The sequence below is a fragment of the Bacillus salipaludis genome, from assembly GCF_004358205.1.
The window spans coordinates 1-57,671 of sequence record NZ_SMYO01000014.1 but is presented as its reverse complement, the minus strand read 5'-3'; the positions used below and the strand labels follow the sequence as shown (position 1 = coordinate 57,671).

Annotated in this window: 57 protein-coding genes and 1 pseudogene (1 of these 58 running past the window's edge); 33 read left to right on the top strand and 25 right to left on the bottom strand. The window is 37.4% G+C overall.

Annotated features, from left to right (window positions below; translation table 11 throughout):
* The 3 genes from E2K98_RS23525 to E2K98_RS23515 form a co-directional block, all read right to left on the bottom strand.
* Positions 1-128 carry the 5' portion of a hypothetical protein gene (locus tag E2K98_RS23525; RefSeq protein ID WP_133338536.1) on the bottom strand. Its footprint begins 151 nt before the window's first position, so the window shows 128 of its 279 coding nt (coding positions 1-128); its start codon is at positions 126-128; its stop codon lies beyond the left edge, outside the window.
* 13 nt (positions 129-141) lie between these two features.
* Positions 142-1,422 carry an ArsB/NhaD family transporter gene (locus E2K98_RS23520; RefSeq protein ID WP_133338534.1) on the bottom strand — a complete coding sequence of 427 codons (1,281 nt, stop codon included), beginning with the start codon at positions 1,420-1,422 and terminating at the stop codon, positions 142-144.
* A gap of 160 nt (positions 1,423-1,582) precedes the next feature.
* Positions 1,583-2,704, bottom strand: coding sequence for a metallophosphoesterase (locus tag E2K98_RS23515; protein ID WP_133338532.1), 1,122 nt, complete (start codon positions 2,702-2,704; stop codon positions 1,583-1,585).
* Between the two features lie 193 nt (positions 2,705-2,897).
* On the opposite strand from E2K98_RS23515, the gene E2K98_RS23510 reads away from it, so the two are divergent.
* Positions 2,898-3,218 carry a hypothetical protein gene (locus E2K98_RS23510; protein WP_133338530.1) on the top strand — a complete coding sequence of 107 codons (321 nt, stop codon included), beginning with the start codon at positions 2,898-2,900 and terminating at the stop codon, positions 3,216-3,218.
* A 383-nt stretch (positions 3,219-3,601) separates the two neighbouring features.
* Positions 3,602-3,943 (top strand): cupin domain-containing protein, encoded by a 342-nt coding sequence (locus E2K98_RS23505; protein ID WP_133338528.1) that lies wholly within the window; start codon positions 3,602-3,604, stop codon positions 3,941-3,943.
* A gap of 21 nt (positions 3,944-3,964) precedes the next feature.
* Here the strand turns inward: E2K98_RS23505 and E2K98_RS23500 are convergent, their stop codons facing one another.
* Entirely contained in the window at positions 3,965-6,139 is a 2,175-nt protein-coding gene (locus tag E2K98_RS23500; protein WP_133338526.1) for an MMPL family transporter, read from the bottom strand.
* Positions 6,140-6,318: 179 nt separating this feature from the next.
* Here E2K98_RS23500 and deoC point away from each other — a divergent pair, with 179 nt between their 5' ends.
* The 6 genes and pseudogenes from deoC (at position 6,319) to E2K98_RS23470 (ending at position 10,155) form a co-directional block, all read left to right on the top strand.
* Positions 6,319-6,993: a deoxyribose-phosphate aldolase gene (deoC, locus tag E2K98_RS23495; protein ID WP_133338524.1), complete on the top strand. Its 675-nt coding sequence runs from the start codon at positions 6,319-6,321 to the stop codon at positions 6,991-6,993.
* Positions 6,994-7,359: 366 nt separating this feature from the next.
* Entirely contained in the window at positions 7,360-7,875 is a 516-nt protein-coding gene (locus tag E2K98_RS23490) for a DUF3189 family protein (RefSeq protein WP_133338522.1), read from the top strand.
* Entirely contained in the window at positions 7,856-8,137 is a 282-nt protein-coding gene (locus tag E2K98_RS23485; RefSeq protein WP_133338520.1) for a response regulator, read from the top strand. Before E2K98_RS23490 ends, E2K98_RS23485 begins: the two co-directional genes overlap by 20 nt.
* A gap of 1 nt (position 8,138) precedes the next feature.
* Positions 8,139-8,711 (top strand): hypothetical protein, encoded by a 573-nt coding sequence (locus E2K98_RS23480; RefSeq protein ID WP_133338518.1) that lies wholly within the window; start codon positions 8,139-8,141, stop codon positions 8,709-8,711.
* Positions 8,674-9,657: pseudogene (locus tag E2K98_RS23475) on the top strand (glycosyltransferase family 2 protein); the annotation flags it as partial. The gene E2K98_RS23480 and the pseudogene E2K98_RS23475, both read left to right, overlap by 38 nt.
* Before the next feature lie 183 nt (positions 9,658-9,840).
* The gene (locus E2K98_RS23470) at positions 9,841-10,155 is read left to right on the top strand and encodes a hypothetical protein (RefSeq protein WP_133338516.1); all 315 of its coding nucleotides are present in this window, start codon (positions 9,841-9,843) and stop codon (positions 10,153-10,155) included.
* 38 nt (positions 10,156-10,193) lie between these two features.
* Here the strand turns inward: E2K98_RS23470 and E2K98_RS23465 are convergent, their stop codons facing one another.
* From E2K98_RS23465 to E2K98_RS23445, 5 genes are all read right to left on the bottom strand, one after another.
* Positions 10,194-13,223, bottom strand: a complete 3,030-nt coding sequence (locus E2K98_RS23465; RefSeq protein WP_133338514.1) for an efflux RND transporter permease subunit — start codon at positions 13,221-13,223, stop codon at positions 10,194-10,196.
* A gap of 122 nt (positions 13,224-13,345) precedes the next feature.
* The gene (locus tag E2K98_RS23460; protein ID WP_133338512.1) at positions 13,346-13,921 is read right to left on the bottom strand and encodes a YitT family protein; all 576 of its coding nucleotides are present in this window, start codon (positions 13,919-13,921) and stop codon (positions 13,346-13,348) included.
* Between the two features lie 111 nt (positions 13,922-14,032).
* Positions 14,033-15,436 (bottom strand): peptide MFS transporter, encoded by a 1,404-nt coding sequence (locus E2K98_RS23455; protein ID WP_133338510.1) that lies wholly within the window; start codon positions 15,434-15,436, stop codon positions 14,033-14,035.
* 275 nt (positions 15,437-15,711) lie between these two features.
* Positions 15,712-16,713, bottom strand: coding sequence for an inorganic phosphate transporter (locus E2K98_RS23450; RefSeq protein WP_133338508.1), 1,002 nt, complete (start codon positions 16,711-16,713; stop codon positions 15,712-15,714).
* Positions 16,714-16,724: 11 nt separating this feature from the next.
* Complete coding sequence (locus E2K98_RS23445; protein WP_133338506.1) at positions 16,725-17,342, bottom strand: DUF47 domain-containing protein; 618 nt, start codon at positions 17,340-17,342, stop codon at positions 16,725-16,727.
* 324 nt (positions 17,343-17,666) lie between these two features.
* Here E2K98_RS23445 and E2K98_RS23440 point away from each other — a divergent pair, with 324 nt between their 5' ends.
* Together E2K98_RS23440 and E2K98_RS23435 are read left to right on the top strand one after the other, a co-directional pair.
* Positions 17,667-18,368, top strand: a complete 702-nt coding sequence (locus tag E2K98_RS23440) for a pirin family protein (protein WP_133338504.1) — start codon at positions 17,667-17,669, stop codon at positions 18,366-18,368.
* 172 nt (positions 18,369-18,540) lie between these two features.
* A complete protein-coding gene (locus E2K98_RS23435; RefSeq protein WP_026574392.1) occupies positions 18,541-18,798 on the top strand; it encodes a GlsB/YeaQ/YmgE family stress response membrane protein in 258 nt (85 codons plus the stop codon).
* A 36-nt stretch (positions 18,799-18,834) separates the two neighbouring features.
* Here E2K98_RS23435 and E2K98_RS23430 read toward each other — a convergent pair whose 3' ends face one another.
* Complete coding sequence (locus E2K98_RS23430) at positions 18,835-19,758, bottom strand: RluA family pseudouridine synthase (RefSeq protein ID WP_133338502.1); 924 nt, start codon at positions 19,756-19,758, stop codon at positions 18,835-18,837.
* A gap of 128 nt (positions 19,759-19,886) precedes the next feature.
* Between E2K98_RS23430 and E2K98_RS23425 the strand changes: the two genes are divergently transcribed.
* From E2K98_RS23425 to E2K98_RS23415, 3 genes are all read left to right on the top strand, one after another.
* Positions 19,887-20,285, top strand: coding sequence for a YhcU family protein (locus tag E2K98_RS23425; RefSeq protein WP_133338500.1), 399 nt, complete (start codon positions 19,887-19,889; stop codon positions 20,283-20,285).
* 278 nt (positions 20,286-20,563) lie between these two features.
* The gene (locus E2K98_RS23420) at positions 20,564-22,309 is read left to right on the top strand and encodes a phospho-sugar mutase (RefSeq protein ID WP_133338498.1); all 1,746 of its coding nucleotides are present in this window, start codon (positions 20,564-20,566) and stop codon (positions 22,307-22,309) included.
* Between the two features lie 40 nt (positions 22,310-22,349).
* Complete coding sequence (locus E2K98_RS23415; protein WP_133338496.1) at positions 22,350-23,072, top strand: SDR family oxidoreductase; 723 nt, start codon at positions 22,350-22,352, stop codon at positions 23,070-23,072.
* Between the two features lie 229 nt (positions 23,073-23,301).
* On the opposite strand, the gene E2K98_RS23410 is transcribed toward E2K98_RS23415, so the two are convergent.
* Positions 23,302-23,556, bottom strand: a complete 255-nt coding sequence (locus E2K98_RS23410; protein WP_026574397.1) for a YhdB family protein — start codon at positions 23,554-23,556, stop codon at positions 23,302-23,304.
* A gap of 153 nt (positions 23,557-23,709) precedes the next feature.
* Between E2K98_RS23410 and E2K98_RS23405 the strand changes: the two genes are divergently transcribed.
* Positions 23,710-24,681, top strand: a complete 972-nt coding sequence (locus E2K98_RS23405; RefSeq protein WP_133338494.1) for a M14 family zinc carboxypeptidase — start codon at positions 23,710-23,712, stop codon at positions 24,679-24,681.
* Between the two features lie 93 nt (positions 24,682-24,774).
* The gene (locus tag E2K98_RS23400) at positions 24,775-26,190 is read left to right on the top strand and encodes a SpoVR family protein (RefSeq protein WP_026574399.1); all 1,416 of its coding nucleotides are present in this window, start codon (positions 24,775-24,777) and stop codon (positions 26,188-26,190) included.
* Between the two features lie 78 nt (positions 26,191-26,268).
* Here E2K98_RS23400 and E2K98_RS23395 read toward each other — a convergent pair whose 3' ends face one another.
* The 3 genes from E2K98_RS23395 to E2K98_RS23385 all read right to left on the bottom strand — a co-directional run bounded on the left by E2K98_RS23395 (position 26,269) and on the right by E2K98_RS23385 (position 29,986).
* Complete coding sequence (locus E2K98_RS23395) at positions 26,269-27,375, bottom strand: putative glycoside hydrolase (RefSeq protein ID WP_133338492.1); 1,107 nt, start codon at positions 27,373-27,375, stop codon at positions 26,269-26,271.
* 122 nt (positions 27,376-27,497) lie between these two features.
* Entirely contained in the window at positions 27,498-28,631 is a 1,134-nt protein-coding gene (ald, locus tag E2K98_RS23390; protein ID WP_026574400.1) for an alanine dehydrogenase, read from the bottom strand.
* Between the two features lie 116 nt (positions 28,632-28,747).
* Positions 28,748-29,986: a PucR family transcriptional regulator gene (locus E2K98_RS23385; RefSeq protein WP_133338490.1), complete on the bottom strand. Its 1,239-nt coding sequence runs from the start codon at positions 29,984-29,986 to the stop codon at positions 28,748-28,750.
* Between the two features lie 350 nt (positions 29,987-30,336).
* Here E2K98_RS23385 and E2K98_RS23380 point away from each other — a divergent pair, with 350 nt between their 5' ends.
* The 4 genes from E2K98_RS23380 (at position 30,337) to E2K98_RS23365 (ending at position 34,833) form a co-directional block, all read left to right on the top strand.
* Positions 30,337-31,737 carry an amino acid permease gene (locus E2K98_RS23380; protein WP_026574402.1) on the top strand — a complete coding sequence of 467 codons (1,401 nt, stop codon included), beginning with the start codon at positions 30,337-30,339 and terminating at the stop codon, positions 31,735-31,737.
* Between the two features lie 112 nt (positions 31,738-31,849).
* Positions 31,850-32,674, top strand: a complete 825-nt coding sequence (locus tag E2K98_RS23375) for a 5'-nucleotidase, lipoprotein e(P4) family (RefSeq protein WP_235824916.1) — start codon at positions 31,850-31,852, stop codon at positions 32,672-32,674.
* Positions 32,675-33,052: 378 nt separating this feature from the next.
* Entirely contained in the window at positions 33,053-33,922 is an 870-nt protein-coding gene (locus E2K98_RS23370; RefSeq protein ID WP_133338486.1) for a permease, read from the top strand.
* A gap of 14 nt (positions 33,923-33,936) precedes the next feature.
* Entirely contained in the window at positions 33,937-34,833 is an 897-nt protein-coding gene (locus E2K98_RS23365) for a TIGR03943 family putative permease subunit (protein ID WP_133338484.1), read from the top strand.
* Positions 34,834-35,060: 227 nt separating this feature from the next.
* On the opposite strand, the gene E2K98_RS23360 is transcribed toward E2K98_RS23365, so the two are convergent.
* Positions 35,061-35,573 (bottom strand): GNAT family N-acetyltransferase, encoded by a 513-nt coding sequence (locus tag E2K98_RS23360; RefSeq protein ID WP_133338482.1) that lies wholly within the window; start codon positions 35,571-35,573, stop codon positions 35,061-35,063.
* A gap of 149 nt (positions 35,574-35,722) precedes the next feature.
* Here E2K98_RS23360 and E2K98_RS23355 point away from each other — a divergent pair, with 149 nt between their 5' ends.
* The 3 genes from E2K98_RS23355 (at position 35,723) to E2K98_RS23345 (ending at position 37,188) form a co-directional block, all read left to right on the top strand.
* Positions 35,723-35,971, top strand: a complete 249-nt coding sequence (locus E2K98_RS23355) for a LysR family transcriptional regulator (protein WP_133338480.1) — start codon at positions 35,723-35,725, stop codon at positions 35,969-35,971.
* Positions 35,972-36,053: 82 nt separating this feature from the next.
* The gene (locus tag E2K98_RS23350; protein ID WP_165976355.1) at positions 36,054-36,644 is read left to right on the top strand and encodes a LysR family transcriptional regulator substrate-binding protein; all 591 of its coding nucleotides are present in this window, start codon (positions 36,054-36,056) and stop codon (positions 36,642-36,644) included.
* 145 nt (positions 36,645-36,789) lie between these two features.
* Positions 36,790-37,188 (top strand): FixH family protein, encoded by a 399-nt coding sequence (locus E2K98_RS23345; protein WP_133338472.1) that lies wholly within the window; start codon positions 36,790-36,792, stop codon positions 37,186-37,188.
* Positions 37,189-37,264: 76 nt separating this feature from the next.
* On the opposite strand, the gene E2K98_RS23340 is transcribed toward E2K98_RS23345, so the two are convergent.
* The 3 genes from E2K98_RS23340 to E2K98_RS23330 all read right to left on the bottom strand — a co-directional run bounded on the left by E2K98_RS23340 (position 37,265) and on the right by E2K98_RS23330 (position 39,717).
* Positions 37,265-37,630: a cytochrome-c oxidase gene (locus tag E2K98_RS23340; protein WP_133338470.1), complete on the bottom strand. Its 366-nt coding sequence runs from the start codon at positions 37,628-37,630 to the stop codon at positions 37,265-37,267.
* A 155-nt stretch (positions 37,631-37,785) separates the two neighbouring features.
* Entirely contained in the window at positions 37,786-39,042 is a 1,257-nt protein-coding gene (locus E2K98_RS23335; RefSeq protein ID WP_133338468.1) for a DUF445 domain-containing protein, read from the bottom strand.
* Between the two features lie 114 nt (positions 39,043-39,156).
* Entirely contained in the window at positions 39,157-39,717 is a 561-nt protein-coding gene (locus tag E2K98_RS23330; protein WP_133338466.1) for a DUF3939 domain-containing protein, read from the bottom strand.
* Positions 39,718-39,824: 107 nt separating this feature from the next.
* On the opposite strand from E2K98_RS23330, the gene E2K98_RS23325 reads away from it, so the two are divergent.
* Positions 39,825-40,511 (top strand): response regulator transcription factor, encoded by a 687-nt coding sequence (locus tag E2K98_RS23325; protein ID WP_133338464.1) that lies wholly within the window; start codon positions 39,825-39,827, stop codon positions 40,509-40,511.
* A 130-nt stretch (positions 40,512-40,641) separates the two neighbouring features.
* On the opposite strand, the gene E2K98_RS23320 is transcribed toward E2K98_RS23325, so the two are convergent.
* Entirely contained in the window at positions 40,642-40,953 is a 312-nt protein-coding gene (locus tag E2K98_RS23320; protein ID WP_133338462.1) for a HesB/YadR/YfhF family protein, read from the bottom strand.
* Between the two features lie 245 nt (positions 40,954-41,198).
* Between E2K98_RS23320 and E2K98_RS23315 the strand changes: the two genes are divergently transcribed.
* Positions 41,199-41,456: a CGCGG family putative rSAM-modified RiPP protein gene (locus E2K98_RS23315; protein ID WP_133338460.1), complete on the top strand. Its 258-nt coding sequence runs from the start codon at positions 41,199-41,201 to the stop codon at positions 41,454-41,456.
* 88 nt (positions 41,457-41,544) lie between these two features.
* A complete protein-coding gene (locus E2K98_RS23310; protein ID WP_133338458.1) occupies positions 41,545-41,880 on the top strand; it encodes a hypothetical protein in 336 nt (111 codons plus the stop codon).
* A 59-nt stretch (positions 41,881-41,939) separates the two neighbouring features.
* On the opposite strand, the gene E2K98_RS23305 is transcribed toward E2K98_RS23310, so the two are convergent.
* The 6 genes from E2K98_RS23305 to E2K98_RS23280 form a co-directional block, all read right to left on the bottom strand.
* Positions 41,940-42,125, bottom strand: a complete 186-nt coding sequence (locus tag E2K98_RS23305) for a hypothetical protein (RefSeq protein WP_026574417.1) — start codon at positions 42,123-42,125, stop codon at positions 41,940-41,942.
* Positions 42,126-42,237: 112 nt separating this feature from the next.
* Positions 42,238-43,590 carry a hemolysin family protein gene (locus E2K98_RS23300; RefSeq protein WP_133338456.1) on the bottom strand — a complete coding sequence of 451 codons (1,353 nt, stop codon included), beginning with the start codon at positions 43,588-43,590 and terminating at the stop codon, positions 42,238-42,240.
* A gap of 61 nt (positions 43,591-43,651) precedes the next feature.
* On the bottom strand, positions 43,652-44,080 hold the full coding sequence (locus E2K98_RS23295; RefSeq protein ID WP_133338454.1) for a MerR family transcriptional regulator: 429 nt from the start codon (positions 44,078-44,080) through the stop codon (positions 43,652-43,654).
* 158 nt (positions 44,081-44,238) lie between these two features.
* Positions 44,239-45,546 carry a hemolysin family protein gene (locus E2K98_RS23290; RefSeq protein ID WP_133338452.1) on the bottom strand — a complete coding sequence of 436 codons (1,308 nt, stop codon included), beginning with the start codon at positions 45,544-45,546 and terminating at the stop codon, positions 44,239-44,241.
* A gap of 181 nt (positions 45,547-45,727) precedes the next feature.
* Entirely contained in the window at positions 45,728-46,270 is a 543-nt protein-coding gene (locus tag E2K98_RS23285) for a GNAT family N-acetyltransferase (RefSeq protein ID WP_026574421.1), read from the bottom strand.
* 101 nt (positions 46,271-46,371) lie between these two features.
* Positions 46,372-47,502 (bottom strand): histidine kinase N-terminal domain-containing protein, encoded by a 1,131-nt coding sequence (locus E2K98_RS23280; RefSeq protein ID WP_133338450.1) that lies wholly within the window; start codon positions 47,500-47,502, stop codon positions 46,372-46,374.
* Between the two features lie 195 nt (positions 47,503-47,697).
* Between E2K98_RS23280 and E2K98_RS23275 the strand changes: the two genes are divergently transcribed.
* The 8 genes from E2K98_RS23275 to E2K98_RS23240 all read left to right on the top strand — a co-directional run bounded on the left by E2K98_RS23275 (position 47,698) and on the right by E2K98_RS23240 (position 57,499).
* On the top strand, positions 47,698-47,922 hold the full coding sequence (locus E2K98_RS23275; RefSeq protein ID WP_133338448.1) for a FeoA family protein: 225 nt from the start codon (positions 47,698-47,700) through the stop codon (positions 47,920-47,922).
* Entirely contained in the window at positions 47,922-49,925 is a 2,004-nt protein-coding gene (feoB, locus tag E2K98_RS23270) for a ferrous iron transport protein B (RefSeq protein ID WP_133338446.1), read from the top strand. Before E2K98_RS23275 ends, feoB begins: the two co-directional genes overlap by 1 nt.
* Before the next feature lie 21 nt (positions 49,926-49,946).
* Positions 49,947-50,102, top strand: a complete 156-nt coding sequence (locus tag E2K98_RS23265; protein ID WP_133338444.1) for a FeoB-associated Cys-rich membrane protein — start codon at positions 49,947-49,949, stop codon at positions 50,100-50,102.
* Positions 50,103-50,206: 104 nt separating this feature from the next.
* Entirely contained in the window at positions 50,207-50,665 is a 459-nt protein-coding gene (locus E2K98_RS23260) for a helix-turn-helix transcriptional regulator (RefSeq protein WP_133338442.1), read from the top strand.
* Between the two features lie 116 nt (positions 50,666-50,781).
* Positions 50,782-52,806, top strand: coding sequence for a transglycosylase domain-containing protein (locus E2K98_RS23255; protein WP_208025412.1), 2,025 nt, complete (start codon positions 50,782-50,784; stop codon positions 52,804-52,806).
* A 110-nt stretch (positions 52,807-52,916) separates the two neighbouring features.
* Positions 52,917-53,237 carry a YbjQ family protein gene (locus E2K98_RS23250; RefSeq protein WP_133338438.1) on the top strand — a complete coding sequence of 107 codons (321 nt, stop codon included), beginning with the start codon at positions 52,917-52,919 and terminating at the stop codon, positions 53,235-53,237.
* Between the two features lie 492 nt (positions 53,238-53,729).
* Positions 53,730-55,487 carry an ABC transporter ATP-binding protein gene (locus E2K98_RS23245; RefSeq protein WP_133338436.1) on the top strand — a complete coding sequence of 586 codons (1,758 nt, stop codon included), beginning with the start codon at positions 53,730-53,732 and terminating at the stop codon, positions 55,485-55,487.
* Positions 55,484-57,499, top strand: coding sequence for an ABC transporter ATP-binding protein (locus E2K98_RS23240; RefSeq protein ID WP_133338434.1), 2,016 nt, complete (start codon positions 55,484-55,486; stop codon positions 57,497-57,499). The genes E2K98_RS23245 and E2K98_RS23240 overlap by 4 nt, the downstream gene beginning before the upstream one ends.
* The last annotated feature ends 172 nt before the right edge of the window (positions 57,500-57,671 follow it).

Sequence of the window (57,671 nt, the reverse complement as noted above, 5' to 3'; positions counted from 1 at the left end):
TCTCGAATTTTATATACTTGTTGTTTTATATCCATACCTAAGCTGTTGATATTAAATTCAATGTCATCGTCATTTGCTGTCTCATTTAAGTCCAGAAGCTTTTCATCATACGAATAAATTATTTTCATCTTTTTTAGCTCCTTATACTAAATATCGTAAATAAATGTAAACGGTACAAATGATAATGGAGAGAATCATTAGTGGAAAAGCAATCAATAGAAATTTTCCAAAGGAAATATGATGCCCTTCTTTTGCAGCCAATCCTGCAACAATCACGTTAGCGCTAGCGCCAATTAGAGTTCCGTTACCTCCAAGACAGGCTCCAAGTGACAGGCTCCACCAAAGTGGTTCCAGATTATCAATTCCAAGCGACCCCATGTCTTTAATCATCGGAATCATGGTTGCCACAAAAGGAATATTGTCAATAAAAGCCGATGCAATTGCGCTGACCCATAAAATTAAAATAGAGGATGAAGCCACATTACCGCCGGTAAGATGTACGGAGTAATCGGCTAAAAGGGAAATAACTCCTGTTTCAATTAATCCTGAAACAAGGACGAACAGCCCGATAAAGAAAAAAATAGTCAACCACTCAACCTTAAAAAATGCTTTTTCCAAATGTCTTTCCCCGGTTAATAATAGCAAAAGGAAAGCTCCCGCTAAGGCAACGGATGCTGATTCCAAATGGAATAACTGGTGCAAAAAGAAGCCTAAAATGGTAAAGGCAAGGGCAATAAGAGATTTTACCAATAGCTTTTTATCGGTAATTTCTTGTTTTTCATCCAAATCCATTAAATTCGCTTTTAATTCCGGAGTAGTCTTCAGCTGCTTTCGATATATAAAAGCAAGAATCACCACGTTGACAATCAAAATAAAAAAGGAAATAGCCGTTAGATTGTAGATGAATTCCATAAAGGTAAGTTCCTTTACGGCACTGCCAATCATAATATTCGGAGGGTCCCCAATCAGTGTAGATGTTCCGCCTACATTGGATGCAATAATTTCAGTAATTAAATAGGGAATGGGATTTACCTTTAATTGTCTTGTAATACTGAAAGTGACTGGAACCATTAACAGCACCGTAGTGACATTATCCAAAAAAGCTGAACCAAGTGCCGTAATGATTCCTAAAGCTACGAGAAGTTTGATGGGATCTCCCTTGACCTTTTTTGCTGCGAAGATGGCAATATAATTAAATAGGCCCGTCTCGGATGTGATGGCGACAATAATCATCATCCCTGTCAGTAAACCAAGTGTATTAAAATCAATATGATGTAGGGCTTTTTCTTGATTTACAATTCCAAGTAGTACCATCATGATTCCACCGGCCATAGCAATAATGGTTCGATGGATTTTTTCTGTAACGATAAATGCGTATGTAATTAAAAATACACCTATCGCAATGATTGCTTGTGTTGACATTTTTTCCCCTCTTTCCGTATGTATTTCCTAAAAAAAGCAAAAAGGAGCCTGTGTTGACAGACTCCCCCAAAAAACAAGCTTATTTATTTACTTTTTTATTATAGTAGAGCGGGGAATAGGCTGTAAAGAGAATTATTTTCAATTATCAAAACTTGGCCGGCTAAAGGCCAAGTTTTTTAATAAATTCAACAGTTTCTTGATGGTCATTTTTAATTCGTTTTAATAATGTTTTATCCGTTTTCACAAGTGAGTCTCCATTTTCATCTGCAATCGCTCTTGTAGTGGAACTGCTTTGTAAAACCACCCATTTTCCCGCTATTTTTTTTAACTTAAGATCGATCATCCCCAGCCTGCTTCCAAATGCGCCTGCCATCACAACCGGCTTCATATTGATTTTTCCCGTTTCTAAATTTGTATTGGGCATAAAAGAATAGGCAGGTCCTGGGAAAATACCGTGCGAATGCCCAGCGAGGATGGCATCAATTCCGGGAATTTTCGTAAGGTAATAAACAGCATTTTCGGTATCAGGATGATAGGGTTCATTGCTTATCCCTGTGTGGGCAAGAGCAATAATGAGGTCAGCTCCTTCTGCTTTCATCTTCGGAATAAATGCTTTGGCTGTATCCACAATCGGTTGGGCAAACACCTTTCCTTCAAGGTTTGTTTTATCCCATTTCATGATTTGAGTTGGCATAAAGCCAATAACGCCAATTTTAATTGCGTGAGGTATTCCCTTTTCATCGAGAACCTCCTTATTTAAAATGACATAGGGTTTAAAAAAAGGTTTTTGCTTTTTTACGGAGTACACATTTGCATTCACGTAGGGCATTTTCAGTCCTTTTAACGCGTCTTTGATAAAGGGGAGTCCGTAATTAAATTCATGGTTTCCGATGGTAATTGCATCATAATGCAAATAATTAAAGGCACGGTATACAGGATGGATTTTTCCCTTATGAAGTCCTCTTACACGTACCAAATATTCACCGAGAGGGTTGCCCTTTAAATGGTCGCCATTGTCAAACAACAGGGAGTTTTTCACTTCTCTCCTAGCCTGTTTGATTAGCGTTGCCGTTTTAACAAGCCCGATTCGGTTGTCCACTTTCGTCTGGTAATAATCATAATTCACTAGAGAGGCATGCAGATCTGTCGTCTCAAGAATCCGTAACTGAACCATTTCACTCGTATTGGACCCGCTCTCTACAGCAAAGGATGGTGTAGGGGAGGATTGCCAAATAAGCATGAGAGTCAGCAATAGCAGGATAAGTCTTTTAGAACTTCTCAAAACAATCTCCTCCAAAAGTTTAGTATTTTTAGTATTTGTTTAAAAGAAGGTTGTATGAGTTTTTAATGGTTAAATATAATTAGACAGAAAATTGTCATAAACATATGAATAAAAAGTGAAAAAATGTGATTTTCCCCTTTTACGCGGTTATATTTAACTATAATGGAGGTATCCAAAGCGGGAGGTAATGAAAATGAATATAACAACCATCATTGAATTAGAAAACAACGAAGTAGAAGCAATAACGGGAGCCCAGCTAGTATTTGCTCAAGAAAAAATTGATGAAAATATCATTGAGACCTGTGTTGAATGTTTTCAAGTAAATGATTCTGACGATAAGCTCTCAACAGAAGAAGCAATGCAGAAGGTATTTGATCAATTAAAAACAGAAGGGGTTATCCCTTCAAAGGTGGTGGATTTTTCCTTCGAAATGCCGTCATGTGAAAGATTAAAGAGTAAATCGCAAGATGCGAAATATCCTCCGCAAAAAGTAGTTCTTTCATATATGTCATAAAAGGGGTTCTTTGAACTCCTTTTTATTTTTTTCTTTTTCTGTGTTAAACGAGGTTGTTGATTTCCGCTTCAGGATGCTCGCTTTCCGCGGGGCGGGCGGTGAGCCTCCTCGGCGCTTAAGCGCCTGTGGGGTCTCACCTGTCCCGCTGCTCCCGCAGGACATTGAATTACATCCTTGAATCCGCCCACGCACGAAGAAAATGCGATAGCATTTTCGAGGAGTCTCGCACCTTCCGCTCCAATCAACTTTGTTTAAAAATCAACATTGTTCTTTAACAAAGCCTTTTCTTTTATTTGAACATATTAAACGGTGTGATTTCAGTCACTTAAATGAAAATGGTTTTCAATTAAAATGAAATTAGTTACATTAAGGAGGTAATTATAGTGGAAAAGAATTCAGTAGAAGCCTTTATGGAATATAGCGAAGAAAGATTTACAAAAAGGGTGATCTATAAAAAGGGAGAAACGACAGCCTTTGTTTTAAACTTTCTACCTGGACAGGAACTTCCAGTCCATAAGCATCCGGGAACGGAGGTTTACTTATATGTGATAACAGGGGCTGGAACGCTCGTCATTGATGGTGAGGAAACGGATGTTACCAAAGCAGATCTTATCCATGTAAGCAGTGATGAAGAAATGTCCTTTGAAAATAATGGGAATGAAACTGTCAGCCTACATGTAGTCTTAAGCAAATTTCCAAGTGATCAATACGCGAAAAATATTTAATAAAACAGAGCCAGCCGATTTTCAGGCTGGCCTTTTTTGATTTTTACGAAGCTGTTTATTTTTATACCCAAAAAACCACCAGTTCCAATCACCAAGCAGCTTCATTAAAGCCGGTACAAGGACCATTCTCACTATGGTAGCATCAATAAAAATCGCAATTGCAATCCCGACACCCAATTGTTTGATCGGCATAACACCTGTAAAGGCAAATGCACCGGTTACAACAATCATAATAGCAGCGGCAGAAGTAATAATTTTACTCGTATACGTTAACCCGGCTATGGTTGCCACGCTGTTATCGCCTGTTTTTAAATAAAACTCCTGAATCCTTGAAATCAAAAATACCTCATAATCCATGGATAAACCAAATACGAGCGTAAAAACGAATACAGGTAAAATTAAAGCAATATCCACCGGTTTTAATCCGAAATGTCCCTGTTGGAATATCCAAACCACAATGCCGAATGTACATCCCAAGCTTAAAACATTCATCAAAATAGCCTTTAAAGGGATAAGAATCGAGCGAAAGGCTGCCATTAGAATCAAAAAGGTGGATGAAAAAATTAACAATAAGCCGTAGGGAGCCTTTATGAAAATTTCATCAAATATTTCTTGCTCAAATTTTATCGTGCCTCCAAAGGAAGCCTTGATTCCTAAATCCCGTTTAGACCAAGAATCAACCCATTCCCTGGCTTTTGCGGAATGCTCACCGGTGTTTAAAAAAACTTCCAGACGCATTTTATTTCCGCTTAAATAATAATCCTTTACTGGTATAACCTTTTGTTTTGGTCCGTATTTCAAAAATTGATCTAACTGTTCAGCATGTTTCATTCCCGTAATGGAAAAAGGAGAATTGATTGTATGGACTAATGAGTCCTTTTGTATTTTATTAACGACTTTTTCTGCCATGATTAAGTTTTCTTTATTTAGAAAATCATTCTTCGATTCAAGGACTACCGTTACTTTTTTCTCCTCCCGCTTGTTCTTCGGGATAAAATGGTCGCGAAACACTTCATACGCCATTCTCGAAGGATAGTTTGACGGCAGGGAATCTGTGCCAGGAATGGTTAGAACCATTTGTCTTACTGGAATTAGACCAACCAGCAAAATCGCAAGGGCTACTATGGTTAAAAAAATAGGATGATTCATGACAAACTTCGCAAACCGATGCCAAATGCTTGTTTGATTTTCCGCAATCTTTATAAGGCTAAATTTATTAATTCCATTCCCAATGACAGATAGGAGGGCAGGAAGAAAGGTTAACGCACAAAATACAGAAATAAACACAACCGTCATTCCACCGAGAGCCACATTTTGAAAGATATCGATTTGAATGAACCAAAGTCCTGACAAACCAATAAACACACAAAGTCCTGAAAAAATGATCGAACGGCCGGCGGTTGCAACAGTGATTTTAACGGCCTCCGGTACGGAATTCCGCTGCAGCTCCTCTTTATAGCGATTGATAAAAAGTAATGCAAAATCAATACTTAAGGCGAGTCCAATCATTGGAATAATATTTAAAATGAAAATGGTCAAATCTGCTCCGTAGCTAAAGAAAAAAACCGTCCCCATCGTTATTAAAATGGACACAACACCTATAATGAGCGGTGTAGCAGCAGCAACCAATCCACCGAAAGCAAGGATCAAGACAAGTAAAGTGATGGGAAGTCCGATCATTTCTGCCTTAGCAAGGTCCTCTTGGCTTGCAGTATTCAAATCTTTCACAATAACGGGTTCACCCGTAATGGTTACCTTTAGACCCTTTCGATTTTTTAGTTTTTGCTTTAATTGGACAATTTCTTTTCCAAGAGCTTCGGCTTTTTTTTGAAAGGTGATCAGCCCGTAAGCATAATTTTCTTTTACCATTCCTTCTTGTTCATAGGGGGAGATGATTTCTTTTGCCCCATCAAAGTTTTTTAGGTTTATGAATGTTTCCTTTATAAATGATTTCCAGTCTTGGTCACTAATCGATTTCTCGCGTTGAAACACAAGGATAATCGAGGATTTAGGCTGTCCAAAATCTCTTTCAAGAATCTCTCTAGTTTTGTTGTATTCCCCGTTATATTCAAAACCATTGCCACTTAATACGGATGGCAATTTCGTTGCGAAAAAGCCTAATACAATAATGGCAAAAAACCAGGTGAAAAGGACAAGCTTTCGGTGTCGATAAATGAAACTGCCAAGCTTATTCATAATCATTTGCCCCCTTTGATTTACTTTTCCCCAAAAATGAACTGTTAAAAGAGACAAGAAATGTAATTGTATAAAATAATGTTCATTTTAGTTTTTACAAATGTTCATTTATCTGCTATAGTTACAGAGTGAACAAAGAATATTAATTTGCATTTATTTAAATAAGGGGGAAGGTAACAATGACTCAAAATATTGTAAAAATGATTGATCATACATTATTAAAAGCAGATGCAAAAAAAGCGGATATTATAAAACTGGTGGAAGAGGCAATAGAGTATTCTTTTGCATCCGTTTGTGTAAATCCGACATGGGTTCGTACGGCAGCACAAATGCTTGCAGATACTCCTGAGGTTAAAGTTTGCACGGTAATTGGCTTTCCGCTCGGTGCCTCAACACCGGAAACCAAAGCATTTGAAACAAAAAACGCAATTGAAAATGGCGCGGATGAAGTTGATATGGTTATTAACATCGCAGCACTAAAAGACCGTGATGACGAATTAGTGGAACGAGATATTAGGGCAGTGGTGGAAGCAGCAAAAGGAAACGCATTAACGAAAGTGATTATTGAAACCTGCCTGCTTACAAATGAAGAAAAAGTAAGGGCTTGTGAGCTTGCGGTTAAAGCCGGTGCTGATTATGTAAAAACCTCAACGGGTTTTTCAACTGGCGGAGCGACTGTTGAAGATATCCAGCTTATGCGTGAAACCGTTGGACCGGAAATAGGTGTTAAGGCATCGGGTGGTGTCAGGAGCCGTGAAGATGCCCTTGCAATGGTAGAAGCAGGAGCTACCCGGATTGGTGCGAGCTCAGGAGTTGCAATCAGCAAAGGTGAACTATCTTTAAGTAATTATTAAAAAATGAAATTTAGGTCCCAAGAGGTATCTCCACGCTAATATGGAGTACCTCTTTTTTATGTTAAAGGGCAATGTTAACTATTGAGCAATGTTGATTGGAGCGGAAGGCACGAAGACTCCTCGAAAATGCTAACGCATTTTCTTCGTGCGTGGGCTGAATCAAGGAAGCAATTCAGTGTCCTGTGGGAGTACGGGGCAGGGGAGACCCCGCAGGAGCGAAGTGACGGGGAGGCTCCCCGGAACGCCCACGAACCGCTTGTGCCTGGAGCGGAAATTCAACCACCAATTTAAGAGCCTTTTTTTAAAAATAATCAAATGAAAAAATGTCCATAATATACATACACAACAGGAAAAAGGGTGATGGCCATGATTTATATCTATAATGATTACGGCGGAACACATACAACCTCATTGGCAGCGGCCTATCATTTAAAACAATTACCTCAATCTGAGAGGAAATTAACGACGGAAGAAATTCTAAATGTACAATATTTTAATAAATTAACTCATGCCGATTTTGGAAAAATCATTTTTCATGGAATTGATGAAGACGGGAATTCAGTTTATACAATAGGAAGGAAGAGAAATAAATTAGTTGTCCCAGCCTTAAAGGAATTAAGCCTATTACTACAATCAAAGTTTGCTTTTGAGGAAAAGATCATATTCTCTAATACATCTCCAACCGTTCCATTCGTAATGTCCATGGGTGGGTTTTTTTCAAGAGGGATAAAGATTGACGCTATAGGTGTACCTCTTTTGATTAAAGGGGCGAAGAAATGTTGCGACAATATTTTTCGGCTTGTTGAGAATACGAAAGAAATTGGCAAAACCTCATTTGCTGAAAAAGTGATTATTTTAGAAAATGAGATGTACAAATCATAAAATGAAAAATAGAGAGTTCGTTTCTATTATTGATGACGATGAAATCATTCGAGCCCTGTTACTAAAGATATTAAAAACAATAGAGATTGTAAAAAAGATGACTAATGGGTCAAATATTTCTGTTTTCATGCTTTCGGGACGAAAAAGTGAGTCTTATGTTCAGCGTGCTTTATTACTTGGTGCAGATGACTATGTTACAAAACCGTTTGGTATTCAAGAATTAAAAGAAAGAATACGCAGGCTGTTAATAGGGATGATTTGAAATGCTGCATACTGAGTTTTTTTACCTGGCAATTCTCACTCTGACTTTTAGTAGTTTATTGGTGATTTTATTAACGTACCTTATTATACGAAAAGCATTTGATATAAGAAAAAGGAGAACCATTGAAACCTATAAACAAAGATATAATTCCGTTATCTTTAAGCTGCTGACCGATGGTGGTTATTCAAGGGAATTAAATCCGCAGAACAACCATCAGCTAAAAGCGATTGAGGAGATGCTTAGCAGATATGCAAATGTTTTAGAAGGGGAACAGGAGAAAAAAGCCCTATCAGCATTAGCCTCTCTTTATCTAAAAAATTATTATCGAAAACGGCTCAAAAGTAAAAGGTGGAGCCGTCGGATGAATGTATTGTATCATATTGAGAATTTCCATATTAAGCCCCTTTTAGAGGATGTTTATAAGATGGTAAAGAAGAGGGGACTTTCCTATGAGGAAACAGTACATATTTTAAGAATTCTAGCATCTTTTCAATTCGAAGATATTCTTGGATTATTAACAAAAGACTTTTCGACTTTATCAGAGTTTGAATACCGTAGTATTGTTATACGCTAGAAAAGAATATCAACTTGACCGAGATCAAGCCTATGACGACTATATGGATGAAATCTATTCAAAACCGGTATCGATTATTGTTCCCGCCTATAATGAGGAGGTGGGAATTGTCCAAAGCGTTCGTTCTTTGTTAAGTATTAATTATCCTTCGTTAGAAATCATTGTCGTAAATGATGGTTCAACAGATATGACGCTGCAAAAAATGATTGAGCATTATGATATGAAGGAAATAAAGAAAGTAATCCGAAAACAGGTAGAAACGAAGCGGATAAAAACCATCTATCAATCCTCCATTATTTCCAACCTTTTCCTTATTCACAAAGAGAATGGAGGAAAAGCGGATGCTCTGAATGTAGGTCCTAATTTTTCTCATTATCCCTATTTTTGCTCGCTCGATGGTGACTCTGCCCTCGAGCCGGATGCATTTTTAAAAGTGATGAAGCCGATTATTGATTCAAATGAAGAGGTGATTGCTTCAGGCGGAAGTGTCCGAATTGCTAACGGATGTAAAATCCGAAATGGCCATATTATAAAAATTGGCTTATCAGAAAAACCTTTAGTTGTCATGCAAATTATTGAATATTTACGGGCCTTTTTGATGGGGCGGATTGGCCTGAGCAGACATAATCTTCTCCTCATTATATCGGGAGCGTTTGGTGTTTTTTCTAAACACTGGGTGATCGAAGCAGGGGGATATAAAACCGATACCGTTGGTGAGGATATGGAATTAGTAGTCCGTATTCATCGAATGGTAAAGGAAAGAGGATTAAAGAAAAAGATTGTGTATGTGCCTGACCCTGTATGCTGGACGGAGGTCCCTGAAAGCATTTCGATTCTTCGAAGGCAAAGAAGGCGCTGGCACCGGGGATTATTCGAGAGCCTTTGGACACATCGTAAACTCACCTTTAACTTTGTTAAGGGTGAGACGAATTGGATGGAATATCCATTATCCTTATGACTAGCATACGCTTCTGGCTTCAACATCTTGAGCTATTTAGCATATTGAAAGTAGAAGGGGTCATAACAAAGAAAAAGATTCCCTTTCAGGATTATGAAACGGGAGTGTTAAAGTTTGGTAATGCCAATCCATTAAGTCAAGATTTTAATTCTTAGTATCAGTAAGGATAAATTGGTCTTAGAAGGTCGAACTCCTTGGCAGCTGTTGAATATTAAGGACCCAAGTCTTAAAGCGGCGATAGGGGATATTTGGAAAAGTGGATTAACTGGCAGTGTGAAGTTGAATGGGATTAGGACATCAATTGTAATGTTGGAAAATGATACTGTTTCACAAACATTTCCGGAAATGGTGAATGGCCAGCTTCAGCAGGCGAATGCAAAAATATATTCCTGGAAAGAATGGGACCAGCCTGCCTATTATGAACGCCTAAAAAAATCGTATGATATTTTGAAAAACACATATCTTTCAACCGATCTTCGCAAATAAAAGAAAGGCTGGAGTACCAGCCTTTCTTTTTACTTTCACTAAACGGAAATTTCGCCAGATTGTTTTTGACGATTTCGTTGTTTTTTTGCTTTTTTAAAGTGGAATAATTCGTAAATCACCGGAATGACCACAAGAGTTAAAAGCGTTGCAACAGCAAGCCCGCCAATCACGACGATCGCAAGACTTTGGGAAACAAGATTCCCTGTTTCCGCCTTTTTAAACAATAGCGGAAGCATGGCTGAGATTGTCGCAACGGCAGTCATCAAAATCGGTCTCATTCGAATAGAAGCAGCTTCGACAATCGCATCGCGAATAATCATCTTTTGTTCGTTTTGTTTGATTCGATCTAGAAGTACAATCGCATTTGTGACTACAATTCCAATTAACATCAAGGCACCGAGCAGGGAGGTAATATCAACCGTAATTCTGCTGATGAGTAATGCAAGCACAGCCCCCACAGCCGCAAGTGGTAATGAAAATAATATTGAAATCGGAGCTCGAATCGTTTTAAAGGTAATGACCATAATTAAAAAGACGATTCCAATTGAAGCTCCCATTGTCATAAATAAATCAGTGAAATCATCCGCCTGTTGTGCGCTTGCTCCCCCGATAAAGACTTCAACACCTGAAGGCAGCTTAATCCCCTTATGATCCTTTTTATCTCCGTTAATAATTTTAGCGATTTCAGTAGAAACCTTCGAAAGTTTCTTCGGGTCAACAGTGGCGGTAACTTGAATATAAGGGTCGCCGTCTTTATGGAACTGGTTTGTTGTTTTTTCCTCTTTTATTAATTTTGCTACCGACGAAACGGGGGCGGGACCGGATGTAGTCATTATAGGAATTTCTTTCAAATCCTTAGGTGATTTCGGATCTAAAACAGGATTAAGAAATACTGCGGTTTCTTGGTCATTTAAATCCATGGAACCTAGCGGTGTTCGATTTAGCATTACAGACAGCTGCTGGGCCACTTGAGCCGGATTTCCTTTTTCAGGATTCACTTCAAGCGAGTAAACGGTCTTCTTTGCATCTTCATTGGTCGCCAATTTCTCAATTCCGTCAATTTCTTTTATTTTTTCTTTAATTAAGGTTGAAACGGACTCAAGCTTGGTTAGCTGGTCTCCGACGACATCAATTGTAATTTGCGGGTTTCCGCCACCCATTAAGGACGATGCAGCAACGGTAAGCGTTGCATTTGGAAATTGATTTTTTTGAGCTTCTATTTTTTTGATTAATTGATCTGTATTGTCCTTATCCTTTAATACAATATTAATGTTTGCTTTCGTAGGAGAGTCGATTGCCCCAAACTTTGCTGCATCCTCATTGTTTCCAAACATTGTAAATTCATCTTTAACTTCCTTCTGGGCAAGAATAAATTTTTCAAGCTTTAACGTTCCATTTTTCACTTCTCCTATTGGTGTATCATTTGGATAATTAAGTACAGTCTGGACAAAATCAGCAGAAGAGTTGTCTACAGCACCTTTTGGCATAACGGAATAGACTCCAATGGAACCCACGAATAACAAAAAGGAAAGTGAGAGGATGATCCATTTATGGTTAAGCGACCAAGTGACCAATCCGATAAATTTTTTTGACGGTTTATGTTCAGGAAGCTTTGCATTTTTTAAAAGCCCTGCACTCATTAAAGGTACAACGGTTAGGGCGACGATTAATGAAGCAAGCAATGAGTAGGTAATCGTTAGAGCGAATGGCATTAAAAAGTCTTGTAATCCGCCATTAACTAATCCGATAGGCAAAAACACAGCAACTGTTGTTAAGGTAGAGGCCGTAATAGCTGAAGATACCTCTTTCGCTGCATCCATTACTAATTGAACGGTGAATTTTTCGTTTTGCATTTTCCTGAAGATATTTTCAATTACTACTATACTATCATCTACTAAACGACCTACTGCTACCGCAACACCGCCCAAGGTTAAAATATTTAAAGTAACACCGGAGCGGGATAACAAGAATAATGTAAAGGCTAATGACAATGGAATCGAGACGATTGTTATAAATGTAGATCGGATATTTCTTAAGAAGAGCATAATCACAATCGTTGCAAATAGGGCCCCCAGCAGGACTTCCTTCATCATCGACGTTACGGATGTTTTCACCATATCCGCGGTCGCTACAATCACAGATGTTTCTAGTTGATTATATTTTTTGTTTATTTTTTTCGTAACATCTCTTAAGTCTTTACTTATGGCTACAGCATTTGATTGACTATCCTTTGTTACAATTAGCAATAATCCGTCCGCTCCGTTGATTCGGGTCATCGTATCTTGTGGTTTTGTAACGTTAATAGAAGCTATATCCTTTAAATGAACACCTGGCGCAACGGTAAGGTTTTCTAAAGAAGATAAATGGTCGATGTTTCCAATTACTTTAATATTACTTGCTTTACCTTCAATTGTTTTTTCACCAATTGCAATTGCGCTATTTTGTCCTTGGAGAACACCCATCACGGATTGAATTGTTACTTTTTTCTCTGATAATAATGAGTTGTTTACTTTTACAGAAACATAGGAGCTGGCCATCCCATAGGTTTGAATGGATGCCACGCCTTTAATATCTTTAAAAAGTGGAACGATTTTTTTGTCGGCAAATTTTAAATTTCCCGGGGTCAATCCTTCTTTAAAGGTTACAGCTACGTCTGCGATGGGAATCATGGAGGTATTTAATTGAACAACAGTGGGCTTTGAAACATTTTCAGGTAGATGAACATTTGACAATACCTCCTGCACTTCTTGTTTTGCATCTTTCATGTCGGTTTTAGAATCATAATTAATATCAACTTTAGCGTAACCATCACCTGTTGTTGAGAAGATATTCTTTTTCCCTTTTACACCAGAAATCGACTCTTCAATTGGGGTTGTCACCTGATCCTCCATTGTTTTTGAATCAGTGCCCTGCCCCATAACAATAATCGATATTTGTGGATTGTCTGCAGAGGGTAAGAATTCCATTGGTAAGGTGAAATAACTTGCAACACCCATGATTAGAATTAGAATCGACATAATCCACATCGCGGCTTTGTTCCGAAAGGACCATTTTGTAAACCAAGACATATTTCATTTTCTCTCCTCTTATGGTTATTTTTTCCTATACAACCATAAGAATATTATCATAATAAAATGGAAAATAAAACTATTTATTTAATAATTTTCTAGATAGTTTTGTTAAGTTTATGTTAAAACGTTTGGGGTCTGCTTGTAACAGTTACGGTGGTCATGAGACCGACAAATATTATTGTTACTAGCGAATAAAAGAATTTTTCGAGGCCAACCACTTGGATACCGCTTGTAATCACTAGACCATCGATTAAGAAAATAATGATTCCTATATTTATAGAAGTAAATTTTGTTAGAAGCTGGGCGAGAAGATCTGTTCCACCTGTACTTGTTTCATAGCGAAGCATGAGTCCAATACCAATTCCAACGAGAATTCCGCCAATAATAGTACTTGGTAAAATTCCTATATTAATTTTCCCGTCCATGAACGAAAACAAATCAATACAAAAGGAAGATATAATTAGTCCATGTAAGCTGTAAAAGAAATAACGCCGTTCAAAAAACCAAGCCAAGATATAAAGCGGCAGGCTTAAAATAATCATACTTAAACCTGTCGGCCACCCGTAAAAATAATGGATGATTAATCCGATTCCAATTACTCCGCCATCAAGCAGATGATAGGGAACTAGAAATCCATTTACGCCTAAACTTAACAGCAAACTGCCAATAAGCATCGCTAATATTTTTTGTTTCATCCTATTTCACCCCATACTTGTCCCTTTAATTAAAAAATATGAAAAGGAATCTAAATTAGAAGTGAATGTATAAAAAAGAGGAAGAATCAATCGATTCTTCCTCTTAAAGATTTATTTTGAACTTTCTTCGGTCATCCGTTGCAGTTTTCCAGAAAGGGCTAATAAAACTAATCCAAGTACGATGGCCAATAGACCAATTACACTGAAAATTTCAAAGTAACCTAGTGACTGTGTTAGTGCCGCTAATTGTCCTGCAAGAATGTTTGCAACCCCGGAACCGGCAAGCCATACACCCATTAATAGGGATGCTAGTTTAAGTGGAGCAATTTTACTTACAAGTGATAAACCAACTGGAGAAAGAAGTAATTCACCGAGTGTATGCATTAAGTAGGTTAAGACAATGATCATCATGTTTGCTTTTATTGCGATATGATGCTCGTCGCTTCCTGTTTTTAATACAGCTAATAAAAGAATCATATATCCTAAACCTAAAAGCACCATACCTAATCCCATTTTTTTAGGGCCGCTCATATCACCACGTTTCGTATAAGAAAGCTTTAACCATAAAGCAGAAAGGATTGGTGCAAGGATAACAATAAATAGTGGATTTAAAGATTGGAACCAAGCTGTTGGTACCGTAAATCCGAAGAGGTCACGGTCAACGAAGCGATCCGTATAAAGTGTTAAGGAACTTCCTGCTTGTTCAAACCCTGCCCAGAAGAAAACGACAAACGCAGTAAGGATAAAAATAACGGCTGTACGTTTCTTTTCAATCTTTGTTAAAGGCTGTTTATTTAATGTTGCATTTGTTGTTTTCGATGCAACTTTACCCGTTGGCTTTTTACCAATGTCACCTAAATAACGATTGCCAAAAAGGTTAAAAATTAACTGTCCAATAATCATACCGATGGAAGCAGCTAAGAAGCCATATTTGAATCCGTGATGAACCACACCATTGATTGTTGTCTTGAAAAGGTCATCAGATAAATATCCAACTACTAAAGGAGAGAAAAAGGCACCAACGTTAATCCCCATATAGAAGATGGTGAAAGCGCCATCACGACGACGGTCATCTGGAGCATATAATTCTCCAACAATGGTTGAGATATTTGGTTTAAAGAAACCGTTTCCAACGATAAGTAATACTAATCCAAGATAGAAAGCCGCTTTACTTTGATCGGCAAATAATGCAAAGTTACCAACCGCCATAATAATTCCGCCTAAAGTGATCGCGAGGCGTCTACCTAAAAATCTATCAGATAAATAACCGCCAACCATTGGTGTAAAATAAACCGCACCTGTAAAGAATCCATAAATACTCATTGCAGTAGCATCGCTAAATCCTAACCCACCGCTTACGAATTCTGTTGTAAGGTATAATACAAGGATTGCACGCATTCCGTAATAGCTGAATCTTTCCCACATTTCTGTAAAAAATAGTAAGTACAGGCCAGGTGGATGCTTTTTTGCAACTTTAGCCTGCTCGGACTGTTTTATTGAAGCTGTATTGTCCATTGTATACCTCCTAATGTCCATGATAAAAAGATTATGTTATTATTCTAAATTAATAAATAGAGAACGGTCAATAGAAAGTTATAACAGTAAAAAGAGTTGATATATTAGGAATTTACGGAATTGTACACATTGTTTTTAATATACCGAAAGTAGGGATTTAATTATTTTAAAATAATTTTCAGATTAATTGCCAGGGTCAGGATCTAAAAGAAAGGGAGTCAATAAAAAATTGAACAAAAAAGACCAGAGATCTTGTGAACTCTGGTCTTTAATGATTAAAAAATGAGATCAAGAAGGAAAAACAAAACGGATGCTAATAAAGCTGAGATAGGCAAGGTGATGACCCATGTAATGATCATCCGCTGTGCTGTATCCCATTTAACACCTTTAATCCGGTGCGCAGAACCAACACCTAAAATTCCAGACGAAATAACATGTGTTGTACTAACAGGTAAATGGATGTAGGTTGCACCAAAGATAATGGCAGCACCTGTTAAGTCAGCAGCAACCCCGTTAATCGGACGGATTTTCATGATTTTACCGCCAACCGTCTTAATAATTTTCCAGCCGCCAATTGATGTTCCAAGACCCATTGCGATCGCACAGGAAACTTGAACCCAAAGGGGAACTTCTGCGTTATGAGGAAGAATATTATTTGCAATTAGTGCCATCGTGATTATCCCCATCGACTTTTGTGCATCGTTTGTTCCATGGGAATAAGATTGCAATGCGGCTGTCCCGATTTGAATATATCGGAAGCTCCGATTGGTTTTTGTTAAATTGAAATTTTTAAATACTACTTTAAAAATGCTGTAAACAATATAACCGACAACGAAAGCTAAAATCGGTGAAAGAATAAGTGCCTCAAGAATCTTTAAAAATCCGCTATAGTTTAACGCTGCAAATCCTTCTGCAGCAATGGCTGCTCCTGCTATTGAACCAATAATGGCATGTGAAGAGCTGCTCGGAATTCCGAAATACCATGTGACTAGGTTCCAAATAATCGCTGAGAGGATTGCTGCAAGAATAACGACAGATCCATTGTGAAGGGTAAAGGGATCAACAATATCCTTTGAAATGGATTTTGCAACACCAGTAAATGTCATTGCTCCAATAAAATTCATTACTGCAGCTAAAAGAATTGCATGCCTTGGCTTTAATGCTTTTGTAGATACAGATGTTGCAATGGCGTTGGCTGTATCATGAAAACCATTTATGAAATCAAATGCCAAGGCACCAATAACAATTAATACCGTTAGGATAAAAATTAAGCTCATATGATTGCTCCTTACGCATTTTTCATTATGATGGTTTCAAGTGTATTGGCAACTTCCTGACAGCTATCGGCAATGTCTTCAAATGTTTCATAAATTTCTTTGTATTGAATGATACGAATTGGATCCTTTTCGATGGCGAATAAATTTTTAATCGATTGACGTAAAATATTATCGCATTTTGATTCGAAATCTTTAATTTTAATGGCATGTTCTCTTATTTGAGGTAATTTTTTATTAGAAAGAAGGCCAACAGCTTTATCGATTTCGTGTACACTACCTTGAATGGCTTCAACAAATTTAAGCATAAAGTCATCAGCTTGTGTGATGGAGTACATTTCGAATAATGCCGCGCAGCTTTCAAGCCCGTCCAGTACATCATCCATACTCATTGCAAGGTGGAGAATATCTTCCCGTTCAATTGGAGTAATAAAGGCGTCATTTAATTCTTTAATGATTTCATGAACAAATGTATCTCCTTTTGATTCATATTCCTTCATTTTTTCAGAAAAAATCTTTAAATCACTGATGGTTTTTAATTTATATTCGGTAAAGAAATTTACACTTTCTTTTGAATTAGAAGAAATATTGTTTAACAAAACTGAAAACTTGTCATGTTTTTTGAATGCCATAGTCTATTTACCCCCATATAATTGTTGAAAAGTTGTCATTACCGAAAAACATTCTATCTGATAAATGTCGAAAAAAGAATTATTTTTAACAAACTTTACAAAAACTTAACATTAGAATTTTCTGAAAGTGGATATATATATGGCTTAATAGATACCTAATACTTTTACCAAATAAATGATTTTTATGTGCGAAGGAAGAGAAGTGACTAGGTTGACGAATCATTTGGAAAGGAATATAATTATCTCGAATTAGAGATAATTGGTTTTGAGATTTCATATGGATATAGTAATCATGAATCATCAATACGTAAGGAGTGTTTATACATGTTTGATATTTATAAGGCGGAGGAAAGATATACTGCAGATCATGGCTGGCTTAAAAGTAATTTTAGTTTTTCTTTTGCTGAGTATTATGATCCTTCCAACATGCAGTTTGGGCCGATGCGTGTTTTAAATGATGATATCGTTCAGCCCTTAAGAGGGTTTGGAGCTCATCCCCACCGCGAAATGGAGATAGTTTCAATCGTTTTAAAAGGACAATTAAAGCATGAGGATAGTACAGGAAAAAGTGCTGTCACTACATTTGGCGGTATTCAACGAATGTCGGCAGGAACAGGAGTTGTCCATTCAGAGGTAAATCCTTCCGGAGACGAGGAAGTAAACTTTTTACAATTATGGTTTATGCCTGAGGAATACGGACTCACACCATCATATGAAAGAACCGATTTTGATCCTGCTAAAATGAAAAATGCCCTTTTACCAGTTGTTTCAAAACATCATGGTGAGGATGTAGCCTATATCCATCAAGATCTTACGATATATTTATCAGAATTAGAGCCAGAAAAGGACCTTAGTTTTCATCAGGAAACGGGACGCAGAATTTTTTTCTTTGTGCTTGAAGGGGAAGTAATCCTTAATCAGGACCACCATTTGAACAGACGGGATTCTGCCCGTATTACAGAAACAGAGAGTTTACAAATTAAAGCCGTAAAGAATGCGAAATTCATGCTTATTGATTTACCTTAAATCATGAATCCCCGACCTTATAAAGAAGAACCGGATGTTTAATCCGGTTCTTCTTTATATATATGATTAGAAGTATAAATTTTGGGTACTTTATACATACAAGCAATTCAGTCCATGGAACTGAATGCTTGTATCAAATGAAATAATGAATACTAAAAAGGAGTGTTCGCAAGTGAGCTTCATTTGGTCATTAATCGTAGGTGGTATTATTGGATGGTTAGCAGGCCTTATCGTGGGGAGAAATATTCCAGGTGGCGTTATTGGTAATATAATTGCGGGATTTGTTGGGGCGTGGCTTGGGTCATTAATTTTGGGGAATTGGGGCCCTAATGTTGCAAACTTCGCCATTATCCCGGCAGTCATCGGGGCAGTAGTTCTAGTCTTCCTGCTAAGTCTAGTGATGAGAGCCTTCCGAAAAACAGATCGTTAAAGCAAAAAGCCTCCAATTTTCGGAGGCTTTTTGTTATTAGAGAGAATATACATCGATTTCTTTAAAAATTTCCGGCTTGTCTAAAAAAGGGGCATAGCAGATCACTTTTTCTTCTGTAAAAGGGTGAATAAACTCAAGCTTTGCTGCATGAAGGGCTTGCCGGTTAACAAGCGGTTTACCTCCATATAACGTATCACCCACAAGTGGATGTCCGATATGACTAAAATGAACACGAATTTGGTGAGTCCTGCCAGTGTCAAGCCAGCATTTTACATATGATTGCCGCTTTTTAGCATCCACTTTCATTACCTGAAAATGTGTAACGGCTTTTTGACCAGTGGAAGATACCCGCCTTCTTGATGCATGGTGGCGGTCGCGTCCAATTGGTTCATTAATTTCTCCCTTTTTTTGCTTAAGCAGGCCGTGAACAAGAGCAATATAGGTTCGTTTAATCTTACGATTTCCCAACATGCGATCCAAAATGGAACCTGCCAATGGGTGCTTTGCAAAAAGGATGGCACCAGAGGTATCTTTATCTAGACGATGGATTTGCCGAATATTTCTCATTTCCCCCTTTGCTTGCAGATAAAAAGAAGCAGCATTTACAAGTGTATTGGTATCCTTTGTTAGGTCATTTGGATGAGTATTTATAAATGGCGGCTTATTTAATACAAGAACATGATCATCCTCATATAAAACGGTAACCTCCATATAATGGAGAGGTAGGTTCATTTCCTCTTCTTCAAATAATTTTATTTGTAATTTACTGCCGGCTGTAATGGATTTATTCCAAGGATACGTTTGACCGTTAACTAATACTTTTTGTTCCATACGAAATTGATGGGTTAGCTTCTTCGGAGAATTCCATTTTTTTTGAAATAGATCTTCAATCGTTATTCCATCCCAAATTTCTGGGATCGTTAACTCGAGCCAATTACCTTTTTTACTTGTTTTTAACATTTTATTCTCCTTAAAAATAAAGGTTTTGCATGGTTTTAATTACCACAGTTTTAACACAAGAAATTATGTTATCCTTATGATAAATTAAATATACATTAGAAAAAAGCGATAGCAAAGGTGGGTTACAAGTGAAAATTGTTTTTGCCTCAACACCAAGTCAAGAGGAAGAAATTTGTGGACTTGTGGGGTATATTTATTCAACTGTTTTTCCACTCTATTTTTCGGATGATGAAATTCGTTCTTTTGAACAGCTAAAGGTTTTGCACACCTCTAGCAAACAATTCGAAGATTTTAGCACATTAAAAGATGCTTTTCAAGTGATGACCAGCATGCAAACGATTATTTCCATCCTCGAGTCTCCCACTCTTGATGATCAATATTCGTCACTTTTTAATAAGAATGTTTCAAATTTACAAGAATTTGGGCTATTCTTCCCATTTGAATATGATCAATTTGTGGAAGCGAAAAATATGAAAAACAGTATATTCAGCATCTATACAAAAGCTGCAAATGAATTAATTATCTAAGAGGGTGTCCTAAAAGTAAAATTAGGGGCACCCCCTTTTTTTGTGTATGGTTCTCTGAATTTAGATTTGATAAAGTAAAACCTGAAAGCAGGTGCTTTATTTTTTATTCCATTATTTCCTTGTGCTTGATATGAAGAAAATTTAAAATAGTAATGGTAAAAATTCGTTAAAATTTCTTCCACTGCGAAAAATGTCGGAATAATTCCAGCAATTTTAAAAGGAGTAACAATCTTGAACTTCGAAACAATATAGAGTAGAAAGAATCAGGAGGAGATAAAATGGACTGGAAAGAAAATGCAACAAGATGGATCAACTTTGAGGGGTTAGATTCAGAGTTGAAAAATCAATTATTGGAACTAAAGAAAGATGATAAACAGCTGGAGGAAGCTTTTTATAAGAATTTAGAATTTGGTACCGGCGGCATGAGAGGGGAAATTGGTGTTGGTACAAACAGAATGAACCTTTATACAGTGAGAAAAGCTTCTGCCGGATTAGCTGCATACATAGAAGAAAATGGTCTTGAAGCAAAAAAACGCGGAGTGGTTATTGCCTATGATTCCCGGCATAAATCTCCCGAATTTGCAATGGAAGCCGCGAAAACATTAGCAACAAAAGGCATTCAAACCTATGTTTTTGATGAATTAAGACCCACTCCGGAACTTTCCTTTGCATTAAGATATTTAAATGCATTCTCCGGGATTGTCGTTACAGCAAGTCATAACCCGCCGGAATATAACGGGTACAAGGTATACGGGCATGATGGGGGCCAGCTTCCGCCTGAAAGTGCTGATCAGGTGATTGCTAGGGTCAATGAAATCGAAAACGAGCTATTGATTGAGGTGGATTCAGAAGAGAACCTTCGAGATGCAGGACTCATTAAGATTATCGGTTCCGAAATTGATAACGCCTATTTAGAAAAATTGAAAACCATCTCGGAAAATCCAACTCTTGCAGAAGAGTCGGATATTCGAATCGTTTTTACACCTTTACACGGAACAGCTAATAAACCTGTACGGAACGCACTTTCTGCTTTTGGGTATAAAAATGTGACCGTTGTTAAGGAACAGGAGCTGCCAGATTCCGAGTTTTCAACTGTAAAAAGTCCGAATCCAGAGGAACATGCAGCATTTGAGTTAGCAATTCGGGACGGTAAACGGATTGACGCCGATATTTTAATTGCCACAGACCCAGATGCGGACCGATTAGGAATAGCGGTTCTAAATCCCGAGGGAGAATATGTTGTCCTGACTGGAAACCAAACAGGTGCATTGCTACTTGACTATTTGCTTTCACAGAAAAAGGAAAAGGGCACCCTTCCTCAAAACGGAGTCGTTTTAAAAACGATTGTAACCTCTGAAATCGGCAGAAAAATTGCAGAATCCTATCAATTGAAAACCATTGATGTATTAACAGGCTTCAAATTTATTGCTGAGAAAATCAATGAATATGAAAATACAAGTGAACATACCTTCTTATTTGGGTATGAAGAAAGCTATGGTTATTTAATTGGAGACTTCGCCCGCGATAAAGATGCTGTTCAAGCAGCGCTTTTGGCAACAGAGGTTTGTGCTTATTATAAAAAACAAGGAATGACCCTTTATGAAGGGCTAATGCAGGTATTTGCTAAATATGGTTTTTATCTGGAAGGACTGCGCTCTTTAACATTGAAAGGAAAAGATGGAGCGGAAATGATTCAGCGAATTTTGGCTTCTTTCCGTTCTGAACCATTAACAAATCTTGGGTCCGTAAAAACTTTGACTTCAGAGGATTATTTAACGGGAGTTCGTTTATCGAAAAATGGCGAGGAAAGAATTGATTTGCCAAAATCCAATGTTTTGAAATATACGTTTGAGGATGGTTCATGGGTTTGCCTAAGACCATCTGGAACGGAACCAAAAGTGAAATTCTATTTTGGTGTAAATAGTGGAAGCTTAGAAGAAGGTAAAAGCAAGCTTGAAAAAATTGAAAAAGATTTTATGGCGCTTGTCGATGAAAAAATAAATTTAGTATCTGAAACACGATAACAGCATAGAAAGAGCCACAATATGAAAGGGAGTTTCAAAAATGTTAAAAGGTCAAATAGCCATTGTGACAGGTGCATCCAGGGGAATTGGGAAGGAAATTGCTCTAAAATTGGCTGAACAAGGTGTGAAATTAGCATTAGTCGGCAGTTCTGAGCAGGTTAACCAAACGGCAGAAGAGCTGAAGAATAAAGGTTTTTCTCATGTCCTTCCGATTCAGGCAGACGTTTCCAATGAGAGTGATATGCAAGAGGTTGTAAGAAAAACCATTGATGAATATGGTCACATTGACCTCCTCGTTAATAATGCAGGAGTTGGCTTTTTTAAATTAACCGAAGAAGTGACTGTCGAAGAATGGAAAAAAGTATTTGAAGTAAATGTGCAAGGGGTATTTCTTGGAATTAAAGCGGTTTTGCCGCATATGAAAGAACAAAAATCAGGTACAATCATTACCATTTCTTCCGATGTTGGAAGATACACGATTCCGAATGGAGCAGCCTACACTGCCACGAAATATGCCGTCCAAGGCTTTTCCGGTTCTGTTGCTCAGGAAGTACGTGAATATGGAATCCGGGTTGGAACGATCAATCCAGGGATGGTGGATACCTATTTTGCGGAGTCAACCCAAGGCCTGCCAGAGAAAAAAGATTGGCTGAAGGTCGAAGATATTGCGAATGCTGTTGTTTATATGGCGTCCGCACCAAAATATATGCTAATTGATGAAATTGTCCTTCATCCTTTAATTCAACAATACCCAATAGCATAATTGTTAAATGCCTGAAGAGTTCTCTTCAGGTTTTTTACGTCTACAGTGCTAAGCTTGAGACTTCAAGATCTGATCCAAGCAGTATTTTATTCTATTCGGAATGGAATTTTTGAACAAATATTATAAATTTGAAAAACGGCCCCCTTAAAAAGGAGCCGTTTTTTGTGGTGGAATTCTTTAGCCCGGTTGTAAATATTTTTCTCACACAAAACTGTATTCACTTGCTGTTTCAGGAAAGACTATACATCGGAATCTCATTTGGGTCGGTTTCTGCCGCTTCGTTTGCATGGTCGATGTATCGAAGCAAGGCATACAATTTTTTTTCTAATACTGAGTAATCATGTTCGAAATGGTAGGCATGCAGGAATTGTTCTATTTTCTTTGATAAAAATTGGTCTTTTGTTCGAACCATTAAAATTAATAAGTTATCCCACTCGGACCGGTGTGTATAATACAACGCACGGTCATAATCCACTTTATTCATTTAGTTGTCTCCTCCTTGTTAGGAGTTGAGTTTATTTTATGATTTTTTGCCGAAAACTTTCACAGAAAATGTTGGACACCCTTAATTGACGCGTTTTTCAACTTTTACCTGTATAAAATTTTAGTGGTAAGCCACTACTTTAGGGGGGAAGATATGTTCAAATACTTCTTGTGCTTCATGATTTTATTTACACTTCAGCCTGACAATGCCTTTGGAGAAAAATTAGTTGAAGTTAAAAAACCCTATACGTACGAAATTTTAAAACAGGACCTTTCAAAGATTCAAAAAAAATATAAATCAGTAGTTGAGATTAAATCCATTGGAACCACTTATTATAAAAAGAATATTTGGGCCGTCAGACTTGGGTCGGGTAAAAAAAATATTGTTCTGATTGGCAGTCATCATGGACGGGAATGGCTGACTAGCATGGTGCTGATGAAAATGCTCGAAACTTATGCTGATGAATATGAAAAGGGAAAAAGGTCAACTGATATTTTAAACGAAGTTTCAATTTGGTTTATTCCGATGTTGAATCCAGATGGTGTCATGATTCAACAAAATCATTTTGCTCAGCTTTCCCGGAGCCAAATAATTAGTTTAGTGAAAATGAACGAAGGTTTAGAGCAATTTGACAGATGGAAAGCAAATGGTATTGGAATCGATTTGAATCGCCAATATCCTGCAGGATGGGAAGCAATAAAGAATGATCCGAAGGGACCATCATATAAGTCTTTTAAGGGAAAAGCCCCTTTAGAGGCAGAAGAGGTAATCGCCTTAACAAAGTTTATTCATCATAGGCAGCCAATAGTAGCTGTTGCCTATCATACCGCCGGGAGAGAAATCTTTTGGAAGTATAAAAACGGCAAACATCTTAAACGTGACCGAAAAATTGCGAAAAAAATCTCCAAACTTACTGGCTACAAATTAGGTAGACCCGATCAAGATGCAGTGGGTGGAGGTTTTACGGATTGGTTTATTACTACTTATCACCGACCGGCTCTCACGATTGAGATCAGCTATCTTGTTGGAGAAACCAACCCCCCATTATCCGTATTTAAAAAGGAATGGAAACGGAACAAGAAGGTGGGCTTGATGCTTGCAAAAGAAGCAAAAAAAATAAAGTAATATCTAGTCTTTTGTCTATGTTTTTTCTATCTTGTTTCATCATTCCTGCCTTTTCTTCATACATTGTGGTAAGAGGAAAAGGGGGAATGGCTCATGAATGCGGAAGAGCGCAAAGCACTGGAATATGCCATTAGCGAGATTACAGAAATCGCAAGCGGCTTTGGCCTAGATTTTTATCCGATGCGTTATGAAATTTGTCCAGCGGAAATCATTTATACATTTGGTGCATATGGCATGCCAACCCGGTTTTCACATTGGAGCTTTGGCAAACAATTTCATAAGATGAAGCTTCACTATGACTTGGGATTAAGTAAAATATACGAGCTTGTTATCAATTCAAACCCATGTTATGCCTTCTTGTTGGACTCTAACGCATTAATTCAAAATAAACTGATTGTGGCTCACGTACTTGCCCACTGTGATTTCTTTAAGAATAATGTTCGTTTCCAAAATACCAAGCGGGACATGGTGGAAAGTATGGCTGCAACGGCAGAAAGAATTCGAAAATACGAAATACAATACGGGAAAAAAGAAGTAGAGACATTTTTAGATGCTGTATTAGCCATTGACGAACATATTGATCCATCTTTGATGAGACCAAAATTAGCATGGTCAATGGATGATTTGGAGGAAGAAGAGAGCGGTGAGCACCGTAGCCCTTCTCCGTATGATGATCTTTGGTCATTGGATGATAAAGATAAAAAGGTTGAAAAAAAGCCGACAAAAAAGAAATTTCCACCAAAGCCTGAAAAGGATTTATTGTTATTTATTGAAACATACAGCAGAGAGCTAGAGGATTGGCAGAGGGATATTTTAACAATGATGCGCGAAGAAATGCTGTATTTCTGGCCGCAGCTTGAAACGAAAATCATGAACGAAGGCTGGGCATCCTATTGGCATCAGCGTATCTTAAGAGAGATGGACCTAACCAGTGATGAGGCGATTGAATTTGCTAAATTAAATGCCGGCGTCGTTCAGCCATCAAAAACAGGTATTAACCCATACTATCTTGGTATCAAGATTTTTGAGGATATTGAAGAACGTTATAATAATCCAACAGAAGAAATGAAACGTAGAGGCGTTCAGCCAGGCTCCGGCAGGGAAAAAATGTTTGAGGTCCGTGAGGTAGAATCTGATATTTCCTTCCTGCGCAATTACTTAAATAAGGACCTTGTGATGCGTGAGGATATGTATCTTTTCCAAAAACAAGGCAGGGACTACAAAGTTGTCGACAAGCAGTGGGAGCATATTCGCGACCAGCTTGTAAACATGCGTGTAAATGGGGGATTCCCATATATTACTGTAAATGATGGAGATTATTTGAAAAATGGAGAACTTTATTTGAAGCATTGGTATGAGGGGGTAGAACTGGACGTAAAATACCTCGAAAAAGTATTACCTTATATTCAACAGCTTTGGGGAAGACCAGTTCATATGGAAACAAATGTCGAAGACAGAAAAATGTTATTCACCTACGATGGTAAGGGAGTTCACAGGAAATATATCTAGTGGATGGTTAAAGCAAACAAAAACCAAGGCACGTGTTCGGTGCCTTGGTTTTTCACGTTATCCGGATTCGGATTCCTTTTAGTACGGTGTATAATCAACGTTTGGCGTGTATTTATTGCTGGCATTCCAGAGCAGGAATTCATGAATTCCTTGGGAGTGCAGCCCGCGAATTTGGTCTTCAATTTCTTTCTTGCCATATACTTTAAAATTTCCACTACCAAGCCATGCTGCAGTAAAATCTTGGAGCCATGGCCTGGAAATAGGAGGGTTGCTTAACTCTTCTAACCGGCCCTTTTCTACCTTCGCGTATTCTTTGACAAGCTGATAGGGGTGCAAATCAGGTTTCTTTATTCCAAAAATCCCTGTCCAATGACTTGGATAGATCATGGCGGAAATAACATCCACATTTTCGGCAATTTTAGAGAAATTTTGCCCAATACCTGGTGCTTCCGGAATGACAGTAGCGTTACCGAAAACATCTACAGATACTTTAACATGATAAGGTCTTAACGTTTCTGAAGCATACTTAACAAAACATGATACCGCCGCAATTCTATTTTGTCCATTCTTGGAAGGAAAGGTTCCCTGTTCGAAGCTTAGCTGTTTTTCAAAGGTTTCAAACTTCTCTGGAAAACGGACATAGTCAAATTGAATTTCTTTAAACCCCATATTGGCGGCTAGGATAGCAACCCCAATATTATAGTCCCAAACCTCTTTCAAAAATGGATTGGTGAAGGAATCTCCCCGCGCGTTTTTCCAAATCCCATTTGACGTTCTATAGGTAAGGCTAGGTGATTTTTTTGCCAATACACTGTCTTTAAAGACAACAATCCTCGCAATTGGAAAAATTCCGTTGGTTTTTAATGTATCCATTAATTCTTTAGGGTTATTAATATAAGGCTTGCTGATAGAAAAATAGGGTGAGTTTTTTGATGGGAGAAAGGTCATATTACCGTAATCATCTTTTACATCAATGACCATGGCATTTAACTCTGTTTGGTTAACGAATGAAAGTAGTTTATGAAACCTTTGGCCGCCTGTATTTTCAGCCTTTACATAAATCCCGCGAATCGGCTGCTGTGAGCCTAGTGGATTTACAGCAGATTCCTTGGCGGAAATTTGGTTTGGGACGGGAAATAGCGAAAGGGTAAATAAAACGATAATAGTAAGCAAAATTCTTTGCATCGGATCACTCCTCCTCAATCATCTTGCTTTTATCGTTCTCCGTTGTAACCATATTCATTCTAAGTGGAACTATTAAAAAATCCCCACAAGCAAGAAACTTGTAGGGACCTGATATCATTTTATTAAATAGATGCTAGTTCTTTTTCTAATGCATCTTCTACTGTTACGAAGTCATACCCAAGATCTTTTGCAACTGCTTCGTACGTAATTTCACCGTTTGCAACGTTTACGCCAAGCTTTAAGGCATGATTTTCAACAATAGCTTTGAATACACCTTTGTTAGCAATTTGAAGGGCATATGGGACTGTAACATTTGTTAAAGCAATAGTTGAAGTTCTAGGAACCGCACCAGGCATGTTTGCTACAGAATAATGAACCACACCGTGCTTAACAAAAGTAGGATTGTCATGTGTTGTTACATGGTCGCTAGTTTCAACAATACCACCTTGGTCAATCGCAACATCAACGATGACAGAACCAGGCTTCATGGCTTTTACCATTTCCTCAGTAACAAGTTTAGGAGCCTTCGCACCAGGGATTAATACTGCTCCAATTAGAAGGTCTGCTTCGGCTACTGCTTCAGCAATATTAAATGGATTAGACATTAAAGTTTTTACTTGGTTTCCAAAGATATCATCTAATTGACGTAAGCGGTCTGCACTTAAATCAATGATGGTTACATCCGCCCCTAAACCAACAGCCATTTTAGCTGCATTGATTCCAACAACTCCTCCGCCAATGATGGTAACCTTGCCGCGGTTAACCCCAGGAACACCTGCAAGAAGGATACCTTGGCCACCGTAGAATTTTTGTAAGAATTGTGCACCGATTTGTGCAGCCATACGTCCTGCAACTTCACTCATTGGTGTAAGAAGTGGAAGAGTTCTGTTAACTTCTACTGTTTCATAGGCGATTGCAATGACGCCGCTATCTTTAAGTGCTTTTGCCAATGGCGGCTCAGCAGCTAAGTGTAAATAGGTGAAAAGAATTAAACCTTGACGGAAGTATTTATATTCACTTGATAAAGGCTCTTTAACCTTCATAATCATTTGTGCTTTTTCCCAAACTTGGTCAGCGCTATCAATAATTTCAGCACCGGCTTTTGCATAATCTTCATTGGAGAAACCGCTTCCAATTCCAGCGTCTTTTTCAACTAATACAGTATGACCTGCATTTAAAAATGAAACAACTCCAGCTGGTGTAAGCGCAACCCTGTTTTCATTGTTTTTAATTTCCTTAGGTACTCCAATAAACATTCTATAAATCCCCCTTAAAAACTTAGGTTATTTTTGCTCTGGTCTTAGTATAGAATGTTTGATGAATTTTTTCTTTGTGAAGAAAGGAGAAATATTTTTCTCCTTTTTGTTGATTTTCACAAACGGTGATATTTTTCTAATTTTAAATCTATAAATAAAAGCATTTTCTGATTGGGATCTTTAAAATTAACTTCTCCAATTTCGGCAATCCGCTTCAATCGATAATTTAATGTATTTGCGTGAACATTTAATTCCTTTGCAGCATCTGCAATATTCGTGTCGTTATTTAGAAAAACCTCCAGGGTTTCCACAAGATTGCTGTTGTGCTTTTGGTCATACTTATGAAGGGATTTTAACGAGTGGTTTTCATATTCCTCGTTTTTTCTCTTCTCTAAAAGGACATCGAAAAATTGGTAAATCCCCAGTTGTTGATAATGGTAGATATTTTTGGTTTCAAATGGAAATTTTTCTTTGATCGATAAAACCTTTAATGTTTCCTGATAGGTTTTTCCAATCTTGCCATAATCATCATTGATACTGCTGAAAACAGGAGTAATATTCTGAATGTTATAACGTTCATTCATTTTCCACACAAATGATTGCGCAAATTGGTCTATTTCCTCCAACGGCCGTTCGTTTTTTGATGCGGATACAAGCAGTATAAGCTGGTTACAATCAATTGTATATAGCATAATGGTTAAGCGCTGGCTTGTTTTCAGCAGATAAGAAATGGATTGCTCCTCTTTTCGGGTAATGTTGTGCTGAAATTGAAAAACAAGAACAGCGTAGGAAGGGGAAGGAGTAATTTTTAAGGTTTGGAAATTATGAATGATTTCTTCTTTAATCGTTAAATGACCCGTTAATAATCTCCAAAAGAATTCTTGAAAATGCTCGCCTTTTTTATTTTTTCTTGTCTGTAATTGCAATAATTTATTTTTTACAGCATCGGCAGCCTTTTTAAGCAAGAAAAAATCCTTGTCGTTCAAGGTCTTATCAATTTCAATCGCCCAAATAAAGCCTAGTACTTCTTCTTGTTTCCAGATCGAAATGGCTACCCTATCACTGAGTCCAATATCGTCCATACTTTTTACACGAATGGGCTGGTCGGTTTTTAACAGAGCGGGGATGGTTCCTTCTTTCCATAATTGATTAATTACCTTTTCAGGAACCCTTCTGCCAATAATCGTAGAAATTCTCGCCGGATCCGTTCTTTCATCATGGGTGCTATAGGCAAGCAATCGATGGTTGGAATCTTCAATTGTAATTGGGCATTGAAGCACCTGACTGATTAGATCGGCAAACTCATCTAAACTATCAAAGTCAGCCCTAAAAGGATCATTTAATAATGAATTCAAGAGATTTCCCCCTATATGGTAGAAACAAATTAATAGATGTATTTTGTTTAAATATACAAAATGACAACCGAAAATTCTAGTTTTTACACAAAAGAAATAAATTGTAATATTATTAAAATAATTTTAGGTATTTGCAAAAATAAAAAATATTTGTATAATTGTAAAATGTAAGCGTTAACACTTGGGGTAGGAGGCGAATGCATTTACTGAGAACGAATTTTTTCTTTTGGAGCATAGAAATTATATAATATTATTACTATATTAATAAAGATAACCTCTAGTGAAAGTTGTTTAAAATCTATCAAAGAATTACATGCTTTTGGAAATGATTAAAAAGAGGAGATGAATTTATGAGTAAGAACCCTCAAGGAAAAGATCTTCATCGTGGATTGGAAGAAAGGCATATTAATTTAATGTCCCTAGGGGCTGCAATCGGAGTAGGATTATTCCTCGGTTCAGCAACAGCTATAAAAATGGCGGGGCCTGGAATTATTCTTGGATATGGTTTTAGTGGATTAATCATGTTTTTTATCATGCGTGCTCTAGGGGAAATGGCTATACAAAAACCTGTAGCAGGATCATTTAGTAAGTATGCACGAGATTACTTGGGACCGCTCGCAGGTTACATAACTGGCTGGAATTATTGGTTTTTATGGGTTGTAACCTGTATGGCAGAAATTACGGCTGTCGGAGTATATATGAAATATTGGTTTCCGGGGACTCCGGGTTGGATTTGGGCATTAGCCGCACTGGTCATCATGGCAACTGTCAATTTCCTTGCGGTAAAAGCCTATGGCGAACTGGAATTTTGGTTTGCACTTATTAAAATTGTCACCATTTGCTTAATGATTGTTGTTGGATTAGGAATGATTTTCTTTGGAATAGGTAATGGTGGGATTGCCACAGGAATAAACAATTTATGGAATCATGGTGGATTTTTCCCACATGGTTTCAAAGGAATCCTAATGTCATTACAAATGGTCATGTTTGCTTACTTAGGAATTGAAATGATCGGGGTTACAGCAGGAGAGGTTAAGAACCCGGAAAAGACGATTGCAAGAGCGATTGATTCTGTTTTCTGGCGTATCTTGATTTTCTATGTAGGTGCACTGTTTGTTATTATGTCCATTTATCCTTGGCAGGAAATCGGAACAAAGGGCAGCCCGTTCGTATTAACTTTCGAACAAATTGGAATTAAGGGTGCAGCTGGAATTATTAACTTTGTTGTACTAACGGCAGCTCTTTCTTCATGTAATAGTGGAATCTTTAGTACGGCAAGAATGTTGTTTGACCTAGCGAAGCATGGTGAGGCTCCAGAGAAATTTGGTAAGGTTACAAGGACTGGTGTTCCGGGTCTTGCAATTATTGCCTCGGCAGCAGTATTATTAATTGGTGTAGTTTTAAACTATGTTGTACCAGCAAAAGTTTTTACGATGGTTACAAGTATTGCAACATTCTCAGCAATTTGGACTTGGGGGGTTATTCTTTTATCCCAGCTACGCCATCGTAAAGACATGAAATCTAACGAGGTTCAGCAGTTAAAGTATAAACTGCCCTTATATCCGCTATCTTCCTATCTTTCACTCGCATTTCTTGTTTTTGTTGTGGTGATTATGGCGATTAACCCTGATCAAAGAATAGCTGTAATCGTTGGACCAATCTTTATATTAGCTCTTACTGGATATTATTATTTTAAAGGTTTTCATAAAAGAAATTCTTCTTCGTCAAAATCAAAAAATCAAGCAAGTTAAATAAATTATGAAAATGGAGTCCGGCAATCGGACTCCATTTTTTCTTCTTCAAAAAGGAATGAATCCTTCCAGAGATTTGTCACATACTAATTTTGATTATATAAAGGAGGGAATAGCGATGAAAAAATTTACTGCATTCGTGGCAACGGCAGTCCTTACCATTTCGATATTTAGTACCAATGCTAGAGCACAAAATGTTGCGGACCCAACTGCTGCACTGCAAGACCAAAATACAATGTCCGTTCTTTGGTTTCAAAAAGCAGGAGAAGCAAAAGCTTTGTATTATCAAGGCTATAATGTTGGAAAAATGAGATTAGCTGAAATTCTGAAGAAAAAGCCAAAGAAAAGAGCGTTAAAGCCTGCAGTGGTCCTTGATATTGATGAAACGATATTGGATAACAGTCCGTATCAAGCGTGGAATGTGGTTACAGGAAAAGCCTATCCATTAAATTGGAATGAGTGGATTAATAGTGCTCAAGCTAAACCGCTTCCGGGGGCAATTGACTTTTTGAAGTATGCTAACTCCAAGGGTGTAGCAATATACTACATATCAAACAGAACTGAGGCACAAAAGGATGCAACGATTAAAAATTTAAAAAGTGTTGGAGCGCCACAGGCAGATGCTGCACATGTCTTATTGAAGCAGCCTGGGGAAAAAGGGAAAGAAACACGCCGTCAGCAAGTCGCGAAAACACATAATATCGTCCTATTGTTTGGAGATAACTTGGGAGATTTCAGCGGTTTCGATGATTTATCATTATCCGCTAGGTCACAGGCAGTTGACAACCGTCGTAATGAGTTTGGTAAAAAGATGATTGTTTTCCCTAACCCAATGTATGGGGACTGGGAAGGGGCGATTTATAATTATGATTTCAGTAAATCGGATGCCGAAAAAGCTAAATTAAGAAAAGAAGGGTTAGTTCCATACCAGCCATAGAAGAAAAGTACAGCCATCATCATTGGCTGTGCTTTTTTGTAATTCCAAGTTTTTTCATTCGACGATATTACTAAAGGAGAGTATAGTTGTTTCCATAAGTCTACAAAATTGTATCACTTAGTGTGTTTCTATTTATAATTTTTTTTTAATGTTATTTTAACTGTTATTTGGTATGCTTCTTAAAGTTTTTGTAAAATGACCAGACAACCTATGATTCTAATAGCCGATATATTTCTCGGGGGAATTCATCTTTTAATATAGGTATCTACTACTTATGGAAAATGAAAACATAACACTTTACTTTAATTTTTGATATGATAGAGGATGTTTTTTAATAAACAAAGTTCTTAATTAGTTGTTTCCACCAGGAGGAATTCCATGGACCGATTATTGCAATTAAATACAATTTTTATCAGCATTGTAATTGAAGCGATTCCTTTTATTATTGTTGGGGCGCTTGTTTCTGCACTTATTGAAGTTTTTGTTTCTGAAAATACGATTATTCGAATTATGCCTAAAAATAGATTCCTATCTGTTATAACGGCCAGTATAATTGGAGCATTATTTCCAGGTTGTGAATGCGGGATTGTTCCCATTACTGCACGTTTAATAAAGAAGGGGTTAGCGCCGTATTCTGCTATTTCATTCATGCTTTCCGCCCCGATCATTAATCCGATCGTTCTTTTCGCTACCTTTATCGCATTCGGTGATAGTTGGACGATGGTCTGGTACAGGGCAGGGTTGGCCATTGGCGTTTCTATTTTAGTCGGTATCATTCTTTCTTTTTTCTATAAGGAAACCCCGTTAAAACTGAACTATGTCGAACATACACATGATCATTCACAGCAAAATACCAAACAAAAACTAATTAGTGTTCTGACACATACTATTGATGAATTTTTAAGTGTAGGAAAATTTCTTGTTATGGGAGCATTAATTGCCTCGGCCATGCAAGTTTTTATACCAACCAAGATTCTTGTTACCTTAGGAAATACAAAAATTACTGCTTCATTGATAATGATGGCTTTGGCATTCATTTTATCCATTTGTTCAGAAGCAGATGCTTTTGTAGCTTCGTCTTTCAGAAATAGTTTCGCTCAAAGTTCCATTGTCGCCTTTTTAGTCTTTGGAGCCATGGTTGACATTAAGAACCTGCTCATGATGTTTGGTTCCTTTAAACCGAGATTTGTTATTCTTCTCATTTCTTTAATTTCGGGATTGGTATTTGTAGGTTCACTTCTTTTGTAAAGGATGTGGGATAAATGTATCGAATTGTGATTTTACTACTTTTCACAAACCTTTTTTTTATGTTGCACTCAACGGGAAACATCTCAAAATATATAAACCAAAAATATTCTTTCCTTTCATATAGTATGATATACGTTTTATTTTTCTTGACCATTGTGGAAGGGATTCGTTGGTATTTTGCAAGTAAGAAAAATGAGAGGGAACATCAACATAATTGTGATTGTCTTCATGACCATGACCACCATCACCATCATGGACACGGAGAGGGCAAGGAGAAAAAGTTCACTAAGAAAAAATTCAAAAAAATCTTGGGATACACTTTTGTATTAATACCTGCTATATCAGGCGTTGTTTTACCTGTTGCTACTCTTGACTCCCAGCTAGTGGACGCAAAGGGATTTTCATTCCCTGCATTAGAGGACGGAAATGACAGATACGGGACCCACCAAGTTTTAAATCCTGATATGAGCAAATTCATGAATCAGGGCGACTTTCAAGATTTAGTCCACAAGGAGTCTAAATCCTATGTTGGAAAAAATAATATTGCTTTAACAGATAAAGACTTTTTAGTCGGATTAGAAGTTATTTATAATTTTCCTGGGACTTTTGCTGGAAAAACGATCACAATGAAAGGATTTTCCTATAATGGCCCTGGATTACAATCGAATCAACTTTTCTTACTGCGGTTTGGGATCATTCACTGTGTGGCAGATTCCGGAGCCTTCGGAATGATGATTCAATTCCCTAAAAACATACACATTCCAAATGACCAATGGTATCAGGTAACAGGAACCATGGATACCGTTTTTTATCAACCGATGAAAATGAAAATTCCTGTATTAAAAGTGACGAGCTATAAAACCATTCCAAAACCGAATGACCCTTATGTTTACAGAAATAGTTTGAATTAGGAAGGATAGTTCTAGGCCCTCTGGGGTCTTTTTTTTATGATGAAAAAAACTTCCTGGTCGATAAAAAGTCTTTCCTGATATACTCAGCATAATATAAAGCTATCTTTCCCTTAATGAAAAGATAGCTTTTATCCTTATTTTACTTGCTGGAAAGCATAATCATATCTTTCCTCATTTTTTTGTTTTCAGTAATGCCCTAAATTTTAAGCATCGTAAAGCATATTTTCTTATTCTTCCACAGGTTCTTTAGGTCCGATAAGTTCTAATTGATAAAAACCTAAGTCGAGCCATCTATTGAATTTAAAACCCGCCTTTCTTATTGTACCTGAATGAACAAAGCCAAAGTTTTTATGCATGGCAATGCTTTTTTCATTGGCAGTATCAATTCCAGCAATTAAAGTCATATACTCTCTTTCCCTGGCAATAGCGATTAATTCTTTCATTAAAGAAGTCCCAATGCCCTTTTTTCTGTATTCCTTATCAACATAAACAGAATGTTCAATTGAATATTTATAAGCGGGCCATGCTCTAAAAGGACCGAATGTCGCAAATCCAACCACTTTATTATCTTGTTCACATACTAATATTGGATAACCTTCATCCATCTTTTGTTCAAACCAAATTTGTCTGCTTTCAAGCGTTTGGGGTTTATATGAGTAAACAGCAGTAGTATTGAGAATGGCATCATTATAGATATTTAAAATGTCGACCAAATCTTTTTGAGTTGCTTCCCTTATCATTTTTTTCTTCCTTTCAAAATAAATTTTTCTTCCTATATCTGATTGTAGATTGTTCCATGCAAAACGTAAAATTCAACTTTTTAACTATTTGCTATAGGATAAAGTTATAGCAAACGATCCAACAAAATCAGTTAAGGTATGGTGAGTACATGTCACCCCAACAACTTCGATACATAGTGAAGATTGCCAAGCATAATTCTATTAGTCAAGCTGCTTCTGCACTTTTCGTAACACAGCCGAGTATCAGCAAAGCGGTGCGTGAACTCGAAAATGAGTTAGGGATTACTATTCTCGATAGAACGAATAAAGGCGTTGCCTTCACAAAAGAGGGCACAGAGTTATTATTTTACGCAAAAAAATCTTCTAGAACAAATGGAGTCTGTTGTCCATCATTTTAACAAGGAGAAAACAATAAACGTAACAAAGTTTTCTATTTCATCTCAACATTATGGTTTCGTTATAGAGGCTGTTGCAAATTTAATGGATTATTTTGCCGAGCGGAATTATGAGCTGGCGATTCGAGAGGGTAAGACGACTGATGTGATTGATGATGTGTATGCAAGCAGGAGTATTCTTGGAATCCTATCTCTAACCGATTTAAACAAGCATTTTTTTGAGCGTTATTTCACTTCAAAGTTACTAACATTTACTCCCCTTGCTTCATTGGAACAGCACGTCTTTCTACGAATAGAGCACCCTCTGGCTCATCTCAAAAGCATTACATTGGAACAGTTAAGGGGCTATCCTTTTCTGACCTATCAGCAGGACGATATGTTGCAACATTTTGCGGAAGAAGCCCTGAATGTAGACAATATCGGGAAACTAGTCTATCTCAAAGATAGAGGGGCAATGAATAATCTCCTATCAAATACGGATAGCTACAATTTGGGAACAGGCTGTATCGTGAATAATTACATGAACTCCAATATTATTTCTATTCCATTGGAAGGAGGCAATCTGATTCAAGTGGGCTTGGTGAAACGAAACGATGTGTTATTGCCAGAAGAGGTTCAAGTATATATTGATTTTTTAAAATTAAATTTAGAAAAATCTATGCCGAAGGAAATGTAAAGTAAGCGTAGGTTTGGAACTCTGAGGTTGTTTATCCTTTCTTATAGGATAGGTTCAATTAAAGTGAGATAAATCGTTTTGTTTCATGCCTAAATAATGGTAAGCTTTTAGGAGTTAGGAAAATGTTTTAATAAGGGAGATTATCATGAAAAAAATGATCATTGGATTAGCTGTATTGTTAGGGCTGCTTGCGGGCTGTTCGAATCAAAGTGGGTCTAATACCAATAATAGTAGTGAGCCACCGCAAGTGGTAGAGGTTGCTATCAAGTTTGTTCCTGAAAATATAACTACAAATGAAAAAGCAAAAATAGAAGCGGTCGTCACACAAGGAAAAGATAAAGTATCGGATGCGGATGAAGTAAAATTTGAGATTTGGAAGTCTGGTCAGGACAAGCACGACATGCTGAAGGCGAAGAATGAAGGGAAAGGGATCTACTCGATAACAAAAACCTTCAAGGACGAGGGCCAATACTATGTTACTGCTCATGTTACGGCAAGAGACATGCATACCATGCCAAATCAAAAATTTACAGTTGAAAAATAAAATTTAAAAAGGGCTGCCGGTAAATTGAAACCGGAGCCCTTTATTATAGTCATAAAAAATTAAAATTAGTTCACGATTACTTTCTTAAATTTTTTAAAATATTGATGGCGAAGAGGATAATCCCTAAAACCATTAACGTCCCCCCGGTTGCTACTGCAGGAGCCGCTGCTGTTGTGCCCGAAACCAAAAAAGCAAGACCAATCATCATGATTGGCAGGCTGATATTATGAAGCCAAAAGTGAACTTTTGCCAATGTCGTTTCTGCTGCGGCTGGAAAGGCAACATAAATAAGGCCCGCTAATGCCATTGACATCCATCCTAGTAAATTAATGTGGACGTGAACAGGTGTGAAGTCGAATTTTTCCGTCATGGACATATACATACCAATTAAGACCCCAATGACAAAATACACAACAGAGATTTTGATAAACTTAATTCCCATTCTTCATCCTCCTTTTTACTTAAAAATAATGACTACAGTAGTAAATATGACTTGGGAATTTGAAAAAGAACTGACAATTCACATGGACGAAGTTATTTTTTATAGGTAGATTGTAGGAGAAAATAAAAAGCTGCCTCTAAAGGCAGCTTTTTAAACTAAAAGAATGATCTCAGGGCGACTAAAACTAAACCAATTAAAAATCCGCAAACCGCTCCATTCACGCGAATCCATTGCAGGTCTTTTCCTACATTCGTTTCAATCATGTTAATCAGCGTTGTATCATCTAATTTTTCCAGGTTTTCTTCGACCAATTTTCCAATTTTTGAATGATTTTTATCAACAAAGATGGAAATCTGTTTCTTAATCCAGTTTTCAGCCTGTGCGATTTTTTCTTCATTTGATTTAAAATCATTTAATAAATGAGTTAAGAACGGTAAAAGGTACGTATTAAAAAATGCTGGGTCCTGAATAAAATCGATTGCCTTTTGCTTAAATTGTTGAAGAAAAGAAACAATCTTTTCTTCCGGTTCCCAATCCGTCACTAGTTTTTCCCTCAAGCTGTTTAGTTCAACTATCAAATTTTCATCACTCTTGATATTTTGTAGTTTATCGTTTAATGACATTAGGAGCGTGACTCGATTTTGATTATAAGGATCCCGAAAACTATCTACACCTTTTTGAATGAGGTTTTGAATGATATTACCCAACTTTTCTTCATTAACTAGATTGCTAAATGACTTTAATGCAAATTGCATAAAACCATCGGCTTTAATATTTTCGATTGCCTCAACTGCCATTCTCCCTAAGCGGTCCTTAGTGGTATCTTTTCCGGCCCATTCATCTACTTCATTTAAAATATAATCAAGAGCTTTTTCATCATATTTTCGTTTTGTTAATTCATCGATGATCACGGGAAGATAGACTCCCATATCCAAACGATTAATCAGCAGTTTAACTTCTTTTTCTACCAGTGGGGCTATTTTTTCGACCTTTACTTTTTCAATTAAGTAGTGAATCCCATTAATGATATTCTTTCGAGCTGAAGCTGTTTCTAGTTCTCTTTCGGCAATGCCTACTAGTTTTTCCATGAAAGGGATGACTGCAACTTTTTTACGAATGCTTTCTTTTGTCAGCCAGTCATTTTCAAGCATGGAGATAATTGCGGCGATAATTCTTTTCCTATTTTTCGGCAGTAAGGCTGTATGTGGGATTGGAATCCCTAATGGGTGCCGAAAAAGGGCGGTAACAGCAAACCAGTCGGCAAGACCGCCTACTAATCCCGCTTCGAAGCCGCCTTGGAGCAGCATGCCCCAAATCGAAGATTGAAATGGAATGGTCGCCACAAAACCAACTGCCATTATAAGAAGTGATATGGTTGCTAACCGCTGTGATTTTTTCTTGCGTGTGAACATTTTCTAACTCCTTCATATTTAACCTTATATATTCTTCTAAAGCTATTATCTCAAGAAAGCTGTAAAATGCAATTTTTCAAACTTGAAACAGGCCGAAAAAAACTCCTCTTCCCATTAAGAGGAGCTGCCTGATTCCGGTTTTACATGTGTAATTAAGCCGTCCAGTTTCGTAATATAGAATTGTATGTCCGGAATCTCTTTAAGATAGTGGTGCTCCAGTAATTGATAATAATTAACTCGACGTTCAGAGTCAAATTTTAGCATTGGATATTCTTTATGTTCTTTTACATATTGATCAACAGCCTTTTGAACGAGATCCATCACAGGTGGGATATGCTTTTCGCTTTCTTCGAATAAATCATAGGTTTCCTTTGACATGTAAACATTTCTTGAAGGAGTACCTCCCAAAATAGGGGCGATATGTTTATGGTCGATACTGTGGTCATCACGGACAAGTATAGTCCGGTACACACCTTTTGGTAATTGATCAGAAAACTTTCTCACAGCATGACGGATTTCTTCAAGCGTTACATCAATGAATGGGAATTGGGTAGTATCATCATCGCCTTGTTTCACAGTTTGATTTTTCACGTGTTTGTTGCCGGTTAAACTTCTAATAAGTCCAATAATCCCGATAAATATAAGGATTCCAACAATAAATATTAAAAATTTCATCTTATCACCCCTCTATAGTATATTATAGTTTTAAAATTGCTATAGCCTTTAAATGAATTTTTCAGTAAATTGGAGATAAGCGATTTTTTTAAAGGCAGGTGACTCGTATGAAGATACTAGTGGTTGAAGATAACGAGAGTGTATGCAGTATGATTGAGATGTTTTTTATAAAGGAAGGCTATCAAGGGGAATTTGTACATAATGGCCTGGAAGGGTACGACCGCTTCCGCGCAGGCGATTGGGATTTACTCATTCTTGATTGGATGCTCCCGGGAATGGATGGGGTAAGTCTTTGCAAGAAAATTAGAGAGGTAAGCAATGTCCCGATTATCCTCTTAACGGCAAAGGATACTGAATCTGATCAGGTGTTGGGATTGGAAATGGGTGCAGATGATTATGTGACCAAACCTTTTAGTCCGCTTACCTTAATGGCAAGAATAAAAGCAGTCTCCAGAAGGTTCAAACAGGATATTAGCATCCATGAAAGTCCGTATCTAGAAACAGAGCATTTCAAGATAAGTAAGGAAACAAGGGAAGCATTCTTAAATAGCGAAAAAGTTACAAGTTTAACACCGAAAGAATTTGATTTATTATTTTTCTTTATTCAAAATCCCCGCCAGGTTTTTTCACGTGAACAATTATTAGATAAAGTCTGGGGCTACCAATATTATGGGGATGAACGTACGGTGGATGTTCATGTGAAACGATTAAGAAAGAAAATTGGCACAGAGGAACAGCCGTTTATCCACACCATTTGGGGTGTTGGCTACAAATTTGATGAAAACACTAATTAGTTTACACAAAAAGGTATCCGTGAAAATTCATGGATACCTTTATTTAGGCTGTTTAAAATGGTCTGTTGATCTCCGCTCCAATCAACATAGTTACAAAATGAGCTTTACCTTAGCCTTTGTTTAAGAAAGGTTAATTCAAAATCAATTTGTCTTGTTCGCTGTAGCTGACCTTCAGCTCTTCTAGTCGGTCATCTACAGATAAAAGGGTCTGAGTATCCTCAAAAAACCAAACGTCATTTCCTTCGACAAAAAAAGTAATTCCATTAACCTCTTTTGAATATCCTGCATTTGCCGGTATTTCAGCTGAAAAGGCAAGGCTATAGCCTTTATGTTTCAGACCAAAGCCGGCATATTGAGGAAACATCCGAATACTGAATGGTTTGTTCAGCTCGAATTCTTTTGTAAACCAAGCGGCAGCTTTTTCATCAATTGTTATGAACATATTTATGCACCAACCTTTTCTTAGTTTATAGATCTATTTTTTTAACCTCTAGTGAAAGACTATAATTTTTTTTGAATATTGCCTGTGATATTAGGCACGAACATTGTTTAACTGGATATTTTTAAAAAAATGTTCAAATTTTTGTTTTAAAAAGTTCAAATATGTGAAATAGAGCAACAACTCTGTTTTAATTAACTGTTTTAATTAAAATAAGATATCATTTTTTTTCAATGGAGGTCTTGAATATGGATAAAGATTGGACGAAGGACCTTGAGCATGATGAATATGAGCAGGATATTGATTTGATTCTCAAAGATGCATTACAGGCAGTGGAGGATACAAAGGAGGGCTGTTTTGTTAATCTTGTTACGTCTGAAGCTTTTGGGAACCCTGTTGATTATTTGCAGCCCCTCTTAGAAAAGATGTACACCAATAAAGTGAAAATAAAATTTATTGATCAATGTGGATGCGGGGGATATGTACTAAGGGTATGGAAAATTTAAACAGTGTTGATTGTTGCTGTTATTGTAACATATTAATAGTAAAAATGATGATAAAATGGGGTTACTTTAATAAAAGGGGTTTTTGACAATGGAACAAAAGCTTGAGAAATTGACTGAAAACATGAATGATATTAAAACATTAATCCATACATTTAATACAACATTAGAAAATATTGAACAGAGACTATCAAGATTAGAAAAGGTAGACAGCATTGAACATCGTGTAGCGGTAAACCAAATTGACCTTTCAGATATAAAGGACTCGCTTCAGCGCATTGAAGAGTTACAAGGTACAGTAATAGAAAAAGTGGCGAAAAAACACGAAAACACGGAGGAAATTCATTACATTAACCGCCGGCTGGATACGCATCTGATTAAAATTGCGAAAGCTGAGGAAGAAATTATTATGTTAAAAGGAAAATAAAGAAAAAAGATCAGATTGCAGTTAATCTGATCTTTTTCCTTTCTGTTTGGTGTATTCGGTTACATTTTTTTAAATAATGCTTTTACACCTAAATATAGGATTGCGAGAGCAAATACCAGCATAGCAAGTGCCCCAACGATATCAAAGAACGGTGTAAGGCCAGCTAAGAATGATACGGCTGGTAAATGAACCAACGCATATCCAGCTAAAATAGAAACTAAAAATAAAATTGCTAAATCCTTCATTTTTCATCCCCTCCTTATGAGTAGAATATGCTTGAGTTCAAAAAGGGGGACTAGTTGAATACACATAAACAAAAAAACAGACCATTTAACTATGGTCTGTTTGGCAGGTTTTCTAAGATAGTACTTCAGATTTGGATAAAGCGATTTTTTGAACAGTCTGTTCGCCTTCACTCGCATTTTTCGTTACTTCAACGTATTTAATATGATGTTCTTCCATATCAAGGATTTTAAAGGTATAGGATTCATGAAGGACGATGTCGCCTTCTTTTGCGTCGTAGTTTTCAGTGAGAATCCAGCCGCCGATGGTATCTACATCTTCATCCACAATTTCGACACCTAGCAAGTCATTTACCTCGCTGACCAACACCTTTGAATCTATGATATAATGATTCTCATTAATTTTACGGATCATGGGAACTTCGTCCATATCTGTTTCGTCGCGAATTTCGCCAACAATTTCTTCAAGGATATCTTCAACGGTCACAAGTCCGGAGGTTCCACCGTATTCATCCATTAGAATGGCCATATGCATCCGGTCTTTTTGCATTTTTACAAGTAAATCATGAATAGGAATGGTCTCGATTACTCGAATGATCGGGCGAATAAAGTGTTCCAATGTTTGTGAGGAAGGTTTTTCGTTTCCAATCAAATCTGTTGTCATTTCTTTAATATTCACAAGTCCTATAATATGATCTTTGTCCCCATCAATAATTGGATATCTAGTGAATTTTTCTTCCCGTAAGACCTGTAGAAACGTTTCTAAAGTATCATCCTTGGACAAAGAGACAATTTCAGTCCTCGGAACCATGATTTCCTTTGCAATCCGATTATCAAATTCAAAAATTTTATTTACATACTTAAACTCAGATTGGTTAATTTCACCACTTTTGTAGCTTTCAGATAAGATAATTCGGAGCTCTTCCTCCGTGTGGGCAATCTCAGTTTCAGAGACAGGCTTTAAACCAAAAAGGCGGGCTGTAACTCGAGCTGATCCATTTAAGGCCCAAATGACAGGAAACATCACCTTATAAAATAAGATAAGTGGTCGTGATGTAACCAGCGTAATCATTTCAGCTTTTTGGATCGCTAATGTTTTCGGTGCAAGCTCTCCGATTACAACATGTAAAAAGGTAATTGCTGCAAATGCAATACCGATTGACAGTACATGGGTGACGCTTTCAGGAACATGCAATCCAAGGAATAATGGACGCAGTATTCTTTCAATCGTTGATTCCCCAAGCCATCCTAAACCGAGGGCAGTAATGGTAATACCCAATTGGCATGCAGATAAATATTCATCAAGATTTGATATTACCTTTTTGGCTGAAATTGCCCTTGAATTACCTTCTTCTATCAACTGATCGATTCTTGTGCTTCGAATTTTAACTATCGCAAACTCCGAAGCTACAAAAAAAGCTGTCAAAGCAATTAAAGTGGCTATAATAACCAAGTTAAATATGTCCAAATAAGTTCCCTTAGCTCGTTTTTAGACGAGTAAGGAGTCACCTCCCAATTTTATACAAAAATTAATTTGGTACTTTCAAAAGAGATTTTAATAATGTAGTTCTTAATAAACTAAGATTATTGGTTAATTTTTCTCTTTGTCCGTCATCCAATTTTTCCAAGAGCGGAAGAAGGTCAAATAAATCATTGTGAAGTTGTTTCATTTGCTGTGTGACAGACAATACGTATTTCTCAACTTCTGAATCAATGATTTTCTCTTTCTTAATATCTAACTTTCTTCTAATCTCGTCCAATGGATAATGCAAACTCTTACATTCCTCGATAAACTGTAAATCCTGTAATGAATCTTCGGTATATATACGGTAATTGGATTTAGAACGTTGAGCACTTAAAAGGCCAATCGATGTATAATAGTCAATTGTTCTTTTAGATACATTCGCTCTTTCTGCTAGTTCCCCGATACGATAGACAGCCCCATCATACCACCTCAATTATTTTTAAAATTAACAATAATTATAAATAAATTAAACCATACAGTCAAACGTTTCGGTTGCAAAACGGGTTGATATTATCATTTTATGGTAAAGTGTCGAATATATGAATAGTTAAATCGAAATATTCAAATAATTTTTGCCGCGATTACGCCTTCCTATTCAGAAGGCGCTTTTGTCTTCGTTACATCAATATAAAGGATATGATGACCTTCGATTTCATTTATTTTGAAAATGAATCCATCTTTTTCAATGGAATCTCCTTTATGTACATCAAACTTTTGGGTTAAAAACCAGCCGCCGATGGTATCAACATCCTCTTCTTCAAGCGTTGTCCCTAATAAATCATTTACTTCACTAATAAGTACCTTTCCATCTAAAATAAAATGATCTTCGGCTTTTTTCTGGACCAAAGGAAGTTCATCGATATCGAATTCATCGCGAATCTCTCCAACAATTTCTTCAAGGATATCTTCAACCGTCACAATACCTGCTGTTCCTCCATATTCATCCGATAAAATCGCCATGTGGGATTGACATTTTTGCAGTTTCACTAATAATTCTTGGATGGGAATGGTTTCAATCACATGAATAACGGGTTTTAAATAGGTTTTTAAGGGTTCCTGTTCATTGCATTTTTGTTGGATGCAATCCACCAAAACCTCTTTAATATTCACAATCCCGTAGATATTGTCCTTATCTCCGTCAATTACGGGATATCGGGTATATTTTTCTTCCCTTACTGTCTCAATGATCTCTTTCATAGTTGCATCCTTTGACAGTGCGATAATCTCTGTTCGCGGAACCATGATTTCTTTCGCAATTCGATTGTCAAATTCAAAAATTTTATTAACATACCGATATTCCGACTGATTAATTTCACCGCTTTCATAGCTCTGTGAAAGAATCATCCGTAGTTCCTCTTCCGAAAGTACCATGTCATTCTCAGATACAGGTTTTATCCCAAAGAGTCCGCTTACCAAACGTGCGGAACGATTTAGTATCCAAATAAAAGGATACATCAGTCGGTAAAACCAAATGAGAAGGGGAGCAAAAAGTAATATAATATCTTCTGATTTTTGAATGGCAATTGTTTTTGGTGCCAATTCACCAATAACTACATTAAAAAAAGTAATGATGAGAAAAGCGATAATAAAAGATATGACCTGTTTAAAGGAAAAAGGCAATTCAATCCGATCAAAAATGGGATCTAAAATTTCTCGAATGGTTGGCTCCCCCAGCCAGCCTAAGATTAATGATGTGATGGTGATTCCAACTTGGGTTGCAGATAAATAACCATCCAAATTTGTAATCACCTTTTTAGCAAGTTCTGCTTCTTTTTTTCCCTCAGATATCAATTGGTCGATTCTTGTAGTCCGAACATTAATCATGGCAAATTCCGAAGAAACAAAAAATGCTGTGAATGCAATGAGCATTGCTATAACCAATACATTTATCCAAACCATTGAACACCTTACATCGGTAAGGCAGCCACCTCACTTACAATTTACTCTGTGTATACATTATATCCTCTAATTACATTTTCTACTTGACAATGGTCAAGAAACCTTAACTATATTATTTCAAAAAAGGGTTTTAAGGGCAAATAAAAGAACAACTGCCTATTTAGACAGCTGTTTTTCAAATTTATCCCGCCCATTCACGGGCAAGCTTACTATAAACAAAGAGATCATGGAAACGTCCGTATAATTGCTCTCCATCTCTGATAATTCCTTCTTTTACGAATCCAAGCTTTTCAGGAATCGCGCGGCTTTTTGTGTTTTTTATGCCGCAGCGGATTTCAACCCGATTTAAACCTAATTGAAAAAAAGCATAATTTAAGATTGCACGGACTGTGCGAGTCATGATGCCATATCCTTCTGCGTTTTTAGATAAATAATATCCAATGCTTGTAAAACGATTATGCCAATCGATTTGCTGTAGACCAATAGAGCCAACCAGTTCACCTTTATAGAGAATTCCGGCATATAGGCCATTATTTTCAGCAAATTGCTGGAGCCAGATGGGGATGATCTGTTCGAATTGAATGGGAGATGTCATGCTGTCCACCCACGGCAGCCATTCCCTTAAATGTTCTCGGTTTTCTTCCACTAACTGATACAGCTTTAATGAATGATGAGGCTGAAATAATTGAAGCTCAATTTCATGATCTACCTTTAATGTAAACATGTCTTCTTCTCCTGATTTTTTAGTACATCATATGCAGGGAAGAAAAATTGGGATATAAAAAAATCCCAGTGCACAAACTGGGATTTAATAAACTTGTTCGTTTAATTTTCTACATTAATAGGCAAGGTAATGGAAAAGGTCGTTATGTCAGGTGAGGAATAACAAGCCAGGCTTCCTTTATGTTTCTCAATGATTTCTTTACAAACAAATAGACCAAGTCCTGTTCCAAGCGTTTTAGTGGTAAAGAAAGGTTCAAATATGGTCTTTTGCAGTTCAGCCGGTATCATGGGTCCGTTATTGGAGATGGCCACTTTAACAAAATGTTGATCTTCTACTGAACTACTAATGGAAATCGTTGGCTGAGAATGACGATGATGATTGAGGACATCAATCGCATTAAAGATAATATTGATGAAAACCTGCCTAATTTCATCCGAATATCCAATAAGAGTTAAATCCTCTCGTAAATCATTTTTAATTTTGACTTTACTGTCGAGAATACTTGGATAAAGAAAATTTAAAACATCCTCAATTAATTTATTTAGCTTGAAATATTCCTTATCTTTCCCGATAATCTCTTTTTTCGATAAAAGCAGGAATTGGGAAATCCGGAAATTAAGCTGATCTAACTCGCTGGAGATAATATCTAAATAACGCATATTTGGAAAATCAGCCTTTAATAATTGAATAAACCCTTGAATGGATGTAAGCGGGTTTCGAAATTCGTGAATAAAGCTGGATGTCATTTGTCCAAGGAGGGTCAAACGGTCTTGGTGGGTGGAATCAATAAACCTTGTCTTTTCTTCGATAATTTGATTTTTTGCCTCTGAATAATGGGATGCGGCAAAGAAGATAAACTTATCGAAGCAAAAATTGATCTTATTGATGGATTCCTGTAAATCTGGCCATTCCAAGCCTGTTTTTCCTAAATAACTATATAAAACAGATCGGCCAAGATTTACATTATAGACAAAATCTCCAATGTTGACATCTGCATTTACTCTTTCCTCAGAAACTTCAATGGCCAGCTTATGAATTTTTTCGATAAGCTCCTCTTCAGTCAGTTCGTTTATATTAATAATTACATTAAACAGTGCTTCCCCATTCGCACGAATTTTCATTTTATAGGGGTCCCCATTTGAAATAATAATTAATTTTTCCCATTCTTCTATCAAACAATCTTTATTTTTTACAAAAAAAGCGAGTAAATCTGACTTTACTTCAGATAACATGCTGAATTTTCCCCCTAAGGTCTTAATACCATTTAATTCGCTGATAAAGGGGAAAATTCCTTTTTGATAAAGACTGAAATTTTTTTTCGAACTTTTGTCACATTTTTTTAATGCAGATGGGCTAATGTTGGTGATAAAATAATCTTATATATAAAGATAATCATTCTCAATTAACATTTATAAAAGGGTGATAACATGTTTGGATTGTTAAAAGCAGGGGATAGAGGAAAAATTATTGATGTATCACATGTTGGTCACCTTGTTCAAAGACGCTTGCTTGACTTAGGCATTACAGAAGGCTCTGAAGTTTGTGTCAAATGCGTAATGCCGTTCGGTGGACCTATAATGATTGAATCCTGCGGACAGTGTATTGGGATTCGCCGCAAGGAAGCCAATCAGATTGAGGTGGAAAAATTATAATGGAAATCGCTCTTATTGGTAACCCCAATACCGGGAAAACCTCATTGTTTAATAATCTAACAGGATCCTATGAGTATGTAGGGAACTGGAGCGGTGTAACGGTTGAAAAAAAGGTAGGGGTTTTTAAAAATAATATTGGCAGATTAATAGATTTACCTGGTGTTTATACTTTAAACCCTCTTTCAAAGGATGAAGGGGTTGTTACTTCTTTCTTTTTAAATGAAAATGTTGATCGTTTGCTTAATATTTTAGATGCCTCTCAGTTAGAAAGAAATTTACATTTAACGCTGCAACTGCTTGAATATGAAAAACCTGCATTAATTGGTTTAAATATGATTGATGTTGCAAGGAATCGCGGAATTCAAATTGATGTACACAAGCTTTCAGAAATTCTTGGCGTACCTGTTGTACCTGTTGTAGCAAGAACTGGGAAAGGCTGCGACCGGCTGATTGAAGAAATTGGTACAGAAGCATTTCAATCGAAGCAAAAAAATCTAGTTTTTTACGGGGATGTAATCGAAAAAGCTATACATGAGCTGACTGCTGAAATTACAGGTAAAACAGAACATTCACCACGATGGCTTGCTTTGCAATGGTTGGAAGGAAATGAATATGTAAAAGCTTATTTATCACAACTGGTAAGTACTGAGAGACTACAGGAGATTTTAACCAATGTGGAATCACAGCTTCTAAAAGATCACGATGTAAAGTCACTTCCAAACTATATTTATATTAAAAGAAAAGAAGTAATTGATAAAATTATTTTAACTTCGGTTAATAAAAATGAGGCGCATGTTCCATTATCAGAAAAAATCGACCTGATTGTCACCAATCGTTTTTTCGGAATGCCAATCTTTTTACTGCTTATGTACTGCATGTTTATGTTGACGTTTGATTGGCTCGGTACACCTTTATCGGATGGGCTGGATGCCTTGATAACAGGGCCGGTTACGGTCGGAATTGAAAAGGTATTAAACCTTATTCAAGCATCCACTTTTATTCAGGATTTGATTTTGCAAGGGTTAGTGGCCGGTGTTGGCGGAGTTCTTGTGTTTGTTCCGCAAATTTTTATTTTATTTTTCTTTATATCCTTGTTAGAAGACTCCGGGTATATGGCGCGTGTTGCCCTAGTTATGGACAGGATTATGGAGTCTGTTGGATTAAACGGTAAAGCGTTTATCCCGATGATGATTGGATTTGGCTGCAATGTACCGGGAATCATGGCAGCGAGGACGATTGAAACACCACGGGAAAGACTTTTAACCATTTTGCTGACACCGTTAATGTCCTGCTCGGCTCGTTTACCTGTTTATGCTTTATTTGTCGGCGGCTTTTTTGTTGGGAATAAGGCATTGATTGTTCTTAGCCTCTATGTACTTGGAATTGTCGTGGCATTAATTTTAGCGAAATTGTTTTCTACTACCATATTAAAATCGGAAACATCGTTATTTGTGATTGAGCTTCCGCCTTATCGGCTTCCACAATTTCAATCCTTATGGAGGAGTACATGGGATAAAGGGAAGGGATTTGTTCGGAAAGCAGGGACCTTTATTTTTGGCGGATCTGTATTTATCTGGCTTTTATCCTATGCAGGTCCAAGCGGTTTAAAAGTTGATATGGACCATAGCTTTTTAGCAGCCATTGGGAATGTCATTGCTCCTATTTTACATCCAATTGGATTTGGAACATGGCAGGCAGCAGCCTCATTAATCACAGGATTCCTTGCAAAAGAAGCGATTATCTCAACGATGAATATTATCTATTTTGTTCCTGAGAATGCCACTTTACAGGGGCTGTTGGCCAATTATTTCACACCTCTTTCCGCTTACAGTTTTATGGTGTTCATCTTGTTGTATATCCCATGTTTAGCAACTGTAGCTACAATTTTTAAAGAAACAGGTTCAAAGAAATGGACTGTTTTTTCAATGGTTTATGCATTAACGATTGCTTATGTCTTAGCTTTAATCGTTTATCAAGGTGGAAAATTAATCGGACTTGGATAAACTTTATAGGGGATGAAAAATATGATTGCGAGTATTGTCATTGGTGCAGTAATATTTGGATATGCATCTTTTGCAGTAGTTAAATTCATTAACAAGTCTAAAAAGGGAAAATGTGCTGCGTGTGAACTTCGTAAATCCTGCACGAGTGGATGCGGAATCCCGTCAGAAACAAAATAATCCTATTTAAAAACTGTTATCAAGAATGATAGCAGTTTTTTACTTTTAAAAGTGAGAAATCTTGTGTAAAATTACACTAGAGTCCACCGAAGGAAGGGTTTCAAGTGACCAGGGAAGATATTATAAAATTAGTTTCTGAAAAACTCCGTTTGATCCGTACGGAAGCGGGTTATACACAGGACAAAATGGCTGAAATAATTGGTGTGTCCAAGAAAACACTGGTACAAATTGAAAAAGGAAGAGTTCTAGCCAACTGGTCAACAGTAGTAGCCATCTGCGCACTATTTAGGGAAACGGAAACCGTTCAATTTTTATTCGGGAACGAACCGCTCGAGGTTCTTGAGACGGTAGCGCGAGAAGGAATTGATTACCGAAAAATGAAAACTTTAGGCGGCCGTATTTGGTGGCGGGTCGTTACAAAGAAAAATGAATTTATTCTGCAGCAAAATATTCTTAGTAAGCACTTTCGAATATTGGATTCAAAGAATTATCGAATCTTTAGCAGTTTTGATGAAAAACTCTCAAGAAAACGTTTTAAGGAACTAACAAAAAACGATGATTAAAGTAAATTTAAAGACGGGATCCCCCGTCTTTTTTAAATTCAATGAGTAATTTTCATACTATCTGGGTAAAAGAAACTGATGCCTATTTTGGTATTTTTTATATCAAGGAGCCCATAATGAAAATTCATGATATTTGGAAAAATTGGAAGAGATGGCATATGAGTCAGGTGACAGTTTTATCGGTTTCTACGATTGTCCTGGGCTTTTTTGGATTCTTACATTTTTATGCAAAGGATGTTGATATATCGGCACTGAAAGATGAACTTCCTCAACCAACTGTTTTTTATGATCAAAATAACCATGTAGCAAGTAAAATATCGGCAAATAAAAATGAAGGGATTTCGATTAAGCAAATTCCCGAATCGATGAAAAACGCGGTAGTGGCCATAGAGGACCATCGATTCTATCAGCATCATGGCGTTGATTTTATCGGTACTTCAAGAGCATTGGTCCGTGATTTAAAAGCGGGCGGGCTAGTAGAAGGCGGCAGTACCATCACCCAGCAATTAACAAAAAATACGTTGCTCACCTCACAAAAAACATTAAAGCGAAAAATAGAGGAAGTTTTCTTAGCACTTAAGATTGAGAGAGAATACTCCAAACAGGAAATCCTTCAAATGTACTTAAACAAAATTTATTTTGGAGATGGAGCGTGGGGAATTAAACAGGCGGCGGCTAAATATTTTGCTAAGGATGTAAAGGATCTTTCCATCAGCGAGTCCGCTTTACTTGCGGGTTTAATTCGAGCCCCTTCCGCATTAAACCCCTATGAACATATGGAAAAGGCAATAAAAAGACGAAATCTTGTTTTATATGAAATGAAAAAACAGGGATATCTTTCAAATCGACAATTTTTGCAAGCGAAAACAGAAAAGGCTGTTTTGAATGATAAGGGCAGCGATCCTTTCCGAGGAAAATATCCTTACTATGTGGATCGGGTTTTAGATGAAGCAATTAACCTTTATGGCCTCTCACAGGATGAATTATTAACAGAAGGATATCGAATATACACAGAACTTGACCCGTCTATGCAAATGGCAATGGAAAAAGTCTATCAAAATGATGCTTTATTTCCGAATGGTCATGATCCGCTCTTGCAAAGCGGAGGTGTCCTTGTCGATCCGAAGACGGGCGGTGTCCGGGCTCTTGTTGGGGGAAGAGGGGAACATACATTTCGGGGCTATAACCGTGCATTCCAATTAAAGGCACAGCCCGGTTCTTCACTTAAGCCAATTGTGGTTTATACCCCGGCACTTGAAGAAGGCTGGAAGGTTACGGATATGCTGAAAGATGAGCCAATGAAGTTCGGTGATTATGAACCAAATAATTATGATTTCAAATATGCCGGTGAGGTTCCGATGTATGATGCGGTTAAAGACTCTAAAAATGTCCCGGCAGTTTGGTTATTAAATGAGATCGGGATTGATAAGGGAATTGATTCGATTAAAAGGTTTGGGCTCCCACTAGAAAAAAATGACCACAGTCTTGCCATCGCTCTCGGGGGATTGGAAAGAGGGGTTTCCCCAATGAATATGGCGGAAGCCTATACGACTTTTGCCAATAATGGATACCGGGAAAAAACACATGTGATTAAAAAAATCGTCAATGCGGATGGAAAAGTTGTTGGCCAATGGAAAGAAAAAAAGATAAGGGTGACAACCAAATCGGTAACAGATCAGATGACAACGATGCTTCTTGGTGTTGTGGAACAAGGTTCGGGCCGTGGTGCACAAATACTGGGAAGGGAAGTTGCTGGTAAAACAGGTTCTACTCAAGTTCCGCTTAAAGGAATCTCGGGGGTCAAGGACCAATGGTTTGTTGGCTATACTCCACAACTCGTGGGGGCCATTTGGGTGGGCTATGATAGAACAGATAAAAGTCACTATTTAACTACAACAAGCGGTACGGGTGCGGCGATTGTTTTCCGTGAAGTCATGAAAGACGCCCTAAAAAATTTACCTGCAGAAAGTTTTCATGTTCCGCATATCTCTACTTATATTGAAGAGAGAAAACGGGAAGAAAATAACTTTTTCCATCAGTTTAATAATGAGGTGAATAAGTGGGAAGAAAAATGGAATCAACAAAGGGAAAAGTGGAAAAAGAAATGGAATAACCGCCATGGTAATGGCTGGGGCTATTAATAAAAGGTACGGTCCAATCCGTACCTTTTATTTTTATTTTTCTGGATGTATGATGAAAATATCCTGTTATGTAGATGAATAAAAATAGAAGTATGATAGGGGTGATTAGGATGATGGTTGTAACAGCGGATACATTACCTGGTTGGGAAATAAAGGAATTATTGGGGTTAGTAAAGGGAAGTACCGTACAGTCCAAGCATATTGGCAAGGATTTAATGGCAGGATTAAAAACAATTGTTGGCGGCGAAATCAAAGAGTATACAGACATGTTAAATGAGGCAAGGCAAAAAGCGATTGAAAGAATGATTATAGAAGCAGAAGAAATGGGCGCAAATGCGATCATTGCGATGAGACTGGAAACCTGTTCTGTTATGCAGGGTGCCTCTGAAATTATTGCCTATGGAACTGCTGTCTGGGCTGAAACATTCTAAAAAATGGGAATTGACTTTGGAATAAACTGGTGATAATCTAACAGAGGAAGAAAAAAAAGGAAAAGGAGGGTTACAAAATGAACATGAATGGATTGAATCAAATGTCAGTAAAAATTGAATATTTTAATGTAACCTGTCCAAGTAGGGTCACTAAGTAATCCTTTCCTTTGATTGAATTTTTTTACGAACAACACAGGTTACGTTTCTTTTCCGATGCGTAATGTGTGTTTTTTTGTCTCTTTTTTTAATCAGAGGCATACTGCACAACAGCGGTATGCCTCTTTTTATTTTCATTTAGGCTGTGTTAAAGGAGAATTTTGATTTTTGAACAACGTTGATTGGAGCGGAAATCAACAACTAAAATTAACAGAGCCTTCATTAAAAAAAACAAGGAGGAATAGGTGATGATTAAATTTTTAGGAATGAGAATTGAAAATAACAAAAATGAGCTAGATGGCGGTTAGTTAAACAACCAAAAGGAGGAATACAGCGATGTTTTCGGTGTTAAAAAAATTAAGCTGGTTTTTTAAAGAAAACAGGAAAAGGTATACTATAGCAATCTTTCTATTAATTTTCGTCGGTATATTGGATGTCCTTCCACCCAAATTAATTGGAATGGCGATAGATGATATTCATTTCGGTGAAATGAGTAAAAATAAAATTTTACAATACCTAGGAATTCTATTAGTGATTATGGTTTCATCCTATGGAATTACCTATGTTTGGCAGTATCAATTATTCGGCGGTGCCTTCCTGGTGGAAAGAAAACTACGGTCCAAGTTTATGAGGCATCTTTTAAAAATGACTCCGGCATTTTATGAGAAAAATCGTACAGGAGACCTGATGGCTCGGGCAACGAATGACCTAAAGGCCATTTCCATTACAGCGGGTTTCGGGATTCTTACTTTGGTGGATTCCAGTGCCTGGATGCTGACCCTCCTCCTGACGATGGGCTTTTTCATCAGCTGGGAATTAACCTTGGCTGCAATTATTCCTCTACCAGTTATGGCGGTCCTGATGCAGATTTATGGAAAAAGGATACACACCCGTTTTATGGAAGCACAGGATGCCTTTGGAGAGTTAAACGACCGCGTCCTCGAATCTGTTGCCGGAGTCCGGGTTATTCGTGCCTATGTCCAGGAAAAAGCTGATGCAGCAAGATTCCATCAATTAACCGAAGATGTATTTTATAAAAATATTAAAGTAGCAAAGATTGATTCCTTATTCGATCCAACCATCAAGGTTTTAGTTGGGATCAGTTATTTAATAGGAATTGGGTATGGCACCTATTTAGTGTTCCATCAGGCCATTACATTGGGGGACCTTGTATCCTTTAATGTATATCTTGGAATGCTGATTTGGCCGATGTTCGCCATCGGTGAGTTAATTAATGTGATGCAAAGGGGAAATGCTTCACTTGATCGTGTAAATGAAACACTTTCTTATCGTGAAGAGGTAGGAAATCCTCTACAGCCAAAGGAGATTCTTTCAGCAAACTCACTTCAATATAAGGAGGTAAACTTTCGTTATCCTTCTTCGAAATTTAATAACCTGCAAAATATCAATCTTCAATTGCTCCAAGGTCAAACCCTTGGAATTGTCGGAAAGACCGGCAGTGGCAAAACGACCTTTATTAAACAGCTTCTAAGGCAATACCCGCTCGGGACAGGAGATTTATTCATTTCCGGGACATCTATAGAAGAATTGAGCTTAGCTCAGGTTCGTAATTGGATTGGGTATGTTCCACAGGATCATATTCTATTTTCTAGAAGTGTAAAAGAGAATATTCTATTCGGAAATAAAGAGGCAAATGAGATGGATTTAGAGGAAGCGATTGAGCTTGCGGCTTTCCGGAAGGATTTGCAAATGCTGCCGGATGGGTTAAATACACTTGTTGGCGAAAAAGGGGTTGCTCTTTCAGGAGGGCAGAAGCAAAGAATTTCGATTGCCAGAGCCCTGATTAAAAAACCGGAAATTCTTATTCTGGACGATTCCTTATCAGCTGTGGATGCCAAAACGGAGAAAAGAATTATTGAGAATATCCGCAAAGTTAGGCAGGAAAAAACCACGATTATTACAACCCACCGAATGTCAGCTGTCCAGCATGCAGATCATATCATTGTCCTTGCTGAAGGCAGCATCGTAGAAGAAGGGACACACGAACAACTTATGCAGCAAAACGGCTGGTATAAGGAACAATTCATTCGCCAGCAAGTTGAAAATAAAGCTGACGAGGAGGTGTCAGTATGACTACAGGTAGAAGATTAATCCAATATGCGCTTTCGTATAAAAAAATCATTATTGCTGCCCTGTTGATGCTGACGATTTCTGTTGCGGCAGATTTGGCAGGTCCGTTTATTGCAAAGACTATTATTGATCAGCATATATTGGGAATCGAATCAAATTGGTATGAAACCACTAAAGGAAAAATGGCGGTAAATTATCACGAAAAATATTATAAACGGGAAAAATATTTTTCGGCTGGTGAACAAAAAGGGAATCACGTCCGTATTCTTCAAATCGGTTCAAAATTTGTATTTATCGAACAAAAGATTGATTTTGATGGAAAAAGAAGTTTTAAGAATGGACTCTTAACCATTAAAAAAGGGAATGAAAAAGCAGAATACAAGGCAGAAACTATTAAAGGCCGTGAATTACTTGCCTTTTATCAGCCCGAAATTCCGGGGATTTTTCAATTAATTCTTATTTATTTTGGATTATTGGTGGTATCGGCCTTCTTTCAATACGGTGAAAAATTTTTCCTGCAAAAGTCAGCCAACCGCATCATCCAAAAAATTCGCGAGGATGTGTATGGTCATATCCAGAGGTTACCCATTCAATATTTTGATAACCTTCCAGCGGGAAAAGTGGTGGCCCGAATTACCAATGATACAGAAGCCATCCGTGAGCTATATGTAACGGTATTGGCAACCTTTTTTACAAGTGCTATTTATATTACTGGCATCTATATTGCCCTGTTTATCTTAAATGTAAAGCTTGCTGCGATTTGTCTGTTATTATTACCGATTCTTTATGCCTGGATGCTGGTGTATCGGAAATATGCCTCAAAGTATAATCGGGTTATTCGCTCAAGAAATAGTGATATTAATGCAATGGTTAATGAATCGATTCAGGGAATGAATATTATTCAAGCGTTTAACCGGGAAAACCATACACAAGCTGATTTTGAAAAATTAAATCATGAGCATTTTAAATTTCAAAACAAATTGTTAAGTTTAAATTCACTTACTTCCCATAATCTTGTGGGGATTTTACGAAATCTTGTGTTTGTCGCTTTTATTTGGTATTTTGGCGGGCAGTCACTGACACCTTCTGCCGTCATCTCCCTTGGTATGCTATATGCGTTTGTTGACTATGTGAATCGGCTGTTCCAGCCTGTTCAAGGTATCGTGAACCAATTGGCGAATTTAGAGCAAGCATTGGTTGCAGGCGAACGCGTATTCAAGCTCATGGATGAGCCGGGAGAAAATGTCAGCACGGAACGAATCCCAAGGTTCAAAGGAAACATTAAGTTTGATCACGTTTCCTTTGGTTACAAAGAAGGGGAATTCGTCCTTAAGAATATTAGTTTTGAAGCGAATCACGGAGAAGCGGTAGCGCTCGTTGGCCATACGGGGTCAGGAAAGAGTTCGATTATGAATTTGCTGTTTCGTTTTTACGATTGCCAAAAGGGGAAAATTACTATAGATGGAAAAGATATTGAAAGTATTCCACGGCAAACGATTCGAAATCATATGGGGATTGTTCTGCAGGATCCGTATTTATTTACGGGAACGATTGCCTCAAATGTAAGTTTGGATGACCCGGGGATTTCGCGGGAAAAAGTGGAGAAAGCCTTAAAGGATGTAGGCGCTGAAATGGTGTTTAAGAATTTAGAAAAAGGCTATGATGAACCCGTCATTGAGAAGGGCAGTACGTTATCAAGCGGCCAGCGTCAGTTAATTTCCTTTGCCCGGGCACTTGTCTTTAATCCTGCAATTTTGATCTTAGATGAGGCGACATCCAGTATTGACACGGAGACGGAAGCATTGATTCAAGAAGCGATGGACGTTCTGAAAAAGGGGAGGACCATTTTTATCATTGCCCACCGACTCTCAACGATTCGAAATGCGGATCAGATTCTTGTTTTAGATCGGGGAGAGATTGTCGAGCAAGGCTCTCATGATGATTTAATGGCTTTAAAAGGAAAATACTATCAAATGTACCAGCTCCAGCAGGGTGGAGAAGAGCTCGCAGGATAGGATTTAAAGGGAACCAAGTTGGTTCCCTTTTTGTGCGACGGGCAGTCGCATGGAGTGTTGATCTAGTCGACACTCTTCTTTTCATTATCTGACAGAGACGTCATCTCGGTGAAACGACTGGTTGATGATGATGATACTGAATCCCAGATGGTGAAAGTCCATCTCCGAGGAG

Bases quoted from the DNA above. Each gene is read 5' to 3' on its own strand.
- E2K98_RS23520 (WP_133338534.1), bottom strand. From the start codon at position 1,422: ATGTCAACACAAGCAATCATTGCGATAGGTGTATTTTTAATTACATAC.
- E2K98_RS23510 (WP_133338530.1), top strand. From the start codon at position 2,898: ATGAATATAACAACCATCATTGAATTAGAAAACAACGAAGTAGAAGCA.
- E2K98_RS23500 (WP_133338526.1), bottom strand. From the start codon at position 6,139: ATGAATAAGCTTGGCAGTTTCATTTATCGACACCGAAAGCTTGTCCTT.
- deoC (WP_133338524.1), top strand. From the start codon at position 6,319: ATGACTCAAAATATTGTAAAAATGATTGATCATACATTATTAAAAGCA.
- E2K98_RS23490 (WP_133338522.1), top strand. From the start codon at position 7,360: ATGATTTATATCTATAATGATTACGGCGGAACACATACAACCTCATTG.
- E2K98_RS23485 (WP_133338520.1), top strand. From the start codon at position 7,856: ATGAGATGTACAAATCATAAAATGAAAAATAGAGAGTTCGTTTCTATT.
- E2K98_RS23480 (WP_133338518.1), top strand. From the start codon at position 8,139: ATGCTGCATACTGAGTTTTTTTACCTGGCAATTCTCACTCTGACTTTT.
- E2K98_RS23465 (WP_133338514.1), bottom strand. From the start codon at position 13,223: ATGTCTTGGTTTACAAAATGGTCCTTTCGGAACAAAGCCGCGATGTGG.
- E2K98_RS23460 (WP_133338512.1), bottom strand. From the start codon at position 13,921: ATGAAACAAAAAATATTAGCGATGCTTATTGGCAGTTTGCTGTTAAGT.
- E2K98_RS23455 (WP_133338510.1), bottom strand. From the start codon at position 15,436: ATGGACAATACAGCTTCAATAAAACAGTCCGAGCAGGCTAAAGTTGCA.
- E2K98_RS23450 (WP_133338508.1), bottom strand. From the start codon at position 16,713: ATGAGCTTAATTTTTATCCTAACGGTATTAATTGTTATTGGTGCCTTG.
- E2K98_RS23445 (WP_133338506.1), bottom strand. From the start codon at position 17,342: ATGGCATTCAAAAAACATGACAAGTTTTCAGTTTTGTTAAACAATATT.
- E2K98_RS23440 (WP_133338504.1), top strand. From the start codon at position 17,667: ATGTTTGATATTTATAAGGCGGAGGAAAGATATACTGCAGATCATGGC.
- E2K98_RS23430 (WP_133338502.1), bottom strand. From the start codon at position 19,758: ATGTTAAAAACAAGTAAAAAAGGTAATTGGCTCGAGTTAACGATCCCA.
- E2K98_RS23420 (WP_133338498.1), top strand. From the start codon at position 20,564: ATGGACTGGAAAGAAAATGCAACAAGATGGATCAACTTTGAGGGGTTA.
- E2K98_RS23415 (WP_133338496.1), top strand. From the start codon at position 22,350: ATGTTAAAAGGTCAAATAGCCATTGTGACAGGTGCATCCAGGGGAATT.
- E2K98_RS23410 (WP_026574397.1), bottom strand. From the start codon at position 23,556: ATGAATAAAGTGGATTATGACCGTGCGTTGTATTATACACACCGGTCC.
- E2K98_RS23405 (WP_133338494.1), top strand. From the start codon at position 23,710: ATGTTCAAATACTTCTTGTGCTTCATGATTTTATTTACACTTCAGCCT.
- E2K98_RS23400 (WP_026574399.1), top strand. From the start codon at position 24,775: ATGAATGCGGAAGAGCGCAAAGCACTGGAATATGCCATTAGCGAGATT.
- E2K98_RS23395 (WP_133338492.1), bottom strand. From the start codon at position 27,375: ATGCAAAGAATTTTGCTTACTATTATCGTTTTATTTACCCTTTCGCTA.
- ald (WP_026574400.1), bottom strand. From the start codon at position 28,631: ATGTTTATTGGAGTACCTAAGGAAATTAAAAACAATGAAAACAGGGTT.
- E2K98_RS23380 (WP_026574402.1), top strand. From the start codon at position 30,337: ATGAGTAAGAACCCTCAAGGAAAAGATCTTCATCGTGGATTGGAAGAA.
- E2K98_RS23370 (WP_133338486.1), top strand. From the start codon at position 33,053: ATGGACCGATTATTGCAATTAAATACAATTTTTATCAGCATTGTAATT.
- E2K98_RS23365 (WP_133338484.1), top strand. From the start codon at position 33,937: ATGTATCGAATTGTGATTTTACTACTTTTCACAAACCTTTTTTTTATG.
- E2K98_RS23360 (WP_133338482.1), bottom strand. From the start codon at position 35,573: ATGATAAGGGAAGCAACTCAAAAAGATTTGGTCGACATTTTAAATATC.
- E2K98_RS23355 (WP_133338480.1), top strand. From the start codon at position 35,723: ATGTCACCCCAACAACTTCGATACATAGTGAAGATTGCCAAGCATAAT.
- E2K98_RS23350 (WP_165976355.1), top strand. From the start codon at position 36,054: ATGGATTATTTTGCCGAGCGGAATTATGAGCTGGCGATTCGAGAGGGT.
- E2K98_RS23345 (WP_133338472.1), top strand. From the start codon at position 36,790: ATGAAAAAAATGATCATTGGATTAGCTGTATTGTTAGGGCTGCTTGCG.
- E2K98_RS23340 (WP_133338470.1), bottom strand. From the start codon at position 37,630: ATGGGAATTAAGTTTATCAAAATCTCTGTTGTGTATTTTGTCATTGGG.
- E2K98_RS23335 (WP_133338468.1), bottom strand. From the start codon at position 39,042: ATGTTCACACGCAAGAAAAAATCACAGCGGTTAGCAACCATATCACTT.
- E2K98_RS23330 (WP_133338466.1), bottom strand. From the start codon at position 39,717: ATGAAATTTTTAATATTTATTGTTGGAATCCTTATATTTATCGGGATT.
- E2K98_RS23325 (WP_133338464.1), top strand. From the start codon at position 39,825: ATGAAGATACTAGTGGTTGAAGATAACGAGAGTGTATGCAGTATGATT.
- E2K98_RS23320 (WP_133338462.1), bottom strand. From the start codon at position 40,953: ATGTTCATAACAATTGATGAAAAAGCTGCCGCTTGGTTTACAAAAGAA.
- E2K98_RS23315 (WP_133338460.1), top strand. From the start codon at position 41,199: ATGGATAAAGATTGGACGAAGGACCTTGAGCATGATGAATATGAGCAG.
- E2K98_RS23310 (WP_133338458.1), top strand. From the start codon at position 41,545: ATGGAACAAAAGCTTGAGAAATTGACTGAAAACATGAATGATATTAAA.
- E2K98_RS23305 (WP_026574417.1), bottom strand. From the start codon at position 42,125: ATGAAGGATTTAGCAATTTTATTTTTAGTTTCTATTTTAGCTGGATAT.
- E2K98_RS23290 (WP_133338452.1), bottom strand. From the start codon at position 45,546: ATGGTTTGGATAAATGTATTGGTTATAGCAATGCTCATTGCATTCACA.
- E2K98_RS23285 (WP_026574421.1), bottom strand. From the start codon at position 46,270: ATGTTTACATTAAAGGTAGATCATGAAATTGAGCTTCAATTATTTCAG.
- E2K98_RS23280 (WP_133338450.1), bottom strand. From the start codon at position 47,502: ATGTTATCTGAAGTAAAGTCAGATTTACTCGCTTTTTTTGTAAAAAAT.
- E2K98_RS23275 (WP_133338448.1), top strand. From the start codon at position 47,698: ATGTTTGGATTGTTAAAAGCAGGGGATAGAGGAAAAATTATTGATGTA.
- feoB (WP_133338446.1), top strand. From the start codon at position 47,922: ATGGAAATCGCTCTTATTGGTAACCCCAATACCGGGAAAACCTCATTG.
- E2K98_RS23265 (WP_133338444.1), top strand. From the start codon at position 49,947: ATGATTGCGAGTATTGTCATTGGTGCAGTAATATTTGGATATGCATCT.
- E2K98_RS23255 (WP_208025412.1), top strand. From the start codon at position 50,782: ATGAAAATTCATGATATTTGGAAAAATTGGAAGAGATGGCATATGAGT.
- E2K98_RS23250 (WP_133338438.1), top strand. From the start codon at position 52,917: ATGATGGTTGTAACAGCGGATACATTACCTGGTTGGGAAATAAAGGAA.
- E2K98_RS23245 (WP_133338436.1), top strand. From the start codon at position 53,730: ATGTTTTCGGTGTTAAAAAAATTAAGCTGGTTTTTTAAAGAAAACAGG.
- E2K98_RS23240 (WP_133338434.1), top strand. From the start codon at position 55,484: ATGACTACAGGTAGAAGATTAATCCAATATGCGCTTTCGTATAAAAAA.